Raw genomic sequence first — 53063 nt, forward strand, 5'->3', positions numbered from 1 at the left:
AAATCCGGGGTCAGCGCGCCGTTGCGCACGAAGCGCGGCCGGCCGTTGAGTGCGGTGCCCGGCGAATCGTCCTGCACCGCCAGGCGGATCTCGTCGGGGCGGTCGCTGGCCAGCACGCTGATCTGCGTCCGCCCCGGGCTGCTGTCGGCCTCGGGGTAGTACGGCGGCTGCGCGGCGATCAGGTACTGGTGGTTGAGGAATGAGCCACCGAACGCACCCATGAAGAAGTTGTCGCACAGCGTGTACTCGCGGGCCAGGCTCCACAGCCGTAGCGTGGCCGGCGCGTCGGCGTAGTGGCCCATCACCAGGCCCCCGGCGTCGCTCCATGCGGCGAAGCCGTCGTTGCGGCCGCCATTGATCTGCATCTGGTTCTCGTAGAAGCGATGCACCAGGTCGCGGGTCACGATGCCGTGCGGCAGCAACTGGCCGTCGGGCGTGCGCAGCGCGAACGGCGCATTGGGCAGCGGCCCGATCGCGTCCTCGCCGATCTTGTAGCGGCGGTGCGCCACCACCTGTTCGTCCGGCGCCAGCCCGCCCCAGATCGGCGGCAGGATGTCGAGCACGCTGCCGTCGCGGTCCACCTGCCGCGCCTGCGCCGGCGTCACCTTGGACAGCGGCTGCTGCAGCCCGGGGAACTCCGGGAACAGGTTGTTGAAGCTGCGGTTCTCGGCGTAGATCACCACCACGTGCTCGATCTTCTGCCGCAGTTGCCGATCCAGTTCCGTCGGCGACAGCGCACGCGCTGGCGCACGCTTGGCAGTTTCGGCGTGGGCCTCGGCGGGGCCACCGAGCGCCAGGGCGCTGCCGGCCAGCGCCAGGCCGCCGAGCAGGCGTCGGCGTTGCGGATTTTCGGGGGTGACGTCGGTGTCGGCGGGCGGGGTGGACGCGGGATCCTGGGGCGGCTTCTTCACGGGGTCATCGGGCGAGGGGAAAGGCACCCGCCAGTGTGGGCCGCGTGAATGACAAGTCAAAGCAGGCCGGTCCCATTCTGGGGCCAGCGTTCAGCGGCCGTATCGCAGGCCGCGTTTCTCGGATGACCGATGACGCTGCGGCGCGCGGTGCCAGCGTGCGACCTCAGCGGCGCGCTCGCGTGCTGGCGAAGACCTGCTCGCACAGCGCCACATAGACGCCCGCATCGTCGCGCGCCGCTGCACCGGTGGCGATGGCCGCGCTCAGCGCCGGGCCCAGCCGCGCCTCGCCCAGGCGCGCGGCCAGTTCTGTCAGATGCGTCTGGAACCGGTGCTGCATGTCGGCGATCTGCCGGGCATCGTGTCCGAGCCAGGCATGGCCCTTGTCGTTGTACGCGGCGGCACCGTGCAAGGTCTCGGCCAGATCGCGTTGCAGGTCCTGCGGGTCGGTGGGCATCGTCGCGTGCGGAAAATGGGGCCGATCGTCCTGGAGCTCAGGCGGCGGGCTTTCCCGCTCCATCCGCGCCTTCGGCATCGCCCAGCGCGTGTTGCACGTACAGGCGCTTGACCAGCACGTAGAGCACCACGGTGAGCGGCGCCGCCAGCACCACGCCCATCGGCCCGAACAGCACGCCGATGCCGAACAGCGAGAACAGCAGCAGCGCCGGCGGCAGGTCCACCGCGCGCGCCTGGATCAGCGGCTGCAGGATGTGGCCCTCCAACTGCTGCAGCACCACGAACAGCAACAGCGCGCCCAGCGCCACCTGCGGGCTGACCGTGAAGCCCAGCAGGATCGCCGGCACCGCCGCCACGATCGGGCCGACGATGGGAATGAAGTCCAGCAGCGCGGTCAGCAGCCCGATGCCCAGCGCCACCGGCACGCCCAGCAGCCACAGGCCGATGCCGGTCAGCGTGCCGATCACCGCCATCGCCAGCAATTGCCCGGTCAACCACGCGCGCAGCGCCTGGCCGCTGGCGGTCAGCGCCTCGTCGGCGACGCCGCGGCGGTCGCGTGGCAGCAGGTGCAGCAGGCCATGCCGATACAGCCGCGGCTGCGCAGCCAGGTACAGCCCGCCGACCATCATCAGCACCGCATCGGTGACGCCGCCACCGGCCGACAGCACGATGGCGCCGGCATGCGTGGCCAGGGTCGAGGCGCCGTCGCGCAACTGGTCGGGGATGCGCTCGATCTGCGGCCCCAGCGGACCGGACTGCAGCCAGGCATGGAACTTGTTCCAGGCCGCCGGCAAGGTGGCGCGGAAGGTGTCGATCTGCGCGGCGACCTCGGCGCCGAACAGCAGCACGATCGCCGACAACGCCAGCACCAGCACCAGGATCACCAGTGCCAGCGCTGCCCACTCCGGCACCGGCAACCATTTGCGCAACAGCGTGGCCAGCCCGTGCAGCAGCACGCCCACCACCACCGCGCCGAACACGATCAGCAGCAGCTCCGACAACTGCCAGGCCAGCAGCGCCAGCGCGCCCAGCGCCATGACGACCAGGACCCGCGCCGTGAACGCGCGCAGGGGCGAGGGGGAACCGGGGACGGAGGCATTCATCGGTGGCGCGGATCCCGATCAGGACAATGAGCGCGGACAGTAGTGGCAGGGTGGTGCAGGGCGGGCGAAGATCGTGCGCCGCCCGTCGGGAATGCATCTCCACCGGTCGGTGCGCGCGGACGACACCGGCGCGCGCCCGCACGTGTGTCGGGTCTTGCTGCGCGTCGAGCGGCAACGGCTGAGCGGCCGGCGCCGGGCGCTACTGCCCGGCGGGCGGTTGCCAGAGTTCCACCTTGTTGCCTTCCGGGTCGATGACCCAGGCGAAGGCGCCGTATTCGGATTCGTCGATGCGGTCCAGCACGTGGCAGCCTTCCTCGCGCAGCGCCGCGACCAGGGCGTGCAGATCGTGCACCCGGTAATTGATCATGAAGGGCGCCGTGCCGGGGGCGAAGTGCGGCTCCTGCGCCGCCGCGCCGATCGACCAGACGGTGGAGCCGGTGACCGGCGCGCCGCTGCCGTCGTTCCAGGCGAAGGCGGTGCCGCCCCAGGCCTGCACGTCGATGCCGAGATGCCGCTGGTACCAGGCCTGCAGCGCGGCCGGATCCTGTGCCTTGAAGAAGATGCCGCCAATCCCCGTGACGCGTTTCATGGAGCCTCCGCTGGTCCGATGGTGAGCTGGCCGGGCAGCGGCTCGTACCCGTCGCCGCGGCCGCTCAGCCAGCGCAGTCTACGCTTGCCGGCCTCGCCCAGGTACGCGGCGGCCGCCAGCAGCAGCGGATGCCGCAGATCCGCGTCCGTCAGCGTCCGCGCGCGCCCATCGACTTCGATATTCAGGAAATGCGCCTGGTCCGCCTCGTCGTCGTAGCTGCGCGCAAGCAGCCGATCGCGGCCGTCGCTGAAGTGGTAGAGGGTGTAGGCGTAGTAATAGCCGTCTTCGTCGTCCGGCTCGCTGGCGTCCACGTGGTGGGTGATGTCGACGTGCATGCGGGTTCCATGTGCCTGTCAGGCCGCACTCGAGACCACGTGGCCTGTCCCTTCGCTGCCATTCGCCCATAGCGTGAAATCGGCGCCCGCCGGGAAATGGGCAAGTGCGTCAGGCATCAGCAACTGTACCCCTGCCCGGAACGTATCCCCGGACGATGGGCTGCCGGTGAAGGTAAGGCGGGCCGACCACTGCTGCCGATCGATGCAAAGAATGGCGCACCACTGCCCGGAGACGAGCGCAGTGGCCTTGCTTCCTGGTTGCGCAGGATGCAGCTGCAGATCGGCCAGGAAGTGCTGCGGCAGGTCATGCATCAGGTAGATTTCCGTTCACGGCTTGCCCCAACGCTCCTCGACATTGAAAAGCACCTCGCAATCGCAGAAGCCTCCGTGCGCACCGAGCCAGGGGATGACCGACTCTGGAGCGACATTGTTGGACGCGAGGAACTGCGTGGTGAGCCGCAAGGAATGATCGCAGCCATCGGCGAGTGCGTCATTCAAGTAATCGAACAAGGCCAAGAGCGTTTCTTTGGGAAGGGGAAGCGCGGCCTCTTCGGACGCGCACTGTTCGGACTGCACTGTTGCGCGGGGCGCGTTGCGACGTTGGGCTTCCGGATTCTCTGTCATTATCGACTGTCACATGGAGGATGCTGCGGCGAGGACTGCCATCAGTGTGAAAGCTGAGATTGAAATACCGTGCCAATGAACCGCTAACCATCGTCAGAAACATGATGAACGATGGAAGGATTGTCCTCGCAATTCCTCAAGATGGAATACTTGCCATCCGTCTTGCCAACCAGCGAAATCGGGAAGCACGTGTTGCCGCCATCGACGGAGATCCTGACCTCCATGTCCTGGTTCTCGAATGTCTTGAGCTCTTCGATCAATTGCGCGACCGATTTGCCTCTGGTTGTCCAATCTGGATTGATCATCTGCGAGTATTAGCTTTTGTATCAGTAGGCATGTGCCGGACAAGCAGTCGGCTTCTCCATCATCTCGGCTGCATCGCAATGGGATCATGCATCGGATCTGTTCTTTGCCGCTAGCCGCTCGATCGCCTCGATCCCAAGCCGCATCTTATCCCCCGCCGAAGTGTCTGCAGAATGGACGTGCATCCTCGGCGGGACGAAGGACCGAAGCGCGACCGCCTCCTCGATCCAGAGCTCCACGTCGTCGCCTGTTCCGCGCGCATCGTCGCCAAGATCGTGGTCCAGGCTGAGCTCCTCTACCTTCCCGGTCTGGAGCAGCGCGATGACGTCATCCGGCCAATACGCCCTTGTCCATCCTGCGGGTGTTTCTCGTCCGTCGTCCAGAAATACACGCATGGCAAGCGGCACCTGTGTTCGGGGCGGCGGGTCCGCCCATCTACCCGTACGCGACGAACCTACTACAGTCCGAGGATCGGTGCGATCTCGCACTGTCGCAAAACAGTGACGAAGCGGTGTGCCGCATCAGCCGGCGCATCGCCACGAATTTCAGCACATCCGCAGCAGCGTATGTCGGAACACAAGGCCTTCCGGCGGGAATTGGTGCCGGCGTCTCGCATCGTGTGCCTTAGAGGGCGGCAGTGCGGTTGGCGATCAGATACATCACACCTTCAGACTTGCAAGGGCGATGATGTGCCTGGCCTTGTCGTCACCAAGCGCGGCTACTTCCGCTTCTTGAATGATGCCGCGACGCAAAAGGCCGGCGAAGACGAGGATGAGCTGAGAATAGCGGTAGTCGTATGTCTGAGCGATTTCGCGCTGCTTTTTTACGGCCTGGTCGACCAGGGGCCATAGAGCGTCCGGCGTGTCGATGCTTGCGGCACTGCGTTTGAACTCCTGGAGATAGGCTTGGAGTTCGCGTTGAAGCGCGGTGTCGAACAGTGCTCTGGCTGCCTCTTTCTCGGAAGCGCTCCAGGTCATGTCTTGCATGGCGGCTTTCTCTTCAGGGTATCCGACTCGTCATGGACCATGCCAAAGCGGGGCCGGAAGCGGCAAGGGGAGGCGCGGGCGATGCCGGTCGGGCGCGTCAGCCGATTGCCGGGTGTGGCTTGTGCAATGCAGTTGGCACGAACAGAAAAAAGTTGCGCTGATTCCCAAGTAGTACTCCCAGGACAGTCAGTTGCTCTGGTTCCAGGCCTTGATGGCCAGGGTGACGCGCTGGCGAGTCTCGGCATCTGCTTTGCGAACCAGATACGGCGACCGATTGCCCAATACCCCCGGCGCGGTCGACTGCACGCGCTCAGCGAGCTGCGCGATGAAATCACGCCCGAGCGCGCGGTACTGCGCAACTTCCTGGGCAGTCAGCGCCATGACCCACGCGTAACCGACGGGCCCATGGCTGCAGTTGACGTCGAGCAGCAGCGTGTCGCCGTCGCGCAGGAGGAACCAGGCATGAGGTGCGTGATCCACTACCTGCATGACATGCTTCTTCTCCGCGCGACGACAATGCCTCGCGTCCACGTTGCATGCATGACGTGACAACCCCTGTCGCTTACGTCGACGGCTTGTTCTTGCTGTACACGATCTTCTTGCTCCCCGCCGCGCAACTGCCAATGACCTTGCGGTCCGCCTTGATATCGGCGTTGTCGAGGATCTCCAGCGTGTAGTCCTTGACCCCGTGGGCATCGAGTTTCGCGGTGAGCTCGGCCTTCAACTCCTCGCAGGATCTGCCGGCCGCGAAAGCGGACGAGGAGGCGAAGGCGAGCAGGAGAAGTGCGATGGCCTGTTTCATGATGGCACCGGTAGTCGATGAGGGAGAAAGAGGTTGCGGGAAAAAACACGTAAGGTGTGGCGGCTTTGGCATGGCGGTCGACCTGGTCGCTCGCGGGAGCAGGGCCGTCGCGCCGAGTGTAGCAAGCGCAGATTGCGTCGACCGCTACCGCCACCTTACTTGGTCGGCGGCTGGTCGGGAGGAGCGGGACGCCGACGCCGCGATCTGGTTCAGCGCATTCAGGGGTCGACCCACACGTCTGCGTCGTACATCAGCCGCATCGTATAGTTAAGCTGCAGGGTCTGGTTCGGGCCGCAGGCGATCTGCGTTGTCTTGTTCGACGCTCCAGGTCCGGAGACGGAGATGGACGAAGCTGATCTGAGTGGGTCGAACAGGCTGTACCGGTAGCCGCCGTTGCTGAACTCGATCGAGGCATTTCCGTTGGGAAACGTGTTGTAAGTGAAAAGCCCCGTCGGCGGCTTCTTCTCCGCAGGGTACTGCAGCACCAGCTTGCCGCCCTCCGACGCCCGATATTGTAGGTAGCCCGAGGTCCGGTTGACCGCCTTCGACGAGCATAGCGAAAACGCGCGCTTGCGCGTCTGGCATGTCCACAGCGTGAGTTCTTCCTTGTCGCAGAGCGGGCTGTGTTGGTACTCGCTCTCTGACTCCTGCAGTGTTGCTTGGGTGATGGATGACACCGGCTCAGACGCCGGTGCTGCGAGAGGCAGGCTCGTCAACGCCGCTGCCAATGCAAGGCACGCCAGGGTCTTCTTCATTCGTGTGTCAATCCTGTGGGAACAGATCCTGTCAGAGGGGTATCGGCGCGAGTAACCGATGGCGTCGCCTTCCTGTGGCATGCGTGGAGGGCTAACGCGACTGCTGGGACCACACCAGTAGTGCCCGAGCGCGCTTGGCCAGCCTGTTGCGGTCTTTCAAGTAGAGTGTAGGGGCATGGGTGATTGCAACGGTGGTCGCCGCCTGCATTGGTGACAGCTGGCTGAGCGGCTTGCCGAACTCTCGATTGGCAAAGCTGCTCAGTCCCTGATCCACGCCATTGTAAGAAAGGCTGCAGTAAATGCCGTACATTTGCGACTTGTCGAAATGCATCGGCAACAGCATGCGCCAAAGCGCTTCGCGTATCTGCGATTCCCCTTGCGTCAGATCCGATGAAACGCGGGATGTCACAAGACGGGCCGCCTGCGAAGAAGGCGAGCCCACATTCGCGTCGATCAGCCTGCGGATCGCTTCGGGAGGAGAAGTATCTTCTGGATTGGCTTGAGCGAGAAGATCGCGAATTCGAGCCAGATGTGGGCGGACGGCGAGTACATCGTAGGCGATCAATGCCAGGAGCATTGCCAAGAGAAGGAGCGCTATCCCTTTTCCAAGATAGTGGACGATCTTGACCATGAGCACTCACCCGCCGTCGAGTGGCATTGAGACGCGTATACCTACGATAGCTGGCGTTGCTCGAGCCTGCGCAGAAACAGCCAGCCAACGAACAAGCCGAAGCCGGCGGAAGCGAGCAATTGCACCCATTCGAGAATGACAAACAGTGTCGGTTCGCCCGTCGTGTCTGCCGGCAACAGCGCTGCGAGCAGGTCGGCAACGACGGCGTAGATGACCAGGATGAGGCAGGCATGCGCCAGACGGTGCTGCGTCACGCGCCGCGACATGTGTGCGAACAGCGCGGCGCATAGCAGGAACGAGAGAAGATTCCAGGCATTGATCCATCCAATAGGGTCGAAGAGCCCACTGGCAAAGCTAGTGCCGCACTGGAAAAGAAACAGCAGCGCGGTGTAGGCAAGGATCGCTTTCCAGTTCATGGGGGTATGTGCGGGGTGCGTGGTGGGCGCGAAGTTCAACGACTGTGCGCCGCAGCGCGGTGGACAATCGACGCGGCTCCGGTGTCGATTCTGGTGATCTCGAACGGGCTTTTGCGGTTCGGAAACGCGATGGGCGGATAGTAGGCGACCACGTAGCTCGCCTCCCCTCGGCAGGTACTCATGCGCCAGCGTTCTTGCCGCAAGCCATTATTGCCGCTGACGGTGGCCTCGACGGCCAGCTTCTCTGCATGGCAGGACGGGGGAAGTGCCTCACGGATCAAGGACAACCAAGCCTGCTCCAACTCCTCCGTCGCATGCGCTGACGGCAAGGTTGCCATCAGGATGCTCACGCTCACCGCCAGACGCAGTGCAAAGCTCGTCGATCGCATTGGAGCATGTGTGGATAAGAGGGGATGCGGCATCATGCCAGGAGTCACTGTTGCCTGGCTCATGGCCCGAACCGCGCAATCACGGAATGGCAGGCACGCATGGCCATCGGCCTGGCCCAGGCGTCTGCATGCAGCAGTTCAGGGGCCAGTTCCGCCAGGGCGTCGGGCGCCCATTCCTTGCGGATCGGCCCGATGGGGAGCGCATCCGTTTCCGACTCGATCACCGAGAATATGCGAAAGTCAGGGTCATCGTATGGAACACCGACGCGATGGCCAAGGGCGGCCAGGCGGTGGCAGCCATCCAGCAGCGGAATCGAGCCGGCCACGATGCCGGCGGCGAGGTCCACTGCCTGCTTCCGGCAGGCTTGCACATTGTCATGATGGGGCGGGTGTGTGTGCATGGGGGGCGGATGGTTGGGAGATGGAATGCGCGCGCGCCTGGCGGGCTATGACGCTGCTCAGGGCGGTCGATCGCGTTTCGGCGCGCGGGACAACATCAGTATAAGAACCGAGCTCATCAGCAGTAGGCAGCACAGCACGAACGCAGCGCCGCCGATCCACATCAGCAGATGCAGCGCTGCCGCCAGGGTGCGAAATTCGAACGCCGCCGCTGCCCACGCCGACACGCCGGAAGTCGCCACCACGCACCAGGACGCCAGGCATGCATGCTTGAGTCGCGTCAGTAGCGTCGCATCCGGTTCCGTGATCCTCAACATTGCGGGACTACTCCAATTGGGTCGTGTGCCGGACTGACTTCTTTTACCGCCGAACGTCTTTCGGGCCCAAACGGTGTTGGCTCGACGAAATGAGAACGTTGAATCGGCTTGGGTGGCATAGTCGGCCGGGTCGCTTTCATTGATGCCCCGGCCCATCCCACTGTTGAACGGCGCGAATTGCTTCAGTTCGTCGGGATGTCATGTCGCGTCTTTGCCTGGGCATAGCAGTCGACGCAGACCAGCGTCATGTCATTGAACGCCTTGAAAGCCTCGGTCATGTCGCCTTCGGCCGTGAACAGCTCCTCGCAGGCATGGCACCATGCCTGAAGGTCGTTGGGATCGCTGTTGTTCTCGATGAATCCCGCGGGTGCCGGCTGGCCATTGAGCATATGTCGGCAGACCACGCTGGCGATCCGTTCGCCATGGGGGCCACAGCTCACCAGCAGTGGTTCACGTGCTTCAAGATCATCAGGTGGGTAGTCGATCAAATCCTTGGTTGCCATCATGCGTGCCCGTTGAAGACGACATCCAGGAAGATCTTCTCGGCCGGATCCCAGCGTGCTCTGAAGTAGCATGGTCCGCCATCGAAGACCACGACCATGTCGGTGGCAGCCGTCGCTGGTGGAGTGCGACAGAACGCATTGATCAGGATGACCTTGTCGCCACGAAACGTCTGGCCCTGGTATTGGAAGGTGTAGCTGCTCCAGTCGGGAAGCCGCACCTTGCCGATGGACGCTTGGCGCGTCACATACGGCTCGAGCTGCTGCCTGGCTGCGGCGACATCCTCGGTATTCGGCATCCATGAGCCGCCGGGGAGCGAAAGCCAACTGCCGATGGCGATTGCAAGTGCGACGATAGAGTTCATGTGGCAGCTTTCCGTTTGATTTCTCGCAAGGACAGTATCCCATGCTGCACGTCGGAGCTGGCTTGTGCGACCCTGCGGGATGCATCTGCAGGGGCTAGGGTTGCGTCCACCAAGCGAATCACTTCCGATGCGTAAGAAACTGTGCTCCACGGCAGTGCGACATACCGCCTGATATGGATCGTCCCATGCAGGTCGGATGGCAGGTCATACTGCGTCTGGACGAGGAACGGCCCTGCGATGGACGCGGTCACAGCCTCGCGTGTCGGAACGACCTTGTTTCCTAGCATGTCGCGGCCACTGACGCCTTTGCTTCTTGCTTCCCGAAAGCTCGCTTCCGCGCATGTGGCCAGCGACAACCACGCGGTAAGGTAGCCGATCGCCAGGAAGAACAAGGTCAGCACGCTGATTCCGACGCAGATGCTGCGTCGTTTCATCGATCGTCGCCATCAAATGGAAAAGCGATTCCATCGCCTGACAGCATGTCTGTGAAGTGCGTCATTGTTTTGTGTGCTGCCTAAACTGAGTCAAGCCAAGCTGCTGAGCGACATCGGCTTGTACCGCTTGCTAGGGAGAAGCCTGATCATAGTTGACGGTGACCATGTAGTACGTCACGCCCTCATGCGTGAAAGAGTTGAACGAACTGAAGACGAATGTGCCAACCGGTTGTGAGATTGGGGCCATTTGAGCCTTGCCACCATGGGCAACGACGGCCTCGGCAGATGCCGCGAGCGCTTCCAGCGTTTCGCCAGAGAGGTCAGGCGTTTCCAGCGGGCCGTGTAGTTCTTTCAAGGTGGTGTATGTTTGTTCCCAGGTGCGAGTGGCCTTGGAAAGATCAGTACCTTCATACACGCGGACGGCGACTCGCCAGAGGCGGCCTTCCTTGAGGTAGAACTGGGCGTTCTGACGCTTCCCGCCAAAGTCGGCGTTGTAAGTCTCCAGATCGCCATTGGAGAATTCACGATATGGTCCGTTGCTTTCCACTGCTCGAATTTCTTCCGCCGACATGCCGAAGCGCCAGGGGCCAAAATCCATGGCATTAGCCGAAAGAGTCGCGGAAAACAATAATGCAGATATCAGAAATCTCATTCATTCCCCCGATGAAAAGGCCAAGCCATTCGAAATAAGTGCGGCCTACGAAGCCGTCAATCGTTGCTCAACTACTGCGATGAATTCAGCCAGTCCTCAGGATGGCGACCTGGATCGTGCTTTGCAACAAGCCTCGTCACGGAGTGTCCCACCAGCGCGTACTGCCTGAATCACGTCCAGCCGCGACGTGAGTCCGGCTTGGGCAATTCGCCAGGTTCTCCTCCACACGATGTGTGCGTCGCGATCGAAACAACAACGCCGGTTACCATGGCTGCGACTCCTGACCTCGCGTTGATACAAAGCAGCACGACGCCGGGGATGACACCGATGATCGTGGCAGTGGCATATGACGCACGTCCAGCCCGTAAGAGCAGGGCATATGCAGGCGCGGCGAAGATGATCAGAACCGGAAGCGCCACGATGAGTCCGTAAAACACCACGACGCCGGAGATGGTCAGTAGCAGCAGCCAATCCGTTCGCGGCCAGGTCGAGACGGCACCCCACACCACGAAGCCGACGAACCAAACGAGAGCGCAGGCAACCAGCGCGATGAGACTCGCGAGAAGGGCATTGCTGAACCCGCGAACTCGCTTCATCTATGCCCTGATGTCTGAACTGAACCGCGCAGCGACGTCAGCTGGACTGAAGGTGGGAGAAGGTCAACAGGCGGCGAAGCACGGGGATGCTCAGTAGCGCGCCGCCAAGCGCCGAGCATGCCACAGATCCCCGTGTCGATGCGCACGCAGGCTGCTGGTTGCCGGACCTGATCCGGATTTTAGGCGACGAGCAGACCGGAGCAACGACGCTGCTGGACGAAGCGGCGGGCGATCCGATGGTGGGGTAAGAGAGGCTCCGCTCCGGAGCAGAACCTCGAAGCACCAAGCAACGTGCCGATGATGGAAGCCACGAGCGTGCCGAACCCTGCCTCTAAGGCGTCAAATGAAGCGGCTTAAGCTTGAATGCACTGCAGTGAGGCCGCCTACGTCCCGTCGTGCGAGAGTGCCATGGATGCAACAAAGAACGAGAGCAGCGCGCCCGCGAGCGATAGCACATGGATGATACCGAGCCAGCGGCGCCGCAGAGCCAATGTGGAAGGGACGAACAAAGCCGAGGTCAGCAACAGAATGAAGAGCGGAACGTATTCGACTAGCGTCCAATTCTCTACATGCGGTAGGCCGGCGGCCAAGCAGCAGGCGGCGAAACCGGCCAAGGCAAACAGACATGGAGCGCTTGCAATGACTCTGCGACCTGGTGACGCCGCTAGCGCAAGAAGAACGAGCGCGACAGCGAGCGGGAAGATCCCGAGAAGCCCTTGCTCCGCTGTAAAGAGCGAATAGCGCCAGTCCATGCCTTTTTCCTCTAATACCTAAGTTCAGTCGCGTTGCGAAGCGCAATCGGATCGAATAAACGGTTGGGGATCACTGCTTTGCGCTGCACACTTCAGTGCCAGGCGGGAGGTCAAACACCTCTCCATAGTTGCACATATGGTCGCAACCGCCTCCGATGTGATCCCACTCACCACTGATTTGGCATATGAACTGGCAGGAGTCGGTCCTGTTGCAGCGCTTCGCGACAATACGTGCGATGCACGTCCGAGGCGAGTCCTCGCCGAACTTCGCCGCGTATGCCTTGATGTCGCAGACGGATGGCTCCGCGAGATATGGATTGTCTGCCGCGGTCCGAACTGGCTTTTGAGCGGAGCAAGCAGCCAGCGCGAACAAGACGGACGCGAAAACTAATGTTGTGAACTGCCTCATGGGGGCTTCTACCAAATTTAGGGTGCGGCCCCGCGAAAGACCAATACCATGATGCTGATGGCCAATAATCCGAATAGAGCTTGATGGATGCGGCAATGCAGACGGATCGCAAGGTACTCCGGATCCGAAGAATCATTGGCTGTGGGAATTTTCCATAAATGGAACAGGTTAAGGGCAATTCCGAGAGGCGAGCCGCCGAAGCGAAAGTGCTCGAAGCCGGCGAGCTTTAACCGGTCTGCATCCAAGGCGCTGCGAATCCTCTTGGCCAGCAACCAATCGCTTGCTATGACGGCAGCGAAAAGCACCAGAGGCAAGTACATCAAGAATGGCATGCCTTCTCCGATAGGCCTGGCGTCGCTAGTGACGTTGAATTTGGCGGAAGCATTCGCGACAGACCTGGTGCCTAAGCCGCGTCGCGAAGCGATGGCGGCTAGAGTGAGTTGGTGGCAGCCAGGATAGAGCTGATCACGGATCGATGTCCACGTTCAATTCGGCCCGCTGATTACGCCAGCTATCCGCCGGCTTGTCCGCGATCGGACGCGTAGATCCGTATTCGGTTAGTGCTATGACGCATAGCGGATCTACACCAGCAGCAAGCAGGAACCTGTATAGAAACAGCGTCCGCCGTTGGGCCAGAGCGTGGCATTCCTGGCCGGAGCACTCGGACTGATCCGTATGGCCAGAAATCTCAAACCTTACCGACGGGTAGCGCTTGATCAGATCGACAGAGCGATTCACGTTGGTGATTTGGTCCGCGTCGACCACAGCCTCTTCGATCGTCTCACCCTTCAGAGGATGGCCGGATTTGAAAAAGACGCCACCGAGGTCGAGAGAAGAGCCAAGCGCTGTGGTCGAATGCCCTGCCAGCAAGGCAGCCAATGGCAGGAGATAGATGAATTTGAGCATGGGGCCGAACACCTGAGTTAAGCTGCGCCGCGTAGTCGAGCAGGGTTTGCCGTATCGTGAAAAGCATAGCTACTTCGCCGTGCAGCTCGTACTTCGCTCGGTGCCGGCGCGAACGTAATACGCCACATTGCCGGTTCGCTCGCTCTTGAAGTTCAGGCGGCTGTGGTCCGGCGGCACGCTAAGGCGCACAGTGATTAGATCGCCTCGTGCGTTCACCGCGAGCAAGACCTGCCCATTGGCCTCCTTGTACAGGAAGGGCGCCATTGCGGCAGAAGGCCGCCGGCTAAAACCATAGCCTTCGGGAAAGAACTCGAGCGAGTCTTTCGGGTTGCCATCGGGGTCCTCGCAAAGCACCCAGGTGCCAACAAGGGGGCTGGTGAGCGCTGTGGCCGCGCACGCGACGCCGCAACCCAAGGCGCAGCCGGAAAGAACGGTGGAGAGCAGCAGATGTCTCATATCAGCGCTCGACGCCAGAGTTACGCCCGGCCAGACGGGGCGATTGGGACGATTCGTCAGCTTTGTGGCCCGTGTTGAAAAACAAGGTGTACACGAATGCGACTGGCGAGAGGAACAGGCAGGCTAGGAACCAACGCCAGCTGCCGGCGAGATGTGCGCGATAAAGCCCCAGCAACCACGTTGCGGTAATGCCACCAGCCAAGGCGAAGCACATGACGATTTCATGCGGGTACATCTCATCTTCGCTGAGCTCCCAATCCATTGCGCGCTCTTGGCCAAGAAGCACAAGCACCGCCAAGTACGCAGTGAAGAACAAGAACATGAGAAGTGTCAGTTTCGGTATTCGGTTGGACATCGCGGTGAGGCCAAGCGTGTGCGTTATGTAGAGGGACAGAGCCAATCTGATTTGAGTGAATTACTGGGCAACAAGAGCGAACATCTGGCAGCGCTCCCGGGAGGGGAGTTGGCGCTCTCGCATGGCCACTCTTCAGGTGCCGACTTAGTAACCGGCCGCACGCAACCGCAAGACCATTCCACCCATCTCTTCATCTGTCTCGTAGCTGACAGTGACGTCGGCGGCGTGCCTGTCCGTGCCGTATTGAAGAGACAGCGCACCTTGCTCCAGGTGAACATGCCTTCCCCAATGATTGCTCGGGACAAGGCACGTCACCACGCGCTCCGCGTTCGTGTTCGAAAATTCAACGGCGCCATGATCCATGAGAGCCTGGCAGGCTGGTTTGGCTGGGCCGTAGCCCTGATGCAGGCACTTCTTGGCCGAGAACGCAGCTTCGTTCTCGGTTTTAAAATTGCTACCCCAGGACGTGTGAAAAGCGATCTCGTGGATTTCGCCGGCGCTCACGGAAGCGACGAATTGCTTCACTGGTAAGCAAAGAGGATCTGGCTCGCCCGCAGTGGCGGCGCCGTTAACAAGCATTGCGAGAAGCAGGTTGCCTGCAGCAATGGGAACTTTCATCTTCTATTGAATACCTATCAAGACGCGCCACCGAGAGGCGTCAGCTTGAGTGTGTGGTCGGTCGGTGGTGCCAGAAGGGGGTGAAGCATCTGCCGCACTCCCCAGCGCGGCCGTCGTGTATGCAGCATGCCACAGGTCGAGGTCTTGGGTCTTGCTCGAAATGCAGGCCGCTGGACGGTGCCATGACCTAGGACATGGAGCAGAGTGGGTAGCCGCGCCAGGCGAAGAAGCACCGGGCCAACTGGTGGTGGGGGCGGTGGGCTTGATCCACGAAGCGCGAGGCTAGCCGCGGAAGACGGAAGCCGTACCGCGCGCGCAGCCTGCCACCTCCGGCGTGTAAATCCTTACATGCCGTCCCGATGAACTAGAAGCGCTGCCCCCTGTATGGCTTGGCAATAACCTGCCAGTCATCCTCATACACCACTGTACCCGGGTCTGACGTCCGCAGCACATTGACGTGGTATCCATGGAGATCCAGCAGGATCTTTAGCTGCCACATCCGTCTGATCGCGTTGTCCGCCGCCGGCTTGAACCAGGAGATGGCACGCCGATGCTCAGGATCCGCCAGTGCAGTCGGCACCGGAAGATGGTCATTGAACCAAGCCAGGGCGGTGCGGAGTTTGTCATGATCTTGAGTAGACAGCTCCCCCTCATCGCGAAGCGTATGCGCGGCAACGAGCACCCCTCCAGCGCGCCCTGAATCCGAGTCGGTAGCAAGCGTGACAAACCGAATCAGCACGGCGTCTTCCTTGATGGCCTCGACCCGGTACTAAAATGCGTCGGGAAGTGGCATCGGCGTGGTTGATTATCAGGTATTAGGATCCGGAAATAGCACATATCCAAAGCCCGACACCTGTGCGTCGCGGAAGGCTTGCCCCACGACGTCGTTCTGGCCATCGAATTGCGCATAGTCTGTAATCACCTTGGTGCGCTCGGTTTCGATGCGGCGCCAGCCCTTGCTGCCTAGTTCCGCAGATACTCGATCCTCCGCTGCGTCCAGATCAGGAGCGGCGACGAACAGGAGAGCAGCAACCTTCAGTCCGGCTGCAAATCGGGGGTGGGATTCTGATGCCTCGAGATTGGACTGCAGTAGCAGCATAAATCAACGCCTGAGTTGAGCCGCACCGCGCTGCTGCGACGTGGACAAATTATCAGATCCAACTGCGAGAAGCTCAAGCAGAAACCTCAATGAGTTCTACCGCCTGCGAGCCTTGAACATGCCATCGCTCTGCGAGGTTCAGTACGTCTTCTACTGCCTCCCCCGGATGACTGGTCGTAGTGATCTCATGGTTGAAGTTGCGATCTGGGTCAGTGAGCAGCAAGTCAAGAGCAAGCTCCCAGTTCTCGCAATCTTTGCCCGCAGCGCAAAAAAGATTGATCTTTCGTTCGATCAGACTTAGCAATAGCGCCTCGTGGTGGGCCGAATACGGCACAAAGCTTACAAGTACGACCTTCGATGCGTCTGCAGAATTCATTGATGGACTTCGCGTGTGCATTAACAGTGTCGTGGAACGGTGTCGGCAGGATGCATTGTCGTGTCACCCGACATCGCTAGTACAACATGGCGCCGAACTTCAGCAATACCGCGCCGCCACGGAACAAGCCAAAGTAGTTGACGCCATTTCTGCATGCAACATGGCGAAGTTGGTCGCCGGGCTGCATCATCGACATCGCTTGTTCCCATTCCGGAGAGCTCGACACCATGGGATTTCCGACCTGATCGGCGTAATCCAGGGCTTGATAGCGCCGCATCGGTTCCGTGACCCAGCAGCCGGCCAAGCCTAGCTCACTTGCACGTCGTGCCGATTCCATGCCTGGGCCGAGTTGATGGGCGCTGCCGGCAAGGAGTGCGTTGCAGAGCATCGCGACCGCAAATGCCGACGAACGAATTTTCGAATTTCGGGAGCGCATCTCCATGCCATCGAATGCCTGCATTAAGAGAGACCAGTACCGACTTCGCACCAAACGAATGTTAGGGCGTACTCATTGCTCTGATGAGTGGGACGCGGTAGTCTTTATCCTTCTCATTCCAGTACACGAACCCATTCGGAAGATCGACTGTAAAAAAGCTCTCGTAATAGTCATCTTCATCAAAGTGGTTTGCGTCCCGCCCAAAGAGCTTCATGCGAACTCGGTGTTGACTGAGATCTGTGTCGTCTTCTTGTAGGGCAATCACTGTAAAGGTCTCTTCAGGGACCATCCGTAGCGCGCCGACGTCAAGTCCATATAGGGCCGCCAGCGCAGATAGCAGGTCGTCACTAATCTTCCCCAGTGATCTGAAACATGCGCCTTGGCCGTAGATATGATCTTTGATGAGATTCATGTCTCTATCGAATCCAGGGCCAATGCTTCTGATGATTTTCACCGAAAATCCGACGCGCACCGAATTGTGTGAGGCGAGCAGATTAAAATAATAAAAATCGGCGTCTTTCTTGAACTCGTCAACCTTGAAAATGCAATCAACAAAGCCATCAGCACTGAACTGGTCGAGCGCTGGCAGGCCCTGGTCATCAAGAATCATGACGTTCTCTTGTGTTGTGTAATATCCGAGTCAAGTCCCGTTGCGAAGCGGTGTCCGCTTAGGCGTTTGTGATGCTAGCCGTGAACAACAGCAGGGCCGGGTACTGACCTTCCATTGCTCCAGGCAGCCTCGACCCTTGTATCTAAGAAATCAAGAGCCTTTGCCGCACTCCTTTGTTACGATCGGCCCAAGGTATTCGGGTAGCGTCCCCGTGGCGTTCATCTGCGAAAGCTCATCTAGCCTGGGAATCCGCGCTGCTGGATCAGCCGCGAGAAATGCGCCATACGCCTTGAGCATGCTGCGCATCCCCGCGAGTTGTCCGGGCATCAGCTTCCCCTTGTCGCTTGGGTAGGCGATTTGATGCGCAGCGCTTCCAAAAATGAACTGCGTGAGTAGCTCTCCAGAGTTGGGCACATTGGTCGCCGGGATTGGTTCAAGTACGCCCGGGCAAACGTAGTCGACTACATCCTTGCTCTTCTCCTCCCACGCGATGAGCAGCGAGCGAATGGCAGGCGCGCTCTCGTCAAGCGGCTTTTCCTCAAGAAATCGTGTCAGACCTACGACTTGATCAGTCTTGACCTTAAGTGTTCCGCCATACGCTAGCGGAGTCGCCAGCGAAGCGCTCATTAGAGCAATGACAATGAGTGCTGCCCGTTCCATCCAATTGTCCCCTTAGACCTGATGCCAGAATGAAGCCGCGCAGCGAATCGCCTTGCGCGGAAGAATTGTCAGGCGGCGCCTGCGGAGTCAGCACCGGCCGGCTCCCCATCAGGATATGCCAAGCCCATGATGTCCTTGAAGGAGAGCCCATTCAACTCCTTACGACATGAGGCCAAGTCCGCTTGCCCACCCAGGGTCTCGTTGATCAAGGGCTGGCTAGCAGGCGATTTCGAGGTGAGGCATCCCTGGCGTGATAGAACGATCAGCTCTGCCAGGGAGAGTCGCATCCGATCTTCGGGGGAGAGCGCTGCAACGACAGCCGCGTGGCTGCGCTCGAACGCCGCAGGAGACCTGCCATCAATTCTTGGAGTGGAGCTGCAAGACGCACTTGCCATTGCAGTCATGGCAATCAACCAAAACGACGCGAAGTTTTTCATGGCCAAAGTGCGAAATCCCACCGTTGGATGTGCAACGCCTAGGAGCGCTGAAGGTTATCCTGTCCGGAATGGAGCTAGGGATGTCTGCGCCAGCGTCACGCATGAGATCCACGGCCTCACGGACGGTGCCGTTCTAGTCATAAAGTAAAGGAGCGAGATTGCAGTTCAGGTCTCCAAAATCCTGAGCCAGACCGAGCCGGGAAGCGTTGTCGGCTTGATTGGACTACTCGGTGACAAGCAGATCGCCCGGCACCACGATGGATGTGCCAAATACCACGCCTGAGACCTGGGTTGCTGCAGCCAGGGTGCGTAGCGACTCGGGCAGATCGGACAGGTGCAGCGGTGTCTTCGGCAGGCTTTGCAGTTCATATCCGCCCAAGGCTTGCCGAGCGATGCGATGGATGTCCGACCAGTCGTAGGCAAAGACGCCGCGCTTGGAAAATGCAATAAAGTCGTCTGGCCGAATAAGCGTGACGCGCAAGTCTACGCGAGAGGTTTCCGGCAATGCCAAGATCAGCTCCTCGGCGGTCTCTAGTGAGATGAGTGCTGTAGCCGGGATCGGTCCCTCACCCGCTGTCGTAAAAAGTGCGACCTGGCCAACGGCATCAATGGCAAGCCATGCAGCATCAACGCCTTTAAGATCGAAGGAAGTAAGCATTGCCATCTGACATTAGGTTGGGGAGGCGCCACGAAGCGGCGTGAGTGAGTCATGATGCTTCATCGGGGAACAACGAAGCATAAGTTGGATCTGCGTGCTCCCACTGCGTGTCTTGCTGGATAAGGTATGAGCGCACCGCCTGCAGATCGACGGCGGGTGGTATATTGAGTGAGAAGTACCTGGAATTCGCGCCCTCATAGCTGCAGCCGAGCGCTACCAGTCCCTGGAGCACCTGGTCAGAACGATTGCCAGGCGCAACGGGTGGATCCAGGATGATCCGTATAGTGCAATTAACGGACTTCGCCATCACCGCATGGAACGTGGGCATGTCTTCTTGGGGATCAATGGGCGCAAAGACCGTGTCCTGCCAAGAGACGCCGTAAGCATAGAAGGGCGAGTTGTCCAGCGTATATCGGTCATCGCCGAGTGGAAAGGCCCAAAGCGTCTCAACCGTAACCCCGCCCTCATCGTCTGGGACACGGAACAACACCTTGGTAGTCGGATCAGTGCTCATGAGACTTGACTCCTGGATTGAACCGGGCCGGGAAGTGATTTCGGCTCGAATGCATCGTCGGAGCGTCCATGGTTAGTCGAAACACATGCCAGCCACAACCGTTCCCACCTTGACCTCGTTGTAGCAGCCGTAGATATCGTGCGTATCTGCTTGGCATGTTCCGCTGGCCCTGGCTCCAAGCTTGGCATCCGGTGACGCCTTGCACACCCCTTTGCATTCCTGGCTGTCCTGGCACGCCATTCCGCCATCCGAAAACGGGACGACACAGCCCGGCGTAGCGAACAGGCCGACGCCCTGTATGCGCCCGCCCTGAGCTTTGCAGTGCGCTGCGTCAACCCTCGGTTGCGAGGCGCAGGACGTGCAGATCAAAATGACTGCGAGTAGCGTCAGAGAGTAGCGCCTCAACATGGCTTTCGCTGTCGTGATGTCTGCCATTGGTGCTCAACCCTTATGTGGTCCTCGCCGCAAAGCGGCGCCGTCTCGATAGCTTGTTGGGCGCCAACCCGGCCACCATGCCACATGTCCAAGAGCGCATTTGCCGCCTGCGCGGGCATCACGCCGCTGTCATGGAGATGCCAGACGAGATGGATGGCCAGCAACTGCAGGTAGCCATGCTGAACTGGGTCGAATCCTCGAGTATCGGCCGCGATATCCCAGGCAGTCATGCCGGAGAGGACGGAATCATCGGAACTGACATTGGGCTCAAAGGACACATTTGCAGCCGCACAAAGCAACTGGACTGCGAGCGTCGCGCTCGGGCTATCACTCACAATCTCCAAGATCGCGGTATCTGCAGAAACGCGGGTTCTCAACACCTTGACGTCCGTGACCAAGCCAAGCAAGTCGCTAACGTCACTGACAAGTTGATCGACTGGAGGCATGTGCTGCGGCGATCGGCGTTTGTTGGAGGGCAAGCGTTAGCCTGTCGCTGCAAGTGGTGCGGAAGATTTGCATCGATTGTTAGGCGTTCTTCTCTGGCGCTGAACCAGGTCCAGCGTCCAAACCCGATGGGTCCGACCCAAGCAGGTCCTCAAAAAGCATGGCCGCGCCATCTGGTTTGATCCCTGGATCAGCCATTTTATAGAGGGTGTCGAATACGGCCTCATAGGATGCCATGCGATAGACGAGGGACAGGTCGCGCCTCGATGCTCCCAAAAAAAGCAATCGTTCCAGGACAGGGCCGACGTCCCCGAATGGACCATCGGGCTGCTGCTGTGATGTATTGATTGCATTGTCGATCCAGAGTTCCTGCATCGGCGAATTGATGATTTCGCTCCACAGTGAACCTAGGAATTCTTCGCGGCTTGGGTACTCTTCTGAATCATCCATGTTGTAGTGGTCTTGTATGCCTAGGGGCGAGTTTTGCATCTAACACCTTAGTTAAGCTGCGCTGCGAAGCGGCGTCGGCTTGAATGAATTGTTAGGTGCCACCATTACGGGGTAGCACCATCTGCGGCTGCGGCTGCGGCTGCGTCTTGTGCGGCGACTACTTGCCACCGGCCGTCCCGTTTGACCCAGATGTCGGTCCAGACGTACTGGCCAGTAGAGCCATCCTTACGAGTCCATGTCTCGCTGCCATGAGCGATCGCGGTGTTTCCGAAGAATCTAACGCTCACGTCGTGGAGTGTATTGGAAGCGATTTGCTTGGCTGGGCCAGTCTCACGCGTGACCTGAGATTTATCGTATCTCCTGCCCTTTGTATCCGTACCGATGAAGTCATCTGCAAAATAAATTTTGCGCTTTGACCGATCTCCCGTAACGACGGACTCTGCCCAATCCCGAGAACAATCGATGATGTAACGCTCGGCCTCAGCATAGGAGTCTGAGGTTGCGATTGGGGTATGCGAGCAGCCGGAAAGCAGCAAGGGTGCACACAATGAGGAAATGAAGGAGTGATTGAAGGTCATTCTATGTTTCCGTAGCACCTAACGCCTGAGTTAAGTCGCGCCGCGAAGCGGTTTCGGCTTGAATGAATTGTTAGGCGCCGCCCCTGCCGCCAACAGTTGGTCAACTATCTCGCCCAGAGTAGACGAGCCGGAGGTCCACCAGAACGACTTAGGCATTGTGACGCCAAGGTGCTCCTCGATCTCACCAATTGCATTCTCAGCGTCGAGGTCTCCGTCAATGGAGTTGAACCGCGGACCGCCAGCAATGGCGCCTACATTATCGCCAGGCAGGAAGTAGGGGCTGTGCCAGCGTAGGTGCCGGGCAAGAATTGCACTGATCTCAGTTGCTGCTTGCTGCCGAGTGCCGCCGCCCCACTGGCCCAGCAACTCGGACGTACGAAATCTTTGTTGGGCCGACAGCTGCTTGAAGAAGGACAAATCCGGACCAAGCCATCTAACGCCTATGAAGAATCTCTGCCACCTATCGGTGGGTGGATAGTGGCTCGGATATTGAAGCGGCTCGTCCGGTCTCATTGAGTGCGGCGTCTAACTGCTATTGGACCGTCCAAAAGCGGTGATGCTCCAAGTATCCACCAACGCCAGACGTCTGCAAAGCGGGAAACTCCTTGCCTGCATCAATGACTTGCCGGATGGTGGCCTCGGCTCCGTGCGCCAACGCTGGCTACGTTATCTGACGTTCGAGCTGGCGTATGAGTTACACCCATGACGATGACGGCGTAACGGGCGCGTCCTTCGCCGAGGTTGCTGGAGCAGGTGCGTGGCCGGTTGCGGCTTCGGCATTACAGCCTGCGTACCGAGCAAATGTCTGTTGGCTGGATGGGGCGCTTCATCCTAGTCAATGGTGAACAGCATTCAGCGCGGATGGGGTACGCCGCGCAGATCCTCCGCATACGCCGTGGTGTCCAGAAAAGCAGCATAGCCGTGGGCGTTTGCGGTCACGCGTCGGGACTGAAGTCCCTCCCACAATGCAGTACCTGGGCGCCATGAAGACCGCGGCAATCCGCGGCCATCACGACAACGCCTCACCCCTCCAACATCGCCTTGTTTCGCACCGCCCCCTTGTCCGCACTGGTCGCCAGCAGCGCATACGCCTTCAACGCCGTACTGACCTTGCGCGGGCGCGGCTCGGCCGGCTTCCAGCCGCGGGTGTCCTGTTCGGTGCGGCGCGTGGCCAGTTCTGCGTCGGAGACCAGCAGGTCGATGCGGCGTTGGGGGATGTCGATGCGGATGCGGTCGCCGTCGCGAACCAGGCCGATGGCGCCGCCCGCTGCCGCTTCGGGCGAGGCGTGGCCGATCGACAGGCCGGAGGTGCCGCCGGAGAAGCGGCCGTCGGTGAGCAGCGCGCATTGCTTGCCCAGGCCCTTGGACTTCAGGTACGAGGTCGGGTACAGCATTTCCTGCATGCCGGGGCCGCCCTTGGGGCCTTCGTAGCGGATCACCACGACGTCGCCAGCCTTGACGTCGTCGGCGAGGATGCCCTTCACCGCGGCGTCCTGGCTTTCGAACACCTTGGCGTTGCCCTCGAACACGTGGATGGATTCGTCCACGCCCGCGGTCTTCACCACGCAGCCGTCCTCGGCGATGTTGCCGTACAGCACCGCCAGCCCGCCCTCCTGCGAGTAGGCGTGGGCGACGTCGCGGATGCAGCCGCTGGCGCGGTCGGCGTCCAGGCTCGGCCAGCGCGTGGCCTGGCTGAAGGCGACCTGGGTGGGGATACCGGCCGGCCCGGCCTGGTAGAAGGTCTGCACCGCGGGGTCGTCGCTCTGGGTGATGTCCCACTGCGCGATGGCGTCGGCCAGGGTGCGGCTGTGCACGGTGGCCTGGTCGGTATGCAGCAGGCCGCCGCGCGCCAGTTCGCCGAGGATGGCGACGATGCCGCCGGCGCGGTGCACGTCCTCGATGTGGTACTTCTGCGTGTTCGGCGCCACCTTGCACAGTTGCGGCACGCGCTTGGACAGGCGGTCGATGTCGCGCAGGGTGAACGGCACTTCGGCTTCCTGCGCGGCGGCGAGCAGGTGCAGGATGGTATTGGTGGAGCCGCCCATCGCGATGTCCAGGGTCATCGCGTTCTCGAACGCTTCGAAGGTGGCGATGCCGCGCGGCAGCGCGCGCGGGTCTTCGGCGCCGTACCAGCGGTGGCACAGTTCCACCGCGGTGCGGCCGGCCTTGAGGAACAGTTGCTCGCGGTCGGCGTGGGTGGCCACCACGGTGCCGTTACCGGGCAGGGCCAGGCCCAGCGCTTCGGTCAGGCAGTTCATCGAGTTGGCGGTGAACATGCCCGAGCAGGAGCCGCAGGTGGGGCAGGCGCTGCGCTCGAACGCGGCCACTTTCTCGTCGGAGGCGGTGGGATCGGCGGCGATCACCATCGCGTCGATCAGGTCCAGATTGTGGTCGGCGAGCTTGGTCTTGCCGGCTTCCATCGGCCCGCCGGAGACGAACACGGTGGGGATGTTGAGGCGCAGCGCGGCCATCAGCATGCCGGGGGTGATCTTGTCGCAGTTGGAGATGCACACCAGCGCGTCGGCGCAGTGCGCGTTGACCATGTACTCGACCGAGTCGGCGATGATCTCGCGGCTAGGCAGCGAATACAGCATGCCGTCGTGGCCCATGGCGATGCCGTCGTCCACGGCGATGGTGTCGAACTCCTTGGCAACGCCGCCGACGCGCTCGATCTCGCGCGCGACCAGTTGCCCGAGATCCTTCAGGTGCACGTGGCCGGGCACGAACTGGGTGAAGGAATTGGCGATGGCGATGATCGGCTTGTGGAAGTCGGCGTCCTGCATGCCGGTGGCGCGCCACAGCGCGCGGGCGCCGGCCATGTTGCGGCCGTGGGTGGAGGTCTTGGAGCGATAGTCGGGCATGGGAGCAGCGAACGAGCGGGCGGGGAGGCTGGCGATGGTGGCGCGATCGGATCGTTGCTGCTGCAACCGTCCTGGGCATCCACCGGGTGGGCCAACCACGTTAGCACGCACGCTGGCGCCACCGCGCGCCGGCCAGGAGTGAGAAGCGGTTCGCAGACCTGCCCGCACACGCTTGGCAGACTGCGGTGGCCGGTGCGTCAGGGGGCGTAGGCCCGGCTCGCCCATCATGACCACAGGAGGTGTCCATGCTTCGGCATGTGCGTTCGTCGTCTTCCGCTGTTTCCTCCCCCACCCCGTCCCTTGTTTCCACCCCGGCCGATCCGGGCCGCCGCAGCGTGCTGCGCGCCGGTGTCGGCATCGCCGCCGGCGCCGCGCTGTGGGGCCTCGGCGGCCAGGCCCGCGCCGCGGGCACGCTGCCGTTCGCGGGCCTCAATCTGTCCGGGCTGGCGTCCAACAACTTCGTCGACAACGCCATCATCGACCGGAACTACCGCGACATCAGCGACCAGCACATCGTCGCCGCCGGCGCCTGCCCGCTGTTCCGCCTGCCCACCACCGCCGCACGCTTCAGCACCGGCCAGGGCATGCCGCTCAACGCCACGTACTGCGACCAGGTCGAGAAAGTGCTGAATCGGCTCGCGCTGCGCGGCAAGGTGGCGATCCTGGAGCTGCACGACTACATGCGCCTGCCGATCAAGGTCGCGAGCAAGTCCGGTTACCGGCGCGATGGGTCCGGGCAGTTGATCGGACCGGATGGGCGCGTGGTCACCGACCCCGCCGACCAGGCGGTGTGGAACGGGACCTGCCGCAAGGGCAATTTCCTGTACCTGGGCTATTTCGATCCGGCCGACAACCTGCTCAAGCTCTACGAGTACCGCGTGATCGGAACGCCGGGCTGCACGCTGTACAACGCTGCCGGCCTGCCGGATCTGTGGAGCCGCATCGTGCAGCGCTTCCGCTCGCATCCGGCGATCTTCGGCTGGGGCCTGATGAACGAGCCTTACGAGGGGCCGGAGTACAACGCCGACGGCAGCAAGCTGGTGATGGCCGATCACTGGCTGCGCACCGCCACCGCCACTGCGGCGCGCATCTTCGATTTCGACCGGTCGCATTACGTGTTCGTCTGCGGCAATCAGTACGCCAGCGCGCGCCTGTGGGACAAGGTGTCCAACAACCTGGACACGATCCCCGACCCGTACGATCGCATCGTCTATGAGGCGCACAACTACCTCGACAACGAGGGCCAAGGCGGTGGCGCCTGGGCCAATCCCAATGAGAACGTTGCGCCGGACACCGGCATCGAGATGGTCAAGCCGTTCATCGACTGGCTGGGACACAGAGGCAAGCGCGGCTTTCTCGGCGAGCACGGCTATCCGGCGGGCAACGCCAGCGCGGAATTGGCGACCAAGCGCATGCTCGCGCACCTGCAGGCCAACAACATCCCCAGCACGCAATGGTGCTTCGGGCCCGGCTGGCCGGACAACGACGTGCTGGGCATGAGCCGCGACGTTGGCATGGACATCCAGGTCAAGTCCAACATCGCCGCGGTGCAGCCGTATTTCGACGCGCGCCTGTCCAGCTACGTGCCGCCGCCGCCGACGAGCTGACGCGTCGCGCGTGCGTCAGCGGTGACGTCCAACCGCCGGCCGCGGGTTTCCGCGGCCGGCGGAACCGGGCATCATCGTGGCTGGACTCAGGAAGACGTTGCCATGAAAAGGTCAAAGACGACCGCGTTGTTGCTGATGAGCGCGGCACCATTGCTGTTCACCGCCTGCGGGCGCGAGCCGGAAGCCAAGGCCCAGGAAGGTCTCTACACCTCGGTGGATGCCTGCGTGGCGCAGACCCACGACATCGCCACCTGCCGCGAGGCCTTCGCGCAGGCGCAGAAGCAGGCGGCCGAGCAGGGGCCCAAGTACGCCAGCCGCGAGCAGTGCGCGCAGGACTATGCGCAGGATCGCTGCGTGGAGCAGCGCGACAGCCACGGCCACTCCTTCATCGGGCCGATAATGACCGGCTTCTTCCTGTCGCAGATGCTCAACAACAACCGCGCTGCCGGTTTCAATGCGGCACCCGCCTACCAGGACCGGCAGAACCAGTGGCAGCGGCCGGCGTCCTATTCCGGCGGCGCCGGTGCGGTGAGCAGCGCCACGATGCTGCGCGGCAACCAGACCATGACCCATATCGGCGCCACGCCGAACCGTGCCGTCACCGTCAGCCGCGGCGGTTTCGGCGAATCCGCCGGCGGGCGCGGCTTCGGCAGCTGAGTCCGGCTTTTTCCCCATCGCACGAGACCCCGCATGAAACGCATCGCGATCGTCGAGCGCGGCGACTGGCGCGCCCAGGCCGCGGAGTACGGTTTCCGCTTCCACACCATCGACGGCCAGCGCTACTGGGATGAGCGCGCCTACTACGCGTTCAGCCTGCGCCAGATCGAGCGCGATCTGGAAGATCCCAGCGCCGAACTGCACGCGATGGCGATGGGCCTGCTCGACGAAATCGTCGCCAGCGAGGCGCTGATGCAGCGGCTGGCGATCCCGCCGGCGTTCCGCGACTGGATCGCCGACAGCTGGCGTCGCCGCGAGCCGCATCTGTACGGGCGCCTGGACCTGGCCTACGACGGCCGCGGCCCGGCCAAGCTGTACGAACTGAACTACGACACGCCGACCTCGCTGTTCGAGTCGGCGTTCTTCCAATGGCAGTGGCTGGAGGATCAGCGCGCGCAGGGCCGCCTGCCGGACGACGCCGACCAGTTCAACTCCATCCACGAGGCCTTGCTGGAGCGCTTCGCCGCGCTCGCCGGCGGCCTGCCGCCGCCGCTGTACTTCGCCGCGGTGCGCGATTCGGAAGAGGACCAGGGCACGATCGCCTACCTGCGCGACTGCGCAATGCAGGCCGGCGTCGGCGGCGAGCTGATCGCCATCGAGGACATCGGCCTGTCCAGCGACGGCCGCTACACCGATCTGGACGACACGGTGATCGGCGCGCTGTTCAAGCTGTACCCGCTGGAGGACATGTTCGCCGAGCGCTTCGGCCAGGCCCTGCCGGGCTCGGGCCTGCGCCTGCTGGAGCCGCCGTGGAAGGCGCTGCTCAGCAACAAGGGCATCCTGCCGCTGCTGTGGGAGCGCCATCGCGGCCACCCGAACCTGCTGCCAGCCGCGTTCGACGACGGCACCACGTTGCCGCCAGGCTGGGTACGCAAGCCGCTGCATTCGCGCGAGGGCGCCAACATCGTGCTGCACCTGGACGATGGCCGGGTGCTGGAGAGCGACGGCCCCTATGCCGGGCCCTACATCCGCCAGCAGGCACATCCGCTGCCGGCGTTCGAGGGCCGCTACCCGATGGTCGGCAGTTGGATCGTCGGCGACCGCGCTTGCGGCATCGGCATTCGCGAGGACGATGGCCCGATCACCCGCGACAGCGCGCGGTTCCTGCCGCATGCCATCGTCGAGGAGGCGCGGCCGGGTGTGCTGTATGCGTGAGTCTGTTTCGCGCGCCGACACGACGTCGCCTGACGCGCCGCGTCGGCATCGAAACCTCGGCGTGCGCTTGGTCGATTACGCCGACCAGGTCGCAGTGCGCTGCCATCGTTGCGGCACGCCGGGCTGGGTGCTGGCGCAGTGGGAGCCGTATCGCTGGCAGGCACGCTTCCGTTGCGGGCAGTGCAGCGCTGCGTTGGACAGCGCGGCGGACGACTGGGTGGGAATGGTGCAGTTGGTCGGCCGCCGGGCCTGCGGCCACTGCGGGCATCAGTGGGTGCATGTCTGCGCAGCGTCGGCCGCCGCTGTACCGCCGCCCAAGACCTTGCCCGGCCGCTGCGCGTCGTGTCGCAAGGACTGTGCGGTGGCGGTGCAGCCGCGGCGCGTGCGCGACGGCTCGCCCCACGATCCGCATTTCGGCATGCCGCTGGCGCTGGTCGCGCCGACCCGCGCCGGCGTGCTGTGGGCCTACAACCCGCGCCATCTGCAGGAGTTGCAGGACTACGTGGCGGCGACGCTGCGCGAACGCCGCGGCCTGTTCGGGCGCTCGATGGTGGCGCGATTGCCGGCGTGGATGAAGCTGGCGCGGCATCGGCCGCTGATGCTGCGGACCCTGCAGCGCCTGCAGCAGACCAGCGCGCAGTTGCCGCCGGTGCCTGCGGCGGCAACGTAGCGGCGGCGTCAGGGATTTCAGCCTCCGCCGGAAAGCGGGCCGGCGACGTCGCGCCACGCGTACTGCATGCAAATGTCTACAGCGTGGTCCGCGTCACGATTGACTGGTCTTGCCCGGCTGACGAAGATCGACTCCGGGGAGTGCTGCAGGGGCCAGCATGTCTGCATGTCGTACTCGCGCCAAAGTGCTGGCGCTGCTTGCGTGCGTCATCGTCAACTGTAGCGCGTGCGCGGTGGTGACGGTCGCCACCGCGCAAGACGAAGTGGTCGTGCGCGGCCTGTTTGGCGCGCGCATCGCAACAGCAGGCTTGGCACCTGTGGCGATCCACTCGCAAGGTCTGGGAATTTCTCAGACCCCACACGCATGGGCGGTGGGCTGGCACGCCGAAACCGCGATTTATGCTCCCCCTGCTGCGGACGCATGCCGCATCGTGCTGATTTCCAATACCGAAGCCGAGGTCCGCCGCTTGCTTGCGATCCTGCAGGCCGGCGGTGGCGATATGTCGCAGGTCTGCGTCGAATCACAGGAGGTGTCACGATGAAAACGTCTCTGGCTTGTTTCTCTCTTCTGCTGTTGGGCGGCTGCGCGCATCTGGAGCAGGCGCCGTTGGTGTATGCGTCGAAGACGACGTTCGGTGTCGATGTCTCCACGGCATCCACCGAGAACCCAGGCATTTCGATGAACCTGGGCTACAAACAGATCGATGCGGCGTACGTGCCGGTGGCGGTTGCAAGAAAGTGCAACGAGGGCGCCGCCGGGGCCGACTGCAGCAAGAAAGGGTACGAGCTGTTGGTGATCTCCGGCGTCGCCAGAGAGGGCGATTCGGATGCGGACGGGACCAGCGAAGACGCGCGGATCGAAGTCGCCAAGAAGGCATCGACAGACTATGCGAGGGCGCTGTCGGAGGAGACGCTGGCGAAGCAGGCGATGATCGAGGCCGATAGCAAGCTCAAGCAACTGCGCGAAAGCTACAGTGCAGCCGCCAAGCGGCAAAGCGCATACGATCAGGCGAAACTGAAATGGGCCTCGCTCCAGGCAGCGGCGGGCAGCCCGGCCACGGTCGACGAGGCGGACGTAAGTGCCGCGAAGAGCGCCATGGACGCGCTCGCGCCCACTGCTGACGATCAGGCGATTCTCGCGGGTTTCGCTCAGAGCGAGAGTGACCTGCGGCAGAACGCCGCCGCCGTGGCGGCAGAATATGCGAGCAAGCAGAAAGCCGCAGAGTTGCAGGAAGCCATTCTCAAGTCCGCCAACGCGAAGATCGCGCGCAGCAATCTGGGCGACTCCTATTCGGTCTTTGGCAGCTTCGATGGCACAAGCACGGCGAATGGCAGCGGCTCCGCGTCGATTGGGCTGGGCAAGATGTTCTCGACCGGCGTGGCCGCGCAGCGTTTGGCGAGCGGCATATCGACCATGGCCTGCTATGACCTGATCAAGAGCAAGGTTCCTGCCGCCGTGGCCGCGGCAGAATTGGAGAAGCTGTTGCAGCATTGCCAATGAGGCAGTGTTTGCGCCGACGGCACGCGCGATCGAGCGCTGCGGCGCCGCCGCCGCGGTTGCTCGCTACAGCAAGCCGTCGCGCTTCACCGCCAGGTAGCGCTCGATCAGGGCGGCGGGCAGTTCCTCGCCGGTGACGTCGAGCACCATCACCCCGTGGCTGCGCAGCGCCTCGTGCGCGGCGCTGCGTTGCTGCAGGTAGCGCGCCACCGCGCCAGCCTGCACCGCCTGCGGCAGGTCGTGGACTTCCTCGCTCAGCGCCTGGTCCAGTTCGCGCTCGCGCAGGCTGGCCACGCATACCAGGTGGCGGCGCTGCAGCAGGCGCACCGCGGCCAGCAGGTCTTCGATGTCCTCGTCGCGCACGTTGCTGACCAGCATCACCAGCGCGCGGCGGCGCTGGCGCAGCGACAGTTCGGTGGCCGCGGCCAGGTAGTCGGTGGCCACCGGCTGCGGCTGCAGGTCGTAGCTGGCGCGCAGCAGCACGTCGACCGTGGCCATGCCGCGCTGCGGCGCCACCCAGCGCGCGTCGCCGCCGCTGGCCATCATGCCCACCGCATCGCCCTGGCGCAGCGCCAGGTACGACACCACCAGCGCCGCGTTGAGCACATGGTCGAAGTGCGACAGGCCGGATTCGCTGGCCAGCATCCGCCGCCCGGTGTCGATCAGCATCAGCAACTGCTGGTTCTTCTCGTCCTGATACTCGCGCGAGATCAGCTTGCGCGCCCGCGAGGTGGCCTTCCAGTCGATCTGGCGCAGGCTGTCGCCGACCCGGTACTCGCGCATCTGGTGGAAGTCGGTGCCTTCGCCGCGGCGCCGCTTCAGGTGCGCGCCGACCAGGCGCGAGGCCTGTTCGGCGCTGAACAGGGCGAAGCGGGTCAGCGGCGCGAAGTTCGGGTACACGCGCACGGTCTGCGCCGGCCCGGCCAGGCGTTGCTGCCGCCACAGGCGCCAGGGCGCATGCAGGCGCAGGTGGGTGCCGTCGAAGACGAAGCGGCCGCGCGCGGTCGGGCGCAGTTGGTAGCGCACCTGGGTCTGATGCGCGGCGGGCAGGGTCATGCGCTGTGGCAGGCCCTGCAGTTCCCAGCCGCTGGGCACCAGGTCGAACAGGTCCACGCGCTGGCGCTGCGCGCTGTCCAGGTGCAGCACCACCTCGCGCTGCACGCCCAGCGGCAGCGCTTCGGGTAGCTCGCGGCGCACCTGCGGCGTCGGCCGCCGCCACAGCCGCCAGGCATCCAGCGCCGCGGCCAGCGCGATGCCCGCCGCCACCGCCTGCCAGCTCCACAGCGGCAGCCAGCCCAGCGCCACGGCCAGGCCGCACAGCGCCCACAGCGCGAGCAAGGCCAGCAGGAGCGGGGCGGGTCTCATCGGGCGGCCGGGATTGGGGATTGGGGATTGGGGATTCGTAAAGGCGCGCAATGGCGTCTGCGGCGCCGCGTGGTGGTGAGGCGGCGTCGGGTTACAGGAAGCGCGGTACAGCGGATCAACCAAGGCGCTGCGATGCGGTCAACGACACGCGCCGCCGCAGCGCTCCGCTGTTGCCAATCCCCAATCCCGACTCCCCAATCCCCGCTCATTTCCGCGGCGCCTCCACCTTGGCCAGCAGCGCACTGAGGGCGTCGTCGGCGCTCTGGCCTTCGATCTGCAGTTCCGGGGCCAGGGCGATGCGGTGGCGCAGGGCCGGCTTGGCCACGTCGCGGATGTCGTCGGGGATGACGAAGTCGCGGCCGGACAGCACCGCCTGCGCGCGCGCCGCGCGGACCAGGGCGATGCTGCCGCGCGGGCCGGCGCCGAGCGCAATGCCGGGCCAGCGGCGGGTGGCGGCGACGATGCGCACGGCGTAGTCGATCACCTGCGGGTCAACCGCGATGGCGGCAGTGCCGGCCTGCATCGCCACCACGTCCTCGGCGCCGAGCACACGCGGCACCTGCGACAGGTCGAAGTCGCCGGCGCTGCGGCCGCTGGTGACCGCGGCGACCATGCGCGCCTCGTCCTCCAGTTGCGGGTAGTCGATCAGGATCTTCAGCAGGAAGCGGTCCAGCTGCGCTTCCGGCAACGGATAGGTGCCTTCCTGCTCCACCGGATTCTGCGTGGCCAGGGCCAGGAACGGCGGCGCCAGCGGGAAGGCCGTGCCTTCGATGGTGACCTGGCCTTCCTGCATCACTTCCAGCAGCGCCGACTGGGTCTTGGCCGGGGCGCGGTTGATCTCGTCGGCCAGCAGCAGGTGGGTGAACACCGGGCCGCGGCGGATCTTGAAGCTCTCGGTCTTGGGGTCGTACACGGCATGGCCGCTGACGTCGCTGGGCATCAGGTCCGGGGTGAACTGCACGCGTGCGTAGTTCAGTTCCAGCGCCTGCGCCAGCGCGCGCACCAGCAGGGTCTTGCCGAGGCCGGGCACGCCCTCGATCAGCACATGGCCGCCGGCCAGCAGCGCGATCAGGATCTGCTCCAGCACCTCCGGTTGGCCGATGAAGGCGTGGCCGACCGCGGCGCGGATCGCCTCGGCGCGTTCGATCAGGGCAGGGCCGGCGAGCGGCGCGACGGCGTCGGAGGGGGCGGTGGTCATAACTGATTTCTCATCTGGACGAGGAGGCGGATGCGCTCGCGCAAGGCGGCGGGTTGATTGGGCGGCGGCGGCTGCAGCGCCTGTTCGACCTGCGCCACCGGCAGTTGCAGGCGGTCGGCGATGGCGGCGGCCTGGGCCGGGCCCTCCAGCGCGGCGGCGAGCGGTGCGCGCCGGCGCAGCCGCGCCAGGAACGCCTCGCGCACCGCCGCGTGCAGCAGGTCGGCGCGGCCGAAGCGCAGCAGGTGCTCGCCGCTGGCACGCACGTGTTCCAGCAGCGAACGGCGGTCCTCGGCCGGCGCGGCGCGCAGCGGCCCGAAGCGTTGCATGCGCGACCACAGCCAGGCGAGCAGGATCAGCAGCGCCGGCAGCCAAGCCGGCCAGCCGCGGGTGAACAGGGTGCGCCACAGCGACGGCAGTTCGGCCGAATAGATCAGGTGGATGGTGCCCTGGCCGTAGTTCGGCCCCAGCACCTGCCGCGCCAGCAGGCGGTTGCCGGCCTCGCGCAACCCGCCGCTGCGCAGCATCGGGTCGTTCTCCATCGGCGAACCCTCGAACATCCTGCCGAGCCGGTTGTCCTGGTTCTCGAGGAAATCCAGCTCCGACAGCACGTCCACGCTGCCGTCGCCGTAGGGCACGCGCGCAAACACGAAGTCGTCGTTCTCGCCGCTCCACCAGTTGTCGGGCGTGTCCGGATCGATGTGGAAGCGGCGGCCACCGCAGAACACCTTCTGCGGCGCCGCGCCCGGTACGGCCATCACCAGGCAGTCGTCCGGGCTGCTTGCCTCGACGGTGATGTCCAGCGCTTCCAGGATCGGCACGTCGCCGCGCTTGACCTCGACGGTGGGCGTGCGCAGCACCAGATGCCCGCCGTGCTCCACCCAGTCCAGCAGGGCGTCGCCATCGGCCTTGCCGAGCATGCGCGGGTCGCCGTACAGCACCACACTGTCGTGCGGGCGCAGGCGCATCGCCGCCAGGTCCAGGCGTTGCCGCGACTCGGCGCGCACGCCGTCGGCGCGCAGGGTCTGGCGCAGCGCGTACAGCGGGTTGTAGGCGGCCTCGCCGCGCGGCGGCAGCACGATCTCCCGCTCGGCGCGTTCGTAGCGGCCGAAGAACCAGGCCGCGCCGACGCTGACCAGCAGCAGGCCGACGAGGAAGATCAGCGCATTGCGCGTGCCGCTGTTCATGCCTGCCACCGGAACTGGCGCTGCAGCTCGTCGACCAGCGCGTCGAAGGCATCGTCCTCCGGCAGCCGGCCGGCATAGGCCGCGTGTTGCCACACCCGCACCATGCGTGCGAACAGGCCGCGGTCGGCGTCGTCGGGCAGGCGTTGCGCGGCGCGCAGGCACTGCGCCTCGGTGGCGCTGGGCGGCAGCACCAGGTCGGCGCGTTCGCAAAGCGTCGCCACGCTGGCCCGGTACAGCAGCGCCAGCGCATCGCGATGGCGACCCTCGCGCCAGGCGCGTCGTGCCACCGTCGCCACGTCGTCGGGCAGCGGTTGCGGTGCCAGCACCGGCGCATGCTCCGGCGCCGTGGGCGTCGTCGCGCGGCGGCGCCCGGTGCCGCGCATCCACGGCAGCCAGTGCCTGGCGGTGAGCAGCAGCACCAGCAGCAGGATCCCCGCCAGCAGCCACATGCCCCAGCGGCCGACGAAGGCGATGGCCTTGGCCGCGGCCTCGATCCATTTGCCGAACGGGGTGAGGTCTTGCTGCTTGTCGTCCGGCTTGGGCGATTCGTCGGGATTGCGCTTCTTCCAGTAGCCGATGGTGCGCTTGGCGGTCAGCAGCGGGTCGGCGTAGGCACGGTCGGCGGCGCGGGCGAAGCGCGCATCGGCGGCGGGCTCGGTGTCGAACACTTCGTCCAGCGGGACCGGGTGCGCGGCGGTGTGGTGGTGGCTGTCGGCGGCGGGCGCGGCCGCTGCCTTGTCGCCGGTCTCGGCGTTTGCGTCGGTGTCGCCGTCCGCCTCGGTGTCCGCCGCGGTGTCGGCCTCGCCATCGCCGTCGCGCGTGCCGTCGGCGGGCGCATCCTGCGCCGCCGCGGTCTGCGTTGCCGCGTCGTCGGCCACCGGTTGCGCACGCAGCGCCGCGGCCGGCGCGGCGAGCAGGGCCACGCACAGCAGGAGCAGCGGCGCGGCGCCGCGCAGGCGCGCGGCCATCCGGCGCAGCGCCATCTCCACGTCCCAGGCTTCGAGCTGGGTACGCCGGTTGAGGTACAGGCCGAAGCCGGCACCGACGAAGAACGGTTCGATCAGGGTCATCGCCAGCCAGCCGATGACGTTGAAGCCGATGTCGGCCCATGCCGGCGTCTGGTCGCCGATCAGCGCCCAGGCCGCGCGCGCGGTTTCCGGCAGCAGGTCGATGGGCACGAACATGAAGATCGTGGCGATGCAGGCCACGCATAGCATCGCCTCGAAATGCCAGCACACGCTGGCCAGCAGCAGCGCATGGCCGTAGATGGCCCCGCCCAGGGTGCGGCGGCGCTCGCGCTGCTGGTCGGCGCTGGCGCCTTCCAGCAACTCCAGCGGCATGAACACGCTGCGTGCCGGGCTCAGCCGGCGCCAGGTCAGGTAGCCGAGCAGCGTGCGCCAGCCCCAGGCGCCCTGCGCGCGCAGGGTGTCGCGCACGCGGGGCACGTCGCCGAACACCGCGCGCGAGATCACGAACAGCGGGATCCGGTCCAGCACCGGCTTGAGCCACCACAGCAACAGCGGCGCCAGCCACAGCCGGTCGATCGCCCAGGCGCCGAGGTTGAGCACGACGCACAGGGGCAGGGTGACCAGCACCCATGGCTTCCAGATCGCCCCGGCGTGGCGGCGGACCAGCGCGGTGCCCAGTTCCATCGCTTCCCAGGCCGAGCGCGCGCGCAGCACCACGTCCAGGCGCTCAATCCGCATCGATGGCCTCCACCCGGCCGCGGCCGCCGCGCCACAGCCACGTCAGCACCAGCGTCCACAGCAGCGCCGACACGCTGTACTTGATCCACGCCGGCACGGTCGCGATGGACGACCAGAACGCCTCGATGAAGGCGGCCACCAGCAGCATCGCGGCCACGCCCAGGCACAGCCGTGCGCCGATCTTGCCGCCTTCGACCAGCGCATCGATGCGTCGCCGCCGTCCCGGCGCCAGCACCTTCAGGCCCAGCTGCAGGCCGGCGCCGCCGGCGATCACGATCGCGGTCAGTTCGAACGGCGCATGCCCGGCGACGAAGCGCCAGAAGGTGACGCCGTAGCCGATCTGGTGCAGGTGCCCGGCCACCGCGCCGATGGTGATGCCGTTGAACAGCAGCACCAGCACCGTGCCCAATCCCGCCAGCAGGCCGCTGGCGAAGGTGCGCAGACCGATGCTGATGTTGTTCATGATGTAGTGGCCGAACATCTGCCAATCGGTGCCGCTGTCGCGGCCGAGCTTCTGCGCGCTGGCAGCCGGGTCGTACATGCGCTCGATCTGGCTGACCTGCATCGGATCCATCAGCCCGTGGATCAGTTCCGGACGGAACTGCAGCAGCACGAAGATGGTCACCAGCGGCACCACGAACAGCGCGGTGGCCGCGGCCATGTAGCCGGCCTGGCTGCGCACCACCTGCGGGAATTCGGCGAACAGGAATTCCGCCGCGCGCCGCCAGCGCGGACGCGGCGCCCGGTACAGGACGGTGTGGCCCTGCTGCATGAGGTGCTGCAGGCGCGCGGTGACCTGCGGGCTGTAGCCGCGCTTGCACGCCAGCGCCTGCTGCTGGCACAGGCGCCGGTAGCGCGCCGGCACGTCCTCGTCGGCCAGCGGCGGCGGCTGCTGCGGATGCGGCGGCGCGACCGCGGCCGTGGCATCGCTGGGCGTGTCGGCGGCGGTCGGCGCCGGCTTGCGCGCGCTGCCGCTGCGCTGCAGCCAGGCTTCGAACGCCTGCCACTCGTGCTGATGGCGGAGGACGAACTGTTCCTGTTTCATCGGCGGCCCAGCAACCAGTTGGCCATCGCGTACAGGCGCAGCACCCCGGCCTGGCCCGGCGTGTCGGTCAGCGGCTGCGCCAGCGCGGCCAGTTCCAGCTGCCGCTCCGGGGTGAGCCGCGGCGCGCGCTCGGCGAAGGCGATCAGCGCGGCCTGTTCGGCCGGCAGCAGCGGCCGCGGCGGCGCGAGGGCGCTGGCGATCGGCGGCAACGCCTCGTCCTCGCGCGGCGGCTGGTGCACCACCAGCGTGCCGGCGACCAGGTCGCCCAGGCGCCGCGAATGGGCATCGAACAGGCAGGCGATCAGGCCGACGGCGTAGCCGAACGGCAGCATGTCCACGGTGCGCAGCAGGTTGCGGGTGATCGCCGCCATCCACCCCACCGGCGCGCCGTTGCGCGCCACCACGCGCAGGCCCAGCGCCTGCTTGCCCAGGGTCTGGCCGCGCCAGCCCTCCAGCACGATCGGGTAGGCCCAGAACACCAGGAACATCGCCACCAGGTACAGGCCCTGGCCGAGGCCGCCGAGCAGGCCGAGGAGCATGCCCATGGCGGCGAGCAGGGCGAAGCGCAGCGCCAGGTCGATCAGCCAGGCCAGCGCGCGCGGCACCGCGCCGGCGGCCGGCAGATGCAGCGGCACGCCTTCGGGGGTGACGACTTCGCGATAGGTATCGAGCATGCCCCTTACCGCCGCCGCATGGTGCGGCGGACACTGACGCCTGCGATGTGGGGGGGCCGTCCTTCCGTTCGGCCGGCTGCCTGTGGCGGCATGCTGCTCTCGACTGCGTCCTGCTCCGACACGGAACTTTAGCCGGGGTGGCGTGAATTGCCCAGCGTGACGGCGGTGCCGGTCAGCGCACCGTGCCGCCGTCGCGCTGGCGTCCGCCGAACAGCTTGCGCACGCCGGCGACCAGGCCCATCAGGCCGACCAGCACCAGCTTCCAGGCCTTGGCCAGCAGCAGGCCGAGTTTGGCGAACAGGCCGGCCTTGGCCGCCAGGCCGCCGCCGATCAGGGTAGCCAGGCCGTAGCTGGCGATCTTGTCGGTGGACGGGTTGTGGTCGGCATAGCGGGCGCCGCTGTCGAACTCGGCCATCGGCAGCAACTGCTGCATGCCCGCGCGCACCTGCGCCAGTTCGCCCATGCCCGAGACCGCATTGAGGCTGAGGTAGCCATGCCGGCCGAGCACGCGGATGTCGTAGTTGAGGGTGTGCTCGCGCTCGCCCGCGAACGCCAGCTCGCGCGCCCAGTACAGCTTCTTGCTGCCGGTGTCGTAGCGCGGCGGCACCGCCCAGCCGACCAGGTCGACCTGCTCGTAACCGGCCTTCTTGCGCTGCGCGTTCTCCTCGCGGGTGGCCTCCTGCATGTCCTTGAGCATGGCCTGGTAGTCGATCTTGCTGGCGTCCTCGTCGGACACGTAGCCGTCATCGGAATAGGTAACCACCACCGCCCAACTGCCCTTCTCGTCGAGCGCCGGCCGGCGCGGCACGATCAGGCCCAGCACGTCGTCGTCGGGCGGGTTGCCCCAGTAGCTCTCCAGCACCCGCCGCGCATCGGTCTTGTCCAGGTAGCGGAATTCCGGGCCGAGGTCGAAATGCACCTTGGCCTGCGGAACCTCGATGTGCCCGTCGCGGAAATGCAGCGTGCCGACGAACTGCTCGGCGGTCATGTCCGGGCCGCTGTCCTGGGCCAGCGCCGGGACGGCGCTGACGCACAGCGCACAGCAAAAAGCGGCCAGCAGGCCGCGCAGCGAGATCTTGAGCATCTGCGATTCCATTCGTTCGGTGGCGTCCCCACGCCAGAGACGCATAGTGTCGCGCAGGCGCAGGAAGCGCGCCAGTCGCGCGCGCGCTTTTTCCCCCTCCACGGCGTCGCGCGGCGTCCTGCCGGGGAGGCGTCGGCAGCGCTCAGGCGGGCGAGGCCGGTGCGGGTCCGAGGCCGGCGTCGAAGGCGGCCAGCACGTGCGCGCCGTGCGGCCATGCGCCCAGGCCGCTGGCGGCATTGAGGTGTCCCAGGCGGTCGAGTTCCACCAGTCCGCTGCCCCAGGCGGCTGCGCAGCGGCGGCTGTAGGACGGTGCCGCGTAGGGATCGTCGCTGCTGGCCACGATCAGGCTGGGAAACGGCAGCGGCGTTGTCGGCGCCGGGACGAAGCTGGCCGCCTGCGCATGCGGGAACGCGGCACTGTCCGGATCGGGCACCGCGACCAGGAAGGCGCCGCGCGGCAGGCGTTCGGCACGCGCGGCCCAATGCGCGACCAGCAGGCAACCCAGGCTGTGCGCGACCAGCAGCGGCGGCGTGGCGCAGTGCTGCACGCAGTGGTCGAGCGCGCGCAGCCAGTCGTGCAGTTGCGGATGCGCGAACGACGCCGGTTGCAGCCGGCGCATGCGCGGGTCGTGCCGCTGCCAGAGGGTTTGCCAGTGCTCCGGTCCCGAGTCGCCGATGCCCGGCACGATCACCACGTCCTGCATGCGCTACGCTCCGTCGGAAGAAAGCGTGAGTGTCGCGCCGCCTGCCTGGCATCGCCATGGCGATGCATCGGCGCAAGCGACGGTTTTCCGATGAATCCACGGTGCATGGCGAAGGGGGCGAGGCGAGTGGCGGCGAAGACCTGGCGGGGCGATGCCCTGGATTACGCGATCCTGGAGGCGCTGCAGTGCGACGGCCGCATTGCCCTGGCGGCGCTGGGGCGGCGCATCGGCCTGTCGCAGCCGGCGATGTCCGAGCGTGTGCGCCGGCTTGAGGAGCAGGGGGTGATCACCGGCTATACCGCCCGGGTCGATCCGCGCGCGCTGGGCCTGGCGACCTCGGCCATCGTCCGCCTGCGCACCACTCATGCGCAGATCGGCGCGTGCCTGGCGCTGTTCGCGCAGATGCCGCAGGTGCTGGACGTGCATCGGGTCACCGGCGAGGACTGCTTCGTGCTGCGCGTGCTGGTGCCCGCGCCGGCGCAGCTGGAGCCGGTCATCGACGCCCTGGCGCGTTTTGGCGCGGTGACCACCAGCGTGGTGCTGCGCAGCGAGACGCCGCGTCCGATCGGCCGTGCCTTGCTGGCGTTGGCGGCCGAGTAGTGGTGCAGGCTACTGCGGCGCTGCCGCGGCCGCGGCCAGGTAACGGTCCTTCAGCCGCACATAGTGCTGCGCCGAGTAGTGCAGGCTCTCGATCTCCTTGTCGCTGAGCATGCGCGCCTTGCGCGCCGGGTTGCCCAGCCACAGCTCGCCCTCGCCGACGGTCTTGCCGGGCCCGACCACCGCGCCGGCGCCGACGAAGCCGTATTTCTTCACCGTGGCGCCGTCGAGGATGCACGCGCCCATGCCGATCAGGCACAGGTCCTCGATGGTGCAGGCATGGATGATGGTGCCGTGGCCCACGGTCACGTCCGCGCCGATCAGGGTCGGGTAGCCGGCCGCGTTGTAGGGGCTGTGGTGGCTGACGTGGATGATGGTGCCGTCCTGGATGTTGCTGCGCGCGCCGATGCGCACATGATTGACGTCGCCGCGGATCACCGTGCCCGGCCACACCGACACGTCGTCCTCCAGCACCACGTCGCCGATCAGCGTGCAGGCCGGGTCCACATAGACGCGCTCGCCCAACTGCGGGGTCTTGTCGAGGTAGGGGCGGATCGGGGACACGGCGCTCTCCGGCGGTGGGCGGCCGGCGGCCACGCGGACGCCGATGATAGCGTGGTCGCTCGGGCCGGCCGCCGCGGGCGCGTCCCCCGACGCGTGTCGCACGCAAGGACTAAGCTACGCCGGGCGTCGTGCGACGCCGTCGCGGAGCAATCGCCATGGTGGACCGCCCGACCGTCGCTGCCTACGACGCCGATGCCGCGCGCTATGCGCAGGACTGGCGCGACCAGGCCGCGCCCGAGGACATGTACGCACTGCTCCGGCGGCATTTCGTGCCGGGGCCGACCGCCGACGTCGGCTGTGGCGCGGGGCGCGATACGGCCTGGCTCGCAGCGCGCGGTTTCGAGGTGTGCGGCTACGATGCGAGCGCCGGGCTGCTCGAGGAGGCGCGGCGGCGCTACCGCGGCCTGCGATTCGAACTGGCCGCGTTGCCGGCACTGGCTGGCGTCGCGTCCGGCGCGTTTCGCAACGTGCTGTGCGAAACGGTGGTGATGCATCTCGACCAGGCGGACGCGGCCGCCGCCGCCGCGCGGCTGACCGAGCTGCTGATGCCGGAGGGCACCTTGTACCTGAGCTGGCGGGTGGCCGGAAACGACGCGCCGCGCGATGCGCATGGCCGCCTGTATACCGTGCTGGATGCGGCGCGGATGCGTGCGGCGCTGGGCGCCGGCGTGCAGGTGCTCGACGACCACGAGGTGGTCAGCGCCTCCTCCGGCAAGCGCGTGCATCGGCTGATCGCGCGCAAGGCCGCCGCCGCATAGCGCCATGCACCTGGCCTTGCGGCGCGGTCGGCAGTGCCGATTGTGCGATAAACGCACCGCGAATCGATATTCGCACTTGAATGGTGCAGTGCGATAAAACTAGCGTTGCCGCTGTCCCGGCGCCTGGCAGCGCGCGACGCGTGCGCCGCTGGCGGCCGCGGCGCCGCCCGCCGCCGGCGCGGTCCCGATTCTGTTGGAGATGGTGCATGTCCTGTGCGTTTTCCCGCGGCCTGGCCCTATTGGCGGCGGCCCTGCTTCCCGGTGCCGTGCGCGCCTACCAGGCCGAGCCGGCGCCGCCGGAGCGCAGCGTGCTCACCGTGGACCGCTACGCCGACGACGATGCCCCGGGATCGCTGCGCTGGGCGATCACCACCGCCAACCAGGCGCCCGGCCGTTACCGCATCGAGATCGCCGCAGTAGGCGCGCCGCCGTACGTGATCCGCCCGCGCGCGCCGCTGCCGGCGCTGCAGGGGCCGCTGCAGGTGGTGGGCCTTGCGCGGGCGCACGATGGCCAGTACATCGCCATCGACGGCGCCGGCTACATCCACGGCAAGGGCACCGCCGCCTGCCCGGGTGCGGAGAAGGGCCAGTTCGGCACCAACGTGCGCAGCACCACGCTGCCGGGCCTGGTGCTGCGCGACACCCGGGGCGTGGAACTGAGCGGCCTGGAGATCCGCAACTTCTGCATCGGCGTGCTGCTCAACCGCGCCAGCGACAATGTGCTGCGCGACAACCGCATCGTCGCCAACCACGGCGGCGCCGGGGTGATGCTGACCGGCGACGACGGCAGCGGCCAGTCCACCGCCACCACCACGGTGCGCAACCGCATCGAGCGCAACACCTTCCTCGACAACGGCGACGGCCTGGAACTGACCCGCGGCGCGGCCTGGAACCTGGTGGCCGACAACGTGTTCCGCTCCACCGACGCCAACCCCGAGCCCTCGCAGGGCATCGAGATCCTGTGGGGCAACGACAACACCGTGCTGCGCAACCGCTTCGAGCGCTACTCCGACGGGTTGCAGATCAATTGGGGCAACCGCAACACCATCGCCGACAACGACTTCGCCGGCAATTCGATCGGGGTCAGCGTCACCGGCCGCGACAACCTGATCGAGGGCAACCGCCTGACCGGCAACGGCATCGGCATCGCGGTGCGCCCGCAGCCGCGCAGCGAAGCCAACCGGTTCAGCGCCAACCTGCTGTCCGGCAACGGCCTGAAGATCGAACGCTGTTTCGCCGGCGGCGCCTGCGTGCCGGGCCAGCCGCGCGGCGCCATCGTGTTCGGCGTGCCGGGCCTGGAGCACGCGCCCTTCGTCGGTTCGCGCGGCATCGGCGTCGATCCGGACCCGCGCAAGCGCGCGGCGATCTGCGGCGCCTCCGCGGCGGACGGCTGCCAGCCTGCGCCGAACTTCGGCCAGGCCGCCCCGCAGTTGCGTGCGATCGAGCGCGGCGCCGGCGTGCCGCAGGTGCAGGGCAGCTTCGTCGGCCGTCCCGGCCATCTGTACACGGTGGAGCTGTTCGGCAATCGCAATCGCGGCGAAGACGAAGCCGAACGCTATCTCGGCCGCGTCGAGGCGGCGGTGGATGCGCAGGGGCAGGGCCGCTTCGCGCTGCCGCTGGAGGGCGACGGCGCGGCGCTGGCCACGCTCACCGCCACCGTCACCAGCGACGACGGCGCGACCTCGCCGCTCAGCGCGCCGCTGGCGGTGGCGCCGTGAGCCGCGTCGTCTCCGCCGGCGCGCGTGCGCCGCGCCGCCTGCCGCCGTTGCCGGCCTGGTCTTTGCTGGCCGTGGCCATCGCCCTCGTCCCGGCGGTCGCCGCCGCGCAGGACGCCGCCGACCTGGCGCACAGCACCTTCAGCGGCGACTGGGGCGGCACGCGCAGCGACTGGCTGCGGCGCGGCGTCAGCGTGCGCGGCGACTACGTCGGCGAAGCCATGGGCCTGGTCGACGGCGGCCGCGGCGAGCGCGGCGCGCGTTACGCGCAGCAGGTCCGGCTGGGCGTGGACCTGGACCTGGCGAAACTGGCCGGCTGGGACGGCGGCACGCTGCACGTGACCGTCAACGACCGCCGCGGCCGCAGCACCTCGGCCGATCTGCTCGGCAACCGCTTCCCGATCCAGGAGGCCTACGGCGGCCAGTTCACCCGGCTGACCGAACTGAGCTACGACCGCCGCTTCAACGACGGGCGCAGCTACATCAAGGCCGGCTTCTATGCGATGGGCAACCAGTTCGGCGCGCACACGCTGCTGACCAACTTCGTCAACGCCGCGTTCTGCGCACATCCGCTGGCGATGTCCGGCAACAGCGGCTGGTACAACTATCCGAACGCGCGCTGGGGCGCGGAGGTGGCGCAGCAACTGACGCCGGCGGCGAACCTGCGGGTCGGCTGGTTCCAGGTCAACCCCAGCACCAACAACAACGTGCACACCGCCTTCGACCTGACCGCGCGCGGCACCACCGGCTCGCTGTTCCCCGTCGAATTCACCTGGACGCCGGGTGCCGGCGGCGCCTATCCGGGCACCTACAAGTTCGGCGGCTACTACGACTCCTCGCGGGTGCCGCGCAAGGGCCTGGACCCGCGCGCCACCACCGGCCGCGACGGCGCCTACCTGCTGGTGGAACAGAAGCTGTATTCGCCCGGCGGCGAGCGCGGTCGCGGCCTCACCGGCTTCGCCCAGTACATGGTGTCCGACCATGCCACCGCGCAGATCACCCGTTGGTACGCGCTGGGCGGCGTCTACCAGGGCATCGGCCGGCGCAGCCAGGACCGCATCGCCCTGGGCTACGTCGGCGCCGACATCAACCACCGCCTGCTCGACGCGCGGAGGGCGGCGCTGCTCGATGCCGGCGTGCCGCCGGAGGCGCCGGTGTTCGCGCTCGATACCGCCGAGGAACTCTACGAACTGTCCTACAGCGCGCAGCTGACGCCATGGCTGATGCTGCGGCCGGACGTGCAGTACATCGTCAACCCCGGCACCTTCGCCTATGCGCGTACCGACAACGCGCTGGCGGTGGGGCTGCAGGTCAAGCTCACCTTCTGAGCGCGCGCTGCGCGCCTCCTGCCCAGGCCGATCCCGATGCCCTTGTTCCCACGACGACTGACCTTCCTGTGCTGCGCCGGCCTGCTGCTGGCGTCGCCGCTGCAGGCCGCACCCGCAGCGACTCCCGCCGCGCCATCCGCAGCCGCGCCGCTGCCGCCGCCGCGCGTGCTGCAGATCCGCGGGCTCGCCATCGGTGCCGGCCTGCCCAAGATCATCGTGCCGATCACCGCGCACGATGCCGGGGAGGCGCTGGCGCAGGCGCAGCGCATCGCCGCCTCGCCCGATGCGGACCTGGCCGAGTGGCGCATCGACCTGATGGACGGGGCCACCGACGCGGCCGCGCTGGCGGCCCTGGGGCCGCGCCTGGCGCAGGCACTGCACGGCAAGCCGCTGCTGCTGACCTTCCGCACCAAGGCCGAGGGCGGTGCGGTGGCGATCGACGATGCCGCCTACGGCGCGCTGTACGCGCGCCTGCTGGAGGCGCGCTTCGCCGACCTGCTCGACGTGGAGATGTTCCGCGACCCGGCGGTGCTGCGGCAGGTGGTCGAGCGCGCGCATCGGCAGGGCGTGTACGTGGTGATGTCCAGCCACGATTTCCACGCCACCCCGCCGGTGGCGGAGATCGTGGCGCGGCTGCAGCGGCAGCAGGCGCTGGGCGCCGACGTGCTGAAGATCGCGGTGATGCCGCGCGATCCCGGCGACGTGCTGCACCTGCTCGACGCCACCTGGCAGATGCGCCAGCGCAGCGGGCAGCCGCTGCTGACCATGGCGATGGGGCCGCTGGGCGCGGTGTCGCGGCTGTCCGGCGGCACCTTCGGGCAGAGCCTGACCTTCGGCATGCTCGGCAGCGCCTCGGCGCCGGGGCAGATCGACGCGGCGCGCCTGCGCCAGGCGCTCGACGCCTTGCACGCGGCTGCGCCCGCCAAGTGACGCCGCATCGCCGCGGTTCTCGTTCGCCGTTCCAGCAGGAGTGACCCCATGAGCCATGCCGCCGCCCCGCCCACCGCGCTCGTCCTGGACCGCATGAGCGGTTTCCAGTGGACGGCCATCGCGGTCTGCGTGCTGTTGAACATGCTGGACGGCTTCGACGTGATGGTGATGGCCTTCATCGCCCCGCACGTGTCGGAGGCCTGGCACCTGTCCGGCAAGCTGCTGGGGATCGCGCTCAGCGCCGGGCTGGTGGGCATGGCGCTGGGCTCGCTGCTGCTGGCGCCGCTGGCCGACCGCTGGGGCCGGCGCAACATGATCCTGTGCTGCCTGGTGATCCTGACCGTCGGCATGGCTGCCTCGGCGCTGGCGCAGAACATCTGGCAACTGGCCGCGCTGCGCGTGTTCACCGGCATCGGCATCGGCGGCATGCTTGCCGGCGTCGGTGTGATCACCGCCGAATACGCCAGTCCGAAGTGGCGCAGCACCGCGGTGGCGCTGCAGGCCACCGGCTATCCCATCGGCGCCACGCTGGGCGGGTTGATCGCCGCGATGCTGCTGGAACGCTGGGGCTGGCATGCGGCCTTCCTGTTCGGCGCACTCGCCTCGCTGCTGTGCATCCCGGTGGTGTTGGCGCTGCTGCCGGAGTCGCTGGATTTCCTGCTCAGCCGGCGCCCGCCGGATGCGCTGGCGCGGCTCAACGCGCTGCTGACGCGCATGCGCGCACCGACCCTGGATGCCCTGCCGCCGCGCCCGCCGGTGCAGGAGAAGGCCGGCTACGCGGCGCTGTTCACCCCGCACCTGCGCCGCAACAGTGTGCTGATCGCGTTGGGTTTCTTCATGCACATGTTCGCCTTCTATTTCGTGCTGAGCTGGACGCCGAAACTGCTGGTGCAAGCCGGGCTGTCGGCCGAGCAGGGTGTCACCGGCGGCGTGCTGCTGAACCTGGGCGGCATCGTCGGCGGCGCGTTGTTCGGCGGTCTGGCCGCACGCTTTTTGCTGCCGCGGTTGACCGCGGCCAGCTTCCTGATCGCCGCACTGGGAATGGCGGCGTTCGCCACGCTCGGCACGCAGTTGCAGCTGGCCTTCCCCGTGGCCTTCGTGATCGGTGCGGCGCTGTTCGGCTCGATGGCCGGCCTGTATGCGGTAGCGCCGATCGTGTTCGCGCCCACCGTGCGCACCACCGGCCTGGGCTGGGCGATCGGCATCGGCCGCGTCGGCGCGATCCTCTCGCCGATGACCGTCGGCGTGCTGGTCGACGCCGGCTGGCAGCCGGCCAACCTGTACTACGTGCTGGCGTTGCCGCTGCTGGTGGCCATTGCCGCGGTGCTGACGATGCGGCTGCAGCCGGCGCGGTGAGGGCAGTCGGCGCGGGGCGGGTCTGTTCCTGGCTTCGAGGACAACGCGCTTTGCGGCGCGGCCTGTCCTGCGTCACCCGATCGGCGCCGTGCCCCTGTGTCGGCCAACATGCGGCGCCTCGGTCGAGGCGCTGTGAGGTCTCACGAACGCGGGTCCATCCATTGCCACCGCACGCAGGTGGCAATGGCGTGCCGTTTTCCTACTTGGCGTTCGGCAAGGCGTAGGCGATCACGTAGTCGCCGCGGTCCGGCGACTGCCGCGCGCCGCCGGCGGTGATCACGATGTATTGCTTGCCGGTCTTGGTCGACACGTAGGTCATCGGCCCGCCCTGGCTGCCCACCGGCAGCCGTGCCTTCCACAGTTCCTTGCCGGTGCCGCTGTCGAAGGCACGCAGGTAGTAGTCCTGGGTGCCGGCGATGAACACCAGGCCGCTCTGCGTGGCCAGGGTGCCGCCCAGCGTCGGCATGCCGACCGGGATCGGGAGGTGCATCTTGAACCCGAGCGGGCCGGTGTCCTGCACGGTGCCCACCGGCACCTGCCAGGCGATGCGGCGGGTCTTCAGGTCGATCGCGCTGAGCGTGCCGAACGGCGGCGCCTGGCAGGGGATGCCCAGCGCCGACAGGAAGCGGTTCTTGTTGACCGCGTACGGCGTGCCCTTCAGCGGCACCGCGCCCATGCCGGTGTTGACCGCCTCGCCGCCGCTGGAGGCGGCGGCCTTCTGCGCCTTCTGCGGAATCATCTGCACCCACAGCCCCAGGCGCATGTCGTTGGCGAACACCACGTCGTGCACCGGGTCGACCGACAACCCGCCCCAGTTCATGCCGCCCAGCGAGCCGGGGAAGCTCAGCGACACGTCGGTGCCGGGCGCGGTGTACAGGCCCTCGTAGCGCATCTTCTTGAAGGCGATGCGGCACAGCATCTGGTCCAGCAGGGTGGCGCCCCACATGTCCGCTTCGGTCAGGTGCTTGGTGCCGATCTGCGGCATGCCCACCGACAGCGGCTGGGTCAGCGCATACGGTTCGTGCGGGATGTCGGCGGCCTTCACCGGCACCTCGCGGACCTCGGTCAGCGGTGTGCCGGTGGCGCGGTCGAGCACGTACAGCTGGCCGGCCTTGGTGCCGATGATCAGCGCCGGCACCTTGCGGCCGTCGGCCATCGGGAAGTCGATCAGGCTCGGCTGCATCGGCAGGTCGAAGTCCCACAGATCGTTGTGCACGGTCTGGTAGACCCACTTGACCTGGCCGGTGCTCGCGTCCAGCGCGGTGATCGAGGCGCCGAAGCGGTGATCCAGCGCGCTGCGCTCGGCACCGTACAGGTCGGTGGACGGGCTGCCCATCGGCAGGAACACCGTGTTGGACGCGGCGTCGTAGGACATCGGCGCCCACACGTTCGGCGTGCTGCGCACGTAGGTCTTGCCCGCGGCCGGCGGCTGCGTGTCCTGCGGGTTGCCCGGGTCGAAGGCCCAGCGCTGCGCACCGGTGATCACGTCGAAGCCGCGGATCACGCCGCCGGGCATGTCGGCCTGGACGTTGTCGGCGACGCGGCCGCCCACCACCACCGTGGTCCCGGCCACAGTCGGCGCCGAGGTCAACTGGTAGAACGGATCGGGTGCGGCGCCGAGGCCGGCCTTCAGGTCGACCTGGCCGTTCTGGCCGAAGCCGCTGCAGAACGCGCCGGTGTCCGCATCCAGCGCGATCAGCCGCGCATCGATGGTGTTGGTCAGCACGCGGCGCCGGCAGTTGGCGCCGGCCGGCAGCACCGCCGCCGCCACCGGCGAGGCATTGGCGGCGCTGGGCTGGGCCAGCGCCGCGTCGGCATCGAAGTAGGCCAGGCCGCGGCAGCGCTGCCAGACCGAGGACTGCGCGTTGATCTCGCGCTTCCACAGCTGCCGGCCACTGCTGGCGTCCAGCGCGATGACGTTGTTGTGCGGCGTGCACACATACAGCGTCTCGCCGATCTGCAGCGGGGTGGTCTGGTCCTCGGCGCCGTTGCCGTCGCTGAGGGCGATGTCGCCGGTGCGGTAGGTCCAGGCCACCTGCAACTGGTCGACGTTGCCGCGGCCGATCTGGTCCAGCGCGGCGAAACGGCTGCCGCCGGCGGTGTTGCCGTAGTGGCTCCAGTCGCGCTGCGCCTGCGCCGGGGTCACCGGCACCGGTGCCGGGCCGGGGCCGCTGGCGGCCACCGGCGGATGCGGCACGAACATGCCGGCCAGGCCGCCGGCGCAGGCCAGCGCCAGCACCGCCGCCAGCGCATAGGCGCCGCGGCCGCCGCGCAGGCCGCGGGCACGGCGCAGGCTCGGGTAGACCAGGGCGACCAGCAGCGCCAGCACCGCCGGCATCATCAGCCGCGACACCAGCGGCCAGAACGCCAGGCCCGCATCCCAGGACGCCCAGGCCACGCTCAGCACGAAGGCCAGCGCGTACAGCCAGGCACCGGCGGGGCGCCGGCGCAGCAGCAGCACGGCAGAGACTACGCAGGCCGCGCCCATCGCCAGGAAGTAGAGGCTGCCGCCGAGCGTGGCCAGACGGATGCCGCCGACCAGCAGCGCCAGTCCGATCAGCGCCAGCAGCAGGCCGACGCTCCACAGCACGATCCGGCCGCCGGCCGACACATCCGATTGGGTTTGCACGTTTTCGATCCTCTGCAGGGGAGACGCACGGCGTCCGCGAAGGGCCACGAGCGTGGCGAAGGCGGGGCGTGCGCACGATGACACGCCGCGGCAGGAAAGCGCGTCGGCACGTTGGGCGATTATCGCATTTGTGTTCGGTAATAGAACGAATGGCGGCGCCCGCCGACGCGACGCTGCGTGCCGGTTTCCGACGTTTCTCCGACCTTGGTGAAGCCCGTACAACGCACTGTTACAGGGATGGTGCGATGCGACACATCCGTGGAGTAGCGTTGCGCGTTTCTTCCCAGCCGCACTCCCCATGTCCGACCTCTTCCAGGCGCCTCGTCGTCCCGTTCGCTGTGCCGTATTGCTGGCCATTGCCGTGGCCGGAGGCTGCTCCGGCGACAAGCCGGCGGCCGCGCCACCGCCGCGGGTGGGGGTGCTGACCCTGGGCGCGCGAACGCTGCCGGTGGAGCGCACCCTGGCCGGACGCACCGTGGCCTACGAGACCGCCGACGTGCGCCCGCAGGTCGGCGGGCTGCTGCGCCAGCGCCTGTTCCAGGAGGGCCAGGAGGTCAAGGCCGGGCAGGCGCTGTACGTGATCGATCCGGCGCCGTACCAGGCCGCCTACGACATCGCCCGCGGCAACCTGGTGCAGGCCGAGGCGGCCCTGGCCAGCGCGCGGCCCAAGGCCGAGCGCACCCGCAGCCTCACCGACATGGACGCGGCCAGCAAGCAGGACGCCGACGACGCGGTGTCCGCGCTGCGCCAGGACGAGGCGGCGGTGGTCGCGGCCAAGGCGGCGTTGCAGGCGGCGCGCATCAACCTCGACTACACCCGCATCACCGCGCCGATCTCCGGCACCATCGGCACCTCCGCCTACACCGTCGGCGCGCTGCTCACCGCCGCGCAGGACGCGGCGCTGACCACCATCCAGCGCCTGGATCCGATCTACCTGGACGTCACCCAGTCCAGCACGCAGATGCTGGCGCTGCGCCGCCAGCTCGACGCCGGGCAGATCCACGCCATCGACGGCAAGGCACAGGTGCAGGTGCGGCTGGAGGACGGCAGCACCTACCCGCACGCCGGCACCCTCGAATTCGTCGGCACCCAGGTCAACGCCGGCACCGGCAACGTCACCTTGCGCGCGGTGGTGCCCAATCCCGAACACCTGCTGCTGCCGGGCATGTACCTGCGCGCGGTGCTGCCGATGGCCACCGACCAGGGCGCGGTGCTGGTGCCGCAGCAGGCGGTGACCCGCGACAGCAAGGGCGAGCCGGTGGTGAAGCTGCTGGATGCGCACGACAAGGTGGTGGAGCGGCACATTCGCACCGGCGAGGCCATCGGCCACGACTGGCTGGTGGAGTCCGGGCTCAAGCCGGGCGAGCGCCTGATCGTGGTCAACGGCAGCCGTGCCGAACTCGGCAAGCCGGCGCAGCCGTATCCGGTCACCGCCGCCCAGCTCGATGCCGCGCCGGCGCTGCCGGGCGACGACGCCCAGGCCGACTGAGGACCCCCGCATGTCGCGCTTCTTCGTCAACCACCCGGTGGTGGCCTGGGTCATGGCCATCGTCATCGTCCTGATCGGCATGCTGGCCATCCATGGGCTGCCGGTCGAACGCTATCCGCACATGGCGCCGCCCACCATCACCGTGCGCGCCAGCTACACCGGCGCCTCGGCGCAGACGGTGGAAAACACCGTCACCCAGCTGATCGAGCAGTCGCAGCAGAGCCTGGACCACCTGCTGTACATGACCTCCACCAGCGCCTCGGACGGCACCGCGCAGGTCAACCTGGTGTTCGAGACCGGCACCAACGCCGACACCGCGCAGGTGCAGGTGCAGAACCAGTTGCAGTCGGTGATGTCGGTGTTGCCGCAGGCGGTGCAGCAGAACGGCCTGGTCATCACCAAGTCCAGCGGCTCGCTGTTCGAGGTGGTGGCGTTCACCTCCGACGACGGCAGCATGGACAACTTCGATGTCGCCAACTACATGGAATCGAACATCGACGACCAGATCAGCCGCGTCAGCGGCGTCGGCAACATCCAGCCGATGGGCTCGGAATACGCCATGCGCATCTGGCTGGACCCGGAGAAGCTGCGCAAGTACGCGCTGATGCCCTCGGACGTGGAGAACGCGCTGCAGTCGCAGAACACCGACGTGTCGGCCGGCGAGATCGGCGGCCAGCCGGCGCTGCGCGGGCAGCGCCTGGACGCCACCGTGACCACCCGCAGCCGCCTGCAGACCCCGGCGCAGTTCGGCGCGATCGTGCTCAAGAGCGATGCCAGCGGCGCGGCCGTGCACCTGTCGGACGTGGCCAGGATCGGCCTGGGCCCGGAGACCTACGACAGCATCACCCGCTTCAACGGCAAGCCCTCTGCCTCGCTGGGCATCGAGCTCAATTCCGACGCCAACGCGGTGGAAACCTCCAAGGCCATCGACCAGCGCCTGCAGGAACTCAAGCAGTACTGGCCGCATGGCTTCAACTACCACATCGCCTTCAGCACCACGCCGTTCGTCACCACCTCGATCAAGGAGGTGGTCATCACCCTGGTCGAGGCGGTGCTGCTGGTGGTGGCGGTGATGTACCTGTTCCTGCAGAACTGGCGCGCCACGCTGATCCCGACCATCGCCGTGCCGGTGGTGCTGATGGGCACCTTCGGCGTGCTCGCTGCGTTCGGCTACTCGATCAACACCCTGACCATGTTCGCGATGGTGCTGGCGATCGGCCTGCTGGTCGACGACGCCATCGTGGTGGTGGAGAACGTGGAGCGGGTGATGGGCCAGGAAGGCCTGCCGCCGAAGGAAGCCACGCTGCGCTCGATGCAGCAGATCGGCGGCGCGCTGGTCGGCATCGTGCTGGTGCTGACCGCGGTGTTCGTGCCGATGGCGTTCTTCAACGGCGTCACCGGCGTGATCTACCGGCAGTTCTCGATCACCATCGCCGCCTCGATGATCCTGTCGGTGCTGGTGGCGATGACCCTGACCCCGGCGCTGTGCGTGACCATCCTCAAGCCGCTGCACCAGGGCGAGGCGCCGATCGGCTCGCACGGGCGCCTGGGCTGGTTCTTCATCTGGTTCAACACCCGCTTCCGGCACCTGTCCGAGCGCTACCGCACGCTGGTCGAGCGGGTGCTGGGCAAGCGCGCGCTGGGCCTGGTCGCCTATGCGCTGCTGATCGCGGTCACCGGCCTGCTGCTGTGGCGCCTGCCCGGCGCGTTCCTGCCCGACGAGGACGAAGGCATGCTCAACGTGCTGGTCAAGCTGCCGGCCGGCTCCACCCTGGAGCAGACCCTGGCGGTGACCGACCGGCTGACCAAGGCCGCGCTGAAGGATCCGGGCGTGCGCTCGGTGCTGTCCTCGGCCGGCTTCAGCGTCACCGGCGCCGGCCAGAACGTCGGCATGGCCTTCGTGCGGCTGAAGGACTGGGACGACCGCGACGACGATGCCGCGACCATCGCCGACCATCTGAACAAGGCGCTGGCCGACGTGCCCGACGCGGAACTGTTCGTGACCTCGCCGCCGGCGATCACCGGCCTGGGCGACGCCTCCGGTTTCACCTTCGAACTGATGGACTACGAAGGCGCCGGCCATGCCGCCCTGGTCGCCGCGCGCGACAAGCTGCTGTGGCTGGCCCAGCACGATCCCAAGCTGATGAACGTGCGCTACGCCAGCCTGGAAGACGCACCGGTGTACGCGGTCAAGATCGACGACGCCAAGGCGCAGGCGCTGGGCGTGGACCCGGGCGACATCAACGCCACGCTCAACAGCGCGCTCGGCGGCGACTTCGTCAACAACTTCATCTACAAGGGCCGCATCAAGAAGGTCTACGTGCAGGGCGATGCCGACGCACGCATGGCGCCGCAGGACCTGGACCGCTGGACCGTGCGCAATAGCGGCGGCGACATGGTGCCGATGTCCGCGTTCACCCGCTCGCACTGGACCAGCGCGCCGGCGGCGCTGGAACGCTACAACGGCGTGTCGGCGAT

General features: G+C 66.1%; 66 protein-coding genes (2 of these 66 running past the window's edge). 14 read left to right on the forward strand and 52 right to left on the reverse strand.

Annotated features, from left to right (window positions below; all coding sequences use genetic code 11):
• The 42 genes from acpA to ilvD form a co-directional block, all read right to left on the reverse strand.
• On the reverse strand, nucleotides 1–911 hold the 5' portion of the coding sequence (gene acpA, locus AC1PK7_RS01750; protein ID WP_481099660.1) for an acid phosphatase. The gene continues 802 nt to the left of window position 1, outside the view; 911 of the gene's 1713 nt are visible here — the first part of the coding sequence; it begins with the start codon at nucleotides 909–911; the stop codon falls past the left edge of the window.
• Between the two features lie 163 nt (nucleotides 912–1074).
• Entirely contained in the window at nucleotides 1075–1443 is a 369-nt protein-coding gene (locus AC1PK7_RS01755) for a hypothetical protein (protein ID WP_481100961.1), read from the reverse strand.
• Nucleotides 1403–2401 (reverse strand): AI-2E family transporter, encoded by a 999-nt coding sequence (locus AC1PK7_RS01760; protein WP_420010303.1) that lies wholly within the window; start codon nucleotides 2399–2401, stop codon nucleotides 1403–1405. Before AC1PK7_RS01760 ends, AC1PK7_RS01755 begins: the two co-directional genes overlap by 41 nt.
• Before the next feature lie 265 nt (nucleotides 2402–2666).
• Nucleotides 2667–3056, reverse strand: a complete 390-nt coding sequence (locus AC1PK7_RS01765; RefSeq protein ID WP_267097689.1) for a VOC family protein — start codon at nucleotides 3054–3056, stop codon at nucleotides 2667–2669.
• Entirely contained in the window at nucleotides 3053–3391 is a 339-nt protein-coding gene (locus AC1PK7_RS01770; RefSeq protein ID WP_420008649.1) for a hypothetical protein, read from the reverse strand. The genes AC1PK7_RS01765 and AC1PK7_RS01770 overlap by 4 nt, the downstream gene beginning before the upstream one ends.
• 18 nt (nucleotides 3392–3409) lie before the next feature.
• A complete protein-coding gene (locus AC1PK7_RS01775) occupies nucleotides 3410–3703 on the reverse strand; it encodes a hypothetical protein (protein ID WP_481099661.1) in 294 nt (97 codons plus the stop codon).
• Between the two features lie 15 nt (nucleotides 3704–3718).
• Nucleotides 3719–4015, reverse strand: coding sequence for a DUF2695 domain-containing protein (locus AC1PK7_RS01780; RefSeq protein ID WP_481099662.1), 297 nt, complete (start codon nucleotides 4013–4015; stop codon nucleotides 3719–3721).
• A gap of 83 nt (nucleotides 4016–4098) precedes the next feature.
• Nucleotides 4099–4320: a hypothetical protein gene (locus tag AC1PK7_RS01785; protein ID WP_481099663.1), complete on the reverse strand. Its 222-nt coding sequence runs from the start codon at nucleotides 4318–4320 to the stop codon at nucleotides 4099–4101.
• 84 nt (nucleotides 4321–4404) lie between these two features.
• Nucleotides 4405–4713: a cyclic-phosphate processing receiver domain-containing protein gene (locus AC1PK7_RS01790; RefSeq protein ID WP_481099664.1), complete on the reverse strand. Its 309-nt coding sequence runs from the start codon at nucleotides 4711–4713 to the stop codon at nucleotides 4405–4407.
• A 264-nt stretch (nucleotides 4714–4977) separates the two neighbouring features.
• On the reverse strand, nucleotides 4978–5304 hold the full coding sequence (locus tag AC1PK7_RS01795; protein WP_481099665.1) for a hypothetical protein: 327 nt from the start codon (nucleotides 5302–5304) through the stop codon (nucleotides 4978–4980).
• Nucleotides 5305–5490: 186 nt separating this feature from the next.
• Complete coding sequence (locus tag AC1PK7_RS01800; RefSeq protein ID WP_010340330.1) at nucleotides 5491–5793, reverse strand: hypothetical protein; 303 nt, start codon at nucleotides 5791–5793, stop codon at nucleotides 5491–5493.
• Between the two features lie 73 nt (nucleotides 5794–5866).
• Complete coding sequence (locus tag AC1PK7_RS01805) at nucleotides 5867–6106, reverse strand: DUF1161 domain-containing protein (protein WP_267123546.1); 240 nt, start codon at nucleotides 6104–6106, stop codon at nucleotides 5867–5869.
• Nucleotides 6107–6324: 218 nt separating this feature from the next.
• Complete coding sequence (locus AC1PK7_RS01810; protein WP_481099666.1) at nucleotides 6325–6861, reverse strand: hypothetical protein; 537 nt, start codon at nucleotides 6859–6861, stop codon at nucleotides 6325–6327.
• A gap of 91 nt (nucleotides 6862–6952) precedes the next feature.
• Nucleotides 6953–7492, reverse strand: a complete 540-nt coding sequence (locus AC1PK7_RS01815; protein WP_420008656.1) for a transglycosylase domain-containing protein — start codon at nucleotides 7490–7492, stop codon at nucleotides 6953–6955.
• A gap of 41 nt (nucleotides 7493–7533) precedes the next feature.
• Nucleotides 7534–7908, reverse strand: a complete 375-nt coding sequence (locus tag AC1PK7_RS01820; RefSeq protein WP_420008657.1) for a hypothetical protein — start codon at nucleotides 7906–7908, stop codon at nucleotides 7534–7536.
• Between the two features lie 35 nt (nucleotides 7909–7943).
• Entirely contained in the window at nucleotides 7944–8258 is a 315-nt protein-coding gene (locus AC1PK7_RS01825) for a hypothetical protein (protein WP_481099667.1), read from the reverse strand.
• Nucleotides 8259–8356: 98 nt separating this feature from the next.
• A complete protein-coding gene (locus AC1PK7_RS01830) occupies nucleotides 8357–8644 on the reverse strand; it encodes a hypothetical protein (protein WP_481099668.1) in 288 nt (95 codons plus the stop codon).
• Between the two features lie 111 nt (nucleotides 8645–8755).
• Nucleotides 8756–9013 (reverse strand): hypothetical protein, encoded by a 258-nt coding sequence (locus AC1PK7_RS01835; RefSeq protein WP_481099669.1) that lies wholly within the window; start codon nucleotides 9011–9013, stop codon nucleotides 8756–8758.
• Nucleotides 9014–9195: 182 nt separating this feature from the next.
• Nucleotides 9196–9516, reverse strand: coding sequence for a hypothetical protein (locus AC1PK7_RS01840; protein WP_481099670.1), 321 nt, complete (start codon nucleotides 9514–9516; stop codon nucleotides 9196–9198).
• Nucleotides 9516–9878: a hypothetical protein gene (locus AC1PK7_RS01845; RefSeq protein WP_481099671.1), complete on the reverse strand. Its 363-nt coding sequence runs from the start codon at nucleotides 9876–9878 to the stop codon at nucleotides 9516–9518. The genes AC1PK7_RS01840 and AC1PK7_RS01845 overlap by 1 nt, the downstream gene beginning before the upstream one ends.
• Entirely contained in the window at nucleotides 9875–10312 is a 438-nt protein-coding gene (locus AC1PK7_RS01850) for a hypothetical protein (protein WP_420008662.1), read from the reverse strand. Before AC1PK7_RS01850 ends, AC1PK7_RS01845 begins: the two co-directional genes overlap by 4 nt.
• A gap of 130 nt (nucleotides 10313–10442) precedes the next feature.
• A complete protein-coding gene (locus AC1PK7_RS01855) occupies nucleotides 10443–10910 on the reverse strand; it encodes a hypothetical protein (RefSeq protein ID WP_481099672.1) in 468 nt (155 codons plus the stop codon).
• A gap of 224 nt (nucleotides 10911–11134) precedes the next feature.
• The gene (locus AC1PK7_RS01860; protein ID WP_481099673.1) at nucleotides 11135–11560 is read right to left on the reverse strand and encodes a hypothetical protein; all 426 of its coding nucleotides are present in this window, start codon (nucleotides 11558–11560) and stop codon (nucleotides 11135–11137) included.
• Nucleotides 11561–11943: 383 nt separating this feature from the next.
• Entirely contained in the window at nucleotides 11944–12312 is a 369-nt protein-coding gene (locus AC1PK7_RS01865; RefSeq protein ID WP_420008665.1) for a hypothetical protein, read from the reverse strand.
• Nucleotides 12313–12738: 426 nt separating this feature from the next.
• Nucleotides 12739–13053, reverse strand: coding sequence for a hypothetical protein (locus tag AC1PK7_RS01870; RefSeq protein WP_481099674.1), 315 nt, complete (start codon nucleotides 13051–13053; stop codon nucleotides 12739–12741).
• Between the two features lie 133 nt (nucleotides 13054–13186).
• Nucleotides 13187–13627 carry an OmpA family protein gene (locus AC1PK7_RS01875; RefSeq protein ID WP_481099675.1) on the reverse strand — a complete coding sequence of 147 codons (441 nt, stop codon included), beginning with the start codon at nucleotides 13625–13627 and terminating at the stop codon, nucleotides 13187–13189.
• Nucleotides 13628–13696: 69 nt separating this feature from the next.
• On the reverse strand, nucleotides 13697–14083 hold the full coding sequence (locus AC1PK7_RS01880; protein WP_420008668.1) for a hypothetical protein: 387 nt from the start codon (nucleotides 14081–14083) through the stop codon (nucleotides 13697–13699).
• Nucleotide 14084: 1 nt separating this feature from the next.
• The gene (locus AC1PK7_RS01885; RefSeq protein WP_420008669.1) at nucleotides 14085–14405 is read right to left on the reverse strand and encodes a hypothetical protein; all 321 of its coding nucleotides are present in this window, start codon (nucleotides 14403–14405) and stop codon (nucleotides 14085–14087) included.
• Nucleotides 14406–14582: 177 nt separating this feature from the next.
• The gene (locus AC1PK7_RS01890) at nucleotides 14583–15056 is read right to left on the reverse strand and encodes a hypothetical protein (RefSeq protein ID WP_481099676.1); all 474 of its coding nucleotides are present in this window, start codon (nucleotides 15054–15056) and stop codon (nucleotides 14583–14585) included.
• 364 nt (nucleotides 15057–15420) lie between these two features.
• Entirely contained in the window at nucleotides 15421–15795 is a 375-nt protein-coding gene (locus tag AC1PK7_RS01895) for a hypothetical protein (protein WP_481099677.1), read from the reverse strand.
• 69 nt (nucleotides 15796–15864) lie between these two features.
• Entirely contained in the window at nucleotides 15865–16155 is a 291-nt protein-coding gene (locus AC1PK7_RS01900) for a hypothetical protein (RefSeq protein WP_481099678.1), read from the reverse strand.
• Between the two features lie 73 nt (nucleotides 16156–16228).
• Nucleotides 16229–16531, reverse strand: coding sequence for a hypothetical protein (locus AC1PK7_RS01905; protein WP_481099679.1), 303 nt, complete (start codon nucleotides 16529–16531; stop codon nucleotides 16229–16231).
• 76 nt (nucleotides 16532–16607) lie between these two features.
• On the reverse strand, nucleotides 16608–16991 hold the full coding sequence (locus tag AC1PK7_RS01910; protein ID WP_481099680.1) for a hypothetical protein: 384 nt from the start codon (nucleotides 16989–16991) through the stop codon (nucleotides 16608–16610).
• A 37-nt stretch (nucleotides 16992–17028) separates the two neighbouring features.
• Nucleotides 17029–17577, reverse strand: a complete 549-nt coding sequence (locus tag AC1PK7_RS01915; RefSeq protein ID WP_481099681.1) for a hypothetical protein — start codon at nucleotides 17575–17577, stop codon at nucleotides 17029–17031.
• 150 nt (nucleotides 17578–17727) lie between these two features.
• Nucleotides 17728–18204: a hypothetical protein gene (locus AC1PK7_RS01920; protein WP_481099682.1), complete on the reverse strand. Its 477-nt coding sequence runs from the start codon at nucleotides 18202–18204 to the stop codon at nucleotides 17728–17730.
• A 101-nt stretch (nucleotides 18205–18305) separates the two neighbouring features.
• Nucleotides 18306–18674 (reverse strand): hypothetical protein, encoded by a 369-nt coding sequence (locus AC1PK7_RS01925; RefSeq protein WP_481099683.1) that lies wholly within the window; start codon nucleotides 18672–18674, stop codon nucleotides 18306–18308.
• A gap of 223 nt (nucleotides 18675–18897) precedes the next feature.
• Nucleotides 18898–19332: a hypothetical protein gene (locus AC1PK7_RS01930; protein WP_481099684.1), complete on the reverse strand. Its 435-nt coding sequence runs from the start codon at nucleotides 19330–19332 to the stop codon at nucleotides 18898–18900.
• Nucleotides 19333–19381: 49 nt separating this feature from the next.
• Nucleotides 19382–19846, reverse strand: coding sequence for a DUF4265 domain-containing protein (locus AC1PK7_RS01935; protein ID WP_481099685.1), 465 nt, complete (start codon nucleotides 19844–19846; stop codon nucleotides 19382–19384).
• Between the two features lie 401 nt (nucleotides 19847–20247).
• A complete protein-coding gene (locus AC1PK7_RS01940) occupies nucleotides 20248–20760 on the reverse strand; it encodes a hypothetical protein (RefSeq protein ID WP_481099686.1) in 513 nt (170 codons plus the stop codon).
• A gap of 46 nt (nucleotides 20761–20806) precedes the next feature.
• Complete coding sequence (locus AC1PK7_RS01945; protein ID WP_420008681.1) at nucleotides 20807–21214, reverse strand: hypothetical protein; 408 nt, start codon at nucleotides 21212–21214, stop codon at nucleotides 20807–20809.
• A 65-nt stretch (nucleotides 21215–21279) separates the two neighbouring features.
• Nucleotides 21280–21753, reverse strand: coding sequence for a nuclear transport factor 2 family protein (locus tag AC1PK7_RS01950; RefSeq protein WP_481099687.1), 474 nt, complete (start codon nucleotides 21751–21753; stop codon nucleotides 21280–21282).
• A 1022-nt stretch (nucleotides 21754–22775) separates the two neighbouring features.
• Nucleotides 22776–24614, reverse strand: a complete 1839-nt coding sequence (gene ilvD, locus AC1PK7_RS01955) for a dihydroxy-acid dehydratase (protein WP_481099688.1) — start codon at nucleotides 24612–24614, stop codon at nucleotides 22776–22778.
• 245 nt (nucleotides 24615–24859) lie between these two features.
• On the opposite strand from ilvD, the gene AC1PK7_RS01960 reads away from it, so the two are divergent.
• The 6 genes from AC1PK7_RS01960 to AC1PK7_RS01985 all read left to right on the forward strand — a co-directional run bounded on the left by AC1PK7_RS01960 (nucleotide 24860) and on the right by AC1PK7_RS01985 (nucleotide 30263).
• Nucleotides 24860–26221, forward strand: a complete 1362-nt coding sequence (locus AC1PK7_RS01960) for a glycoside hydrolase family 5 protein (protein WP_481099689.1) — start codon at nucleotides 24860–24862, stop codon at nucleotides 26219–26221.
• A 102-nt stretch (nucleotides 26222–26323) separates the two neighbouring features.
• Nucleotides 26324–26878, forward strand: coding sequence for a DUF1190 domain-containing protein (locus tag AC1PK7_RS01965; RefSeq protein WP_481099690.1), 555 nt, complete (start codon nucleotides 26324–26326; stop codon nucleotides 26876–26878).
• A 33-nt stretch (nucleotides 26879–26911) separates the two neighbouring features.
• The gene (locus tag AC1PK7_RS01970; RefSeq protein ID WP_481099691.1) at nucleotides 26912–28093 is read left to right on the forward strand and encodes a glutathionylspermidine synthase family protein; all 1182 of its coding nucleotides are present in this window, start codon (nucleotides 26912–26914) and stop codon (nucleotides 28091–28093) included.
• Nucleotides 28094–28160: 67 nt separating this feature from the next.
• Nucleotides 28161–28763, forward strand: a complete 603-nt coding sequence (locus AC1PK7_RS01975) for a hypothetical protein (RefSeq protein ID WP_481100825.1) — start codon at nucleotides 28161–28163, stop codon at nucleotides 28761–28763.
• Nucleotides 28764–28920: 157 nt separating this feature from the next.
• Nucleotides 28921–29304, forward strand: coding sequence for a hypothetical protein (locus AC1PK7_RS01980; RefSeq protein ID WP_371184353.1), 384 nt, complete (start codon nucleotides 28921–28923; stop codon nucleotides 29302–29304).
• A complete protein-coding gene (locus AC1PK7_RS01985; protein WP_481099692.1) occupies nucleotides 29301–30263 on the forward strand; it encodes a hypothetical protein in 963 nt (320 codons plus the stop codon). The genes AC1PK7_RS01980 and AC1PK7_RS01985 overlap by 4 nt, the downstream gene beginning before the upstream one ends.
• A gap of 63 nt (nucleotides 30264–30326) precedes the next feature.
• Here AC1PK7_RS01985 and AC1PK7_RS01990 read toward each other — a convergent pair whose 3' ends face one another.
• The 8 genes from AC1PK7_RS01990 to AC1PK7_RS02025 form a co-directional block, all read right to left on the reverse strand.
• Nucleotides 30327–31625, reverse strand: coding sequence for a DUF58 domain-containing protein (locus tag AC1PK7_RS01990; protein WP_481099693.1), 1299 nt, complete (start codon nucleotides 31623–31625; stop codon nucleotides 30327–30329).
• A 205-nt stretch (nucleotides 31626–31830) separates the two neighbouring features.
• Nucleotides 31831–32823 carry an AAA family ATPase gene (locus AC1PK7_RS01995; RefSeq protein WP_010340348.1) on the reverse strand — a complete coding sequence of 331 codons (993 nt, stop codon included), beginning with the start codon at nucleotides 32821–32823 and terminating at the stop codon, nucleotides 31831–31833.
• Nucleotides 32820–34007: a DUF4350 domain-containing protein gene (locus AC1PK7_RS02000; RefSeq protein ID WP_481099694.1), complete on the reverse strand. Its 1188-nt coding sequence runs from the start codon at nucleotides 34005–34007 to the stop codon at nucleotides 32820–32822. The genes AC1PK7_RS01995 and AC1PK7_RS02000 overlap by 4 nt, the downstream gene beginning before the upstream one ends.
• Nucleotides 34004–35713 (reverse strand): DUF4129 domain-containing protein, encoded by a 1710-nt coding sequence (locus tag AC1PK7_RS02005; RefSeq protein WP_481099695.1) that lies wholly within the window; start codon nucleotides 35711–35713, stop codon nucleotides 34004–34006. Before AC1PK7_RS02005 ends, AC1PK7_RS02000 begins: the two co-directional genes overlap by 4 nt.
• Nucleotides 35703–36758, reverse strand: coding sequence for a stage II sporulation protein M (locus tag AC1PK7_RS02010; RefSeq protein ID WP_481099696.1), 1056 nt, complete (start codon nucleotides 36756–36758; stop codon nucleotides 35703–35705). The genes AC1PK7_RS02005 and AC1PK7_RS02010 overlap by 11 nt, the downstream gene beginning before the upstream one ends.
• On the reverse strand, nucleotides 36755–37432 hold the full coding sequence (locus tag AC1PK7_RS02015; protein ID WP_371184358.1) for an RDD family protein: 678 nt from the start codon (nucleotides 37430–37432) through the stop codon (nucleotides 36755–36757). The genes AC1PK7_RS02010 and AC1PK7_RS02015 overlap by 4 nt, the downstream gene beginning before the upstream one ends.
• A gap of 172 nt (nucleotides 37433–37604) precedes the next feature.
• Nucleotides 37605–38528 (reverse strand): DUF2167 domain-containing protein, encoded by a 924-nt coding sequence (locus AC1PK7_RS02020; protein WP_481099697.1) that lies wholly within the window; start codon nucleotides 38526–38528, stop codon nucleotides 37605–37607.
• 130 nt (nucleotides 38529–38658) lie between these two features.
• Nucleotides 38659–39219 (reverse strand): RBBP9/YdeN family alpha/beta hydrolase, encoded by a 561-nt coding sequence (locus AC1PK7_RS02025; RefSeq protein ID WP_481099698.1) that lies wholly within the window; start codon nucleotides 39217–39219, stop codon nucleotides 38659–38661.
• A 105-nt stretch (nucleotides 39220–39324) separates the two neighbouring features.
• Between AC1PK7_RS02025 and AC1PK7_RS02030 the strand changes: the two genes are divergently transcribed.
• Nucleotides 39325–39819 (forward strand): Lrp/AsnC family transcriptional regulator, encoded by a 495-nt coding sequence (locus tag AC1PK7_RS02030; protein WP_029561733.1) that lies wholly within the window; start codon nucleotides 39325–39327, stop codon nucleotides 39817–39819.
• A gap of 9 nt (nucleotides 39820–39828) precedes the next feature.
• On the opposite strand, the gene AC1PK7_RS02035 is transcribed toward AC1PK7_RS02030, so the two are convergent.
• A complete protein-coding gene (locus tag AC1PK7_RS02035) occupies nucleotides 39829–40380 on the reverse strand; it encodes a gamma carbonic anhydrase family protein (RefSeq protein WP_481099699.1) in 552 nt (183 codons plus the stop codon).
• A gap of 155 nt (nucleotides 40381–40535) precedes the next feature.
• Between AC1PK7_RS02035 and AC1PK7_RS02040 the strand changes: the two genes are divergently transcribed.
• From AC1PK7_RS02040 to AC1PK7_RS02060, 5 genes are all read left to right on the forward strand, one after another.
• Complete coding sequence (locus tag AC1PK7_RS02040) at nucleotides 40536–41138, forward strand: class I SAM-dependent methyltransferase (protein ID WP_481099700.1); 603 nt, start codon at nucleotides 40536–40538, stop codon at nucleotides 41136–41138.
• Between the two features lie 206 nt (nucleotides 41139–41344).
• Nucleotides 41345–42856: a right-handed parallel beta-helix repeat-containing protein gene (locus tag AC1PK7_RS02045; RefSeq protein ID WP_481099701.1), complete on the forward strand. Its 1512-nt coding sequence runs from the start codon at nucleotides 41345–41347 to the stop codon at nucleotides 42854–42856.
• Entirely contained in the window at nucleotides 42853–44181 is a 1329-nt protein-coding gene (locus AC1PK7_RS02050) for a carbohydrate porin (protein WP_481099702.1), read from the forward strand. Before AC1PK7_RS02045 ends, AC1PK7_RS02050 begins: the two co-directional genes overlap by 4 nt.
• 36 nt (nucleotides 44182–44217) lie before the next feature.
• Complete coding sequence (gene aroD, locus AC1PK7_RS02055; RefSeq protein ID WP_481099703.1) at nucleotides 44218–45111, forward strand: type I 3-dehydroquinate dehydratase; 894 nt, start codon at nucleotides 44218–44220, stop codon at nucleotides 45109–45111.
• 48 nt (nucleotides 45112–45159) lie between these two features.
• Nucleotides 45160–46467 carry an MFS transporter gene (locus AC1PK7_RS02060; RefSeq protein ID WP_481099704.1) on the forward strand — a complete coding sequence of 436 codons (1308 nt, stop codon included), beginning with the start codon at nucleotides 45160–45162 and terminating at the stop codon, nucleotides 46465–46467.
• 199 nt (nucleotides 46468–46666) lie between these two features.
• On the opposite strand, the gene AC1PK7_RS02065 is transcribed toward AC1PK7_RS02060, so the two are convergent.
• Nucleotides 46667–49096, reverse strand: coding sequence for a membrane-bound PQQ-dependent dehydrogenase, glucose/quinate/shikimate family (locus AC1PK7_RS02065; RefSeq protein WP_481099705.1), 2430 nt, complete (start codon nucleotides 49094–49096; stop codon nucleotides 46667–46669).
• Nucleotides 49097–49394: 298 nt separating this feature from the next.
• On the opposite strand from AC1PK7_RS02065, the gene AC1PK7_RS02070 reads away from it, so the two are divergent.
• Nucleotides 49395–50585 carry an efflux RND transporter periplasmic adaptor subunit gene (locus AC1PK7_RS02070; protein ID WP_029561938.1) on the forward strand — a complete coding sequence of 397 codons (1191 nt, stop codon included), beginning with the start codon at nucleotides 49395–49397 and terminating at the stop codon, nucleotides 50583–50585.
• 10 nt (nucleotides 50586–50595) lie between these two features.
• Nucleotides 50596–53063: the 5' portion of a multidrug efflux RND transporter permease subunit gene (locus tag AC1PK7_RS02075; protein ID WP_481099706.1), read on the forward strand. Its footprint extends 661 nt past the window's final position; 2468 of the gene's 3129 nt are visible here — the first part of the coding sequence; it begins with the start codon at nucleotides 50596–50598; its stop codon lies off the right edge, out of view.

It is taken from the genome of Xanthomonas sp. NCPPB 3174 (assembly GCF_056725205.1).

What these genes read in the sequence shown, in the direction of transcription:
- AC1PK7_RS01755 (WP_481100961.1), bottom strand. Translation starts at nt 1,443, where the DNA reads ATGCCGAAGGCGCGGATGGAGCGGGAAAGCCCGCCGCCTGAGCTCCAG.
- AC1PK7_RS01760 (WP_420010303.1), bottom strand. Translation starts at nt 2,401, where the DNA reads ATGGCGCTGGGCGCGCTGGCGCTGCTGGCCTGGCAGTTGTCGGAGCTG.
- AC1PK7_RS01765 (WP_267097689.1), bottom strand. Translation starts at nt 3,056, where the DNA reads ATGAAACGCGTCACGGGGATTGGCGGCATCTTCTTCAAGGCACAGGAT.
- AC1PK7_RS01770 (WP_420008649.1), bottom strand. Translation starts at nt 3,391, where the DNA reads ATGCACGTCGACATCACCCACCACGTGGACGCCAGCGAGCCGGACGAC.
- AC1PK7_RS01775 (WP_481099661.1), bottom strand. Translation starts at nt 3,703, where the DNA reads ATGCATGACCTGCCGCAGCACTTCCTGGCCGATCTGCAGCTGCATCCT.
- AC1PK7_RS01780 (WP_481099662.1), bottom strand. Translation starts at nt 4,015, where the DNA reads ATGACAGAGAATCCGGAAGCCCAACGTCGCAACGCGCCCCGCGCAACA.
- AC1PK7_RS01785 (WP_481099663.1), bottom strand. Translation starts at nt 4,320, where the DNA reads ATGATCAATCCAGATTGGACAACCAGAGGCAAATCGGTCGCGCAATTG.
- AC1PK7_RS01790 (WP_481099664.1), bottom strand. Translation starts at nt 4,713, where the DNA reads ATGCGTGTATTTCTGGACGACGGACGAGAAACACCCGCAGGATGGACA.
- AC1PK7_RS01795 (WP_481099665.1), bottom strand. Translation starts at nt 5,304, where the DNA reads ATGCAAGACATGACCTGGAGCGCTTCCGAGAAAGAGGCAGCCAGAGCA.
- AC1PK7_RS01800 (WP_010340330.1), bottom strand. Translation starts at nt 5,793, where the DNA reads ATGCAGGTAGTGGATCACGCACCTCATGCCTGGTTCCTCCTGCGCGAC.
- AC1PK7_RS01805 (WP_267123546.1), bottom strand. Translation starts at nt 6,106, where the DNA reads ATGAAACAGGCCATCGCACTTCTCCTGCTCGCCTTCGCCTCCTCGTCC.
- AC1PK7_RS01810 (WP_481099666.1), bottom strand. Translation starts at nt 6,861, where the DNA reads ATGAAGAAGACCCTGGCGTGCCTTGCATTGGCAGCGGCGTTGACGAGC.
- AC1PK7_RS01815 (WP_420008656.1), bottom strand. Translation starts at nt 7,492, where the DNA reads ATGGTCAAGATCGTCCACTATCTTGGAAAAGGGATAGCGCTCCTTCTC.
- AC1PK7_RS01820 (WP_420008657.1), bottom strand. Translation starts at nt 7,908, where the DNA reads ATGAACTGGAAAGCGATCCTTGCCTACACCGCGCTGCTGTTTCTTTTC.
- AC1PK7_RS01835 (WP_481099669.1), bottom strand. Translation starts at nt 9,013, where the DNA reads ATGTTGAGGATCACGGAACCGGATGCGACGCTACTGACGCGACTCAAG.
- AC1PK7_RS01840 (WP_481099670.1), bottom strand. Translation starts at nt 9,516, where the DNA reads ATGGCAACCAAGGATTTGATCGACTACCCACCTGATGATCTTGAAGCA.
- AC1PK7_RS01845 (WP_481099671.1), bottom strand. Translation starts at nt 9,878, where the DNA reads ATGAACTCTATCGTCGCACTTGCAATCGCCATCGGCAGTTGGCTTTCG.
- AC1PK7_RS01850 (WP_420008662.1), bottom strand. Translation starts at nt 10,312, where the DNA reads ATGAAACGACGCAGCATCTGCGTCGGAATCAGCGTGCTGACCTTGTTC.
- AC1PK7_RS01855 (WP_481099672.1), bottom strand. Translation starts at nt 10,910, where the DNA reads ATGGATTTTGGCCCCTGGCGCTTCGGCATGTCGGCGGAAGAAATTCGA.
- AC1PK7_RS01860 (WP_481099673.1), bottom strand. Translation starts at nt 11,560, where the DNA reads ATGAAGCGAGTTCGCGGGTTCAGCAATGCCCTTCTCGCGAGTCTCATC.
- AC1PK7_RS01865 (WP_420008665.1), bottom strand. Translation starts at nt 12,312, where the DNA reads ATGGACTGGCGCTATTCGCTCTTTACAGCGGAGCAAGGGCTTCTCGGG.
- AC1PK7_RS01870 (WP_481099674.1), bottom strand. Translation starts at nt 13,053, where the DNA reads ATGCCATTCTTGATGTACTTGCCTCTGGTGCTTTTCGCTGCCGTCATA.
- AC1PK7_RS01875 (WP_481099675.1), bottom strand. Translation starts at nt 13,627, where the DNA reads ATGCTCAAATTCATCTATCTCCTGCCATTGGCTGCCTTGCTGGCAGGG.
- AC1PK7_RS01880 (WP_420008668.1), bottom strand. Translation starts at nt 14,083, where the DNA reads ATGAGACATCTGCTGCTCTCCACCGTTCTTTCCGGCTGCGCCTTGGGT.
- AC1PK7_RS01885 (WP_420008669.1), bottom strand. Translation starts at nt 14,405, where the DNA reads ATGTTCTTGTTCTTCACTGCGTACTTGGCGGTGCTTGTGCTTCTTGGC.
- AC1PK7_RS01890 (WP_481099676.1), bottom strand. Translation starts at nt 15,056, where the DNA reads ATGAAAGTTCCCATTGCTGCAGGCAACCTGCTTCTCGCAATGCTTGTT.
- AC1PK7_RS01900 (WP_481099678.1), bottom strand. Translation starts at nt 16,155, where the DNA reads ATGCTGCTACTGCAGTCCAATCTCGAGGCATCAGAATCCCACCCCCGA.
- AC1PK7_RS01905 (WP_481099679.1), bottom strand. Translation starts at nt 16,531, where the DNA reads ATGAATTCTGCAGACGCATCGAAGGTCGTACTTGTAAGCTTTGTGCCG.
- AC1PK7_RS01910 (WP_481099680.1), bottom strand. Translation starts at nt 16,991, where the DNA reads ATGCAGGCATTCGATGGCATGGAGATGCGCTCCCGAAATTCGAAAATT.
- AC1PK7_RS01915 (WP_481099681.1), bottom strand. Translation starts at nt 17,577, where the DNA reads ATGATTCTTGATGACCAGGGCCTGCCAGCGCTCGACCAGTTCAGTGCT.
- AC1PK7_RS01920 (WP_481099682.1), bottom strand. Translation starts at nt 18,204, where the DNA reads ATGAGCGCTTCGCTGGCGACTCCGCTAGCGTATGGCGGAACACTTAAG.
- AC1PK7_RS01925 (WP_481099683.1), bottom strand. Translation starts at nt 18,674, where the DNA reads ATGAAAAACTTCGCGTCGTTTTGGTTGATTGCCATGACTGCAATGGCA.
- AC1PK7_RS01930 (WP_481099684.1), bottom strand. Translation starts at nt 19,332, where the DNA reads ATGCTTACTTCCTTCGATCTTAAAGGCGTTGATGCTGCATGGCTTGCC.
- AC1PK7_RS01935 (WP_481099685.1), bottom strand. Translation starts at nt 19,846, where the DNA reads ATGAGCACTGATCCGACTACCAAGGTGTTGTTCCGTGTCCCAGACGAT.
- AC1PK7_RS01945 (WP_420008681.1), bottom strand. Translation starts at nt 21,214, where the DNA reads ATGCAAAACTCGCCCCTAGGCATACAAGACCACTACAACATGGATGAT.
- AC1PK7_RS01950 (WP_481099687.1), bottom strand. Translation starts at nt 21,753, where the DNA reads ATGACCTTCAATCACTCCTTCATTTCCTCATTGTGTGCACCCTTGCTG.
- ilvD (WP_481099688.1), bottom strand. Translation starts at nt 24,614, where the DNA reads ATGCCCGACTATCGCTCCAAGACCTCCACCCACGGCCGCAACATGGCC.
- AC1PK7_RS01960 (WP_481099689.1), top strand. Translation starts at nt 24,860, where the DNA reads ATGCTTCGGCATGTGCGTTCGTCGTCTTCCGCTGTTTCCTCCCCCACC.
- AC1PK7_RS01965 (WP_481099690.1), top strand. Translation starts at nt 26,324, where the DNA reads ATGAAAAGGTCAAAGACGACCGCGTTGTTGCTGATGAGCGCGGCACCA.
- AC1PK7_RS01970 (WP_481099691.1), top strand. Translation starts at nt 26,912, where the DNA reads ATGAAACGCATCGCGATCGTCGAGCGCGGCGACTGGCGCGCCCAGGCC.
- AC1PK7_RS01980 (WP_371184353.1), top strand. Translation starts at nt 28,921, where the DNA reads ATGTCTGCATGTCGTACTCGCGCCAAAGTGCTGGCGCTGCTTGCGTGC.
- AC1PK7_RS01985 (WP_481099692.1), top strand. Translation starts at nt 29,301, where the DNA reads ATGAAAACGTCTCTGGCTTGTTTCTCTCTTCTGCTGTTGGGCGGCTGC.
- AC1PK7_RS01990 (WP_481099693.1), bottom strand. Translation starts at nt 31,625, where the DNA reads ATGAGACCCGCCCCGCTCCTGCTGGCCTTGCTCGCGCTGTGGGCGCTG.
- AC1PK7_RS01995 (WP_010340348.1), bottom strand. Translation starts at nt 32,823, where the DNA reads ATGACCACCGCCCCCTCCGACGCCGTCGCGCCGCTCGCCGGCCCTGCC.
- AC1PK7_RS02000 (WP_481099694.1), bottom strand. Translation starts at nt 34,007, where the DNA reads ATGAACAGCGGCACGCGCAATGCGCTGATCTTCCTCGTCGGCCTGCTG.
- AC1PK7_RS02005 (WP_481099695.1), bottom strand. Translation starts at nt 35,713, where the DNA reads ATGCGGATTGAGCGCCTGGACGTGGTGCTGCGCGCGCGCTCGGCCTGG.
- AC1PK7_RS02010 (WP_481099696.1), bottom strand. Translation starts at nt 36,758, where the DNA reads ATGAAACAGGAACAGTTCGTCCTCCGCCATCAGCACGAGTGGCAGGCG.
- AC1PK7_RS02015 (WP_371184358.1), bottom strand. Translation starts at nt 37,432, where the DNA reads ATGCTCGATACCTATCGCGAAGTCGTCACCCCCGAAGGCGTGCCGCTG.
- AC1PK7_RS02020 (WP_481099697.1), bottom strand. Translation starts at nt 38,528, where the DNA reads ATGGAATCGCAGATGCTCAAGATCTCGCTGCGCGGCCTGCTGGCCGCT.
- AC1PK7_RS02025 (WP_481099698.1), bottom strand. Translation starts at nt 39,219, where the DNA reads ATGCAGGACGTGGTGATCGTGCCGGGCATCGGCGACTCGGGACCGGAG.
- AC1PK7_RS02030 (WP_029561733.1), top strand. Translation starts at nt 39,325, where the DNA reads ATGGCGAAGGGGGCGAGGCGAGTGGCGGCGAAGACCTGGCGGGGCGAT.
- AC1PK7_RS02040 (WP_481099700.1), top strand. Translation starts at nt 40,536, where the DNA reads ATGGTGGACCGCCCGACCGTCGCTGCCTACGACGCCGATGCCGCGCGC.
- AC1PK7_RS02045 (WP_481099701.1), top strand. Translation starts at nt 41,345, where the DNA reads ATGTCCTGTGCGTTTTCCCGCGGCCTGGCCCTATTGGCGGCGGCCCTG.
- aroD (WP_481099703.1), top strand. Translation starts at nt 44,218, where the DNA reads ATGCCCTTGTTCCCACGACGACTGACCTTCCTGTGCTGCGCCGGCCTG.
- AC1PK7_RS02060 (WP_481099704.1), top strand. Translation starts at nt 45,160, where the DNA reads ATGAGCCATGCCGCCGCCCCGCCCACCGCGCTCGTCCTGGACCGCATG.
- AC1PK7_RS02070 (WP_029561938.1), top strand. Translation starts at nt 49,395, where the DNA reads ATGTCCGACCTCTTCCAGGCGCCTCGTCGTCCCGTTCGCTGTGCCGTA.